Origin of the sequence: Thioalkalivibrio sp. ALE22 (assembly GCF_000381445.1) — a bacterium.
Lineage (GTDB): Bacteria > Pseudomonadota > Gammaproteobacteria > Ectothiorhodospirales > Ectothiorhodospiraceae > Thioalkalivibrio.
Genome location: NZ_KB906513.1, coordinates 1 through 41,781 on the forward strand (window position 1 = coordinate 1; position 41,781 = coordinate 41,781).

The 41,781-nt window shown below is 68.2% G+C and carries 42 protein-coding genes and 1 tRNA gene; 35 read left to right on the forward strand and 8 right to left on the reverse strand.

The features are described 5' to 3' along the window. Window positions 1-431 precede the first annotated feature (431 nt). The 6 genes from lipA to F793_RS0112290 all read right to left on the reverse strand — a co-directional run bounded on the left by lipA (window position 432) and on the right by F793_RS0112290 (window position 5,183). Window positions 432-1,388, reverse strand: a complete 957-nt coding sequence (gene lipA / locus F793_RS0112265; RefSeq protein ID WP_018877067.1) for a lipoyl synthase — start codon at window positions 1,386-1,388, stop codon at window positions 432-434. Between the two features lie 70 nt (window positions 1,389-1,458). Continuing rightward, window positions 1,459-2,664 carry an HDOD domain-containing protein gene (locus F793_RS0112270; RefSeq protein WP_018867209.1) on the reverse strand — a complete coding sequence of 402 codons (1,206 nt, stop codon included), beginning with the start codon at window positions 2,662-2,664 and terminating at the stop codon, window positions 1,459-1,461. A 6-nt stretch (window positions 2,665-2,670) separates the two neighbouring features. Then, window positions 2,671-3,882, reverse strand: a complete 1,212-nt coding sequence (locus F793_RS0112275; RefSeq protein WP_018882799.1) for an HDOD domain-containing protein — start codon at window positions 3,880-3,882, stop codon at window positions 2,671-2,673. An 87-nt stretch (window positions 3,883-3,969) separates the two neighbouring features. Continuing rightward, entirely contained in the window at window positions 3,970-4,524 is a 555-nt protein-coding gene (locus F793_RS0112280; protein WP_018882798.1) for a hypothetical protein, read from the reverse strand. Continuing rightward, entirely contained in the window at window positions 4,521-4,925 is a 405-nt protein-coding gene (locus tag F793_RS0112285; RefSeq protein WP_018877071.1) for a hypothetical protein, read from the reverse strand. The genes F793_RS0112280 and F793_RS0112285 overlap by 4 nt, the downstream gene beginning before the upstream one ends. A gap of 18 nt (window positions 4,926-4,943) precedes the next feature. Then, window positions 4,944-5,183 (reverse strand): BolA family protein, encoded by a 240-nt coding sequence (locus tag F793_RS0112290; protein ID WP_018867213.1) that lies wholly within the window; start codon window positions 5,181-5,183, stop codon window positions 4,944-4,946. 224 nt (window positions 5,184-5,407) lie between these two features. On the opposite strand from F793_RS0112290, the gene F793_RS0112295 reads away from it, so the two are divergent. Genes F793_RS0112295 through F793_RS0112305 form a run of 3 tightly spaced genes read left to right on the forward strand, consistent with a single transcriptional unit; the run spans window position 5,408 to window position 7,861 of the window. Next, on the forward strand, window positions 5,408-6,160 hold the full coding sequence (locus tag F793_RS0112295; RefSeq protein ID WP_018867214.1) for an MBL fold metallo-hydrolase: 753 nt from the start codon (window positions 5,408-5,410) through the stop codon (window positions 6,158-6,160). A gap of 43 nt (window positions 6,161-6,203) precedes the next feature. Then, window positions 6,204-7,136, forward strand: a complete 933-nt coding sequence (mazG, locus tag F793_RS0112300; protein WP_018882796.1) for a nucleoside triphosphate pyrophosphohydrolase — start codon at window positions 6,204-6,206, stop codon at window positions 7,134-7,136. Then, window positions 7,133-7,861: a ferredoxin--NADP reductase gene (locus tag F793_RS0112305; protein ID WP_018867216.1), complete on the forward strand. Its 729-nt coding sequence runs from the start codon at window positions 7,133-7,135 to the stop codon at window positions 7,859-7,861. Before mazG ends, F793_RS0112305 begins: the two co-directional genes overlap by 4 nt. 206 nt (window positions 7,862-8,067) lie before the next feature. Here F793_RS0112305 and nadB read toward each other — a convergent pair whose 3' ends face one another. After that, window positions 8,068-9,708: an L-aspartate oxidase gene (nadB, locus tag F793_RS0112310; RefSeq protein ID WP_019592816.1), complete on the reverse strand. Its 1,641-nt coding sequence runs from the start codon at window positions 9,706-9,708 to the stop codon at window positions 8,068-8,070. Window positions 9,709-9,852: 144 nt separating this feature from the next. Between nadB and rpoE the strand changes: the two genes are divergently transcribed. The 18 genes from rpoE to F793_RS0112400 all read left to right on the forward strand — a co-directional run bounded on the left by rpoE (window position 9,853) and on the right by F793_RS0112400 (window position 25,750). Continuing rightward, on the forward strand, window positions 9,853-10,434 hold the full coding sequence (gene rpoE, locus F793_RS0112315) for an RNA polymerase sigma factor RpoE (protein ID WP_018867218.1): 582 nt from the start codon (window positions 9,853-9,855) through the stop codon (window positions 10,432-10,434). 12 nt (window positions 10,435-10,446) lie between these two features. Continuing rightward, window positions 10,447-11,010 (forward strand): sigma-E factor negative regulatory protein, encoded by a 564-nt coding sequence (locus F793_RS0112320; RefSeq protein ID WP_018881561.1) that lies wholly within the window; start codon window positions 10,447-10,449, stop codon window positions 11,008-11,010. Window positions 11,011-11,016: 6 nt separating this feature from the next. Further along, window positions 11,017-11,991 carry a MucB/RseB C-terminal domain-containing protein gene (locus F793_RS0112325; RefSeq protein ID WP_081618414.1) on the forward strand — a complete coding sequence of 325 codons (975 nt, stop codon included), beginning with the start codon at window positions 11,017-11,019 and terminating at the stop codon, window positions 11,989-11,991. An 18-nt stretch (window positions 11,992-12,009) separates the two neighbouring features. Next, window positions 12,010-12,498, forward strand: a complete 489-nt coding sequence (locus F793_RS0112330) for a SoxR reducing system RseC family protein (protein ID WP_018877076.1) — start codon at window positions 12,010-12,012, stop codon at window positions 12,496-12,498. An 82-nt stretch (window positions 12,499-12,580) separates the two neighbouring features. Further along, window positions 12,581-14,005 carry a DegQ family serine endoprotease gene (locus F793_RS0112335; RefSeq protein ID WP_018882795.1) on the forward strand — a complete coding sequence of 475 codons (1,425 nt, stop codon included), beginning with the start codon at window positions 12,581-12,583 and terminating at the stop codon, window positions 14,003-14,005. Window positions 14,006-14,092: 87 nt separating this feature from the next. Next, on the forward strand, window positions 14,093-14,332 hold the full coding sequence (locus tag F793_RS0112340) for a glutaredoxin family protein (protein WP_017940958.1): 240 nt from the start codon (window positions 14,093-14,095) through the stop codon (window positions 14,330-14,332). After that, window positions 14,329-16,137 carry a translation elongation factor 4 gene (gene lepA / locus F793_RS0112345; protein ID WP_018867223.1) on the forward strand — a complete coding sequence of 603 codons (1,809 nt, stop codon included), beginning with the start codon at window positions 14,329-14,331 and terminating at the stop codon, window positions 16,135-16,137. Before F793_RS0112340 ends, lepA begins: the two co-directional genes overlap by 4 nt. A gap of 67 nt (window positions 16,138-16,204) precedes the next feature. After that, window positions 16,205-16,975 (forward strand): signal peptidase I, encoded by a 771-nt coding sequence (gene lepB, locus F793_RS0112350; protein ID WP_018877078.1) that lies wholly within the window; start codon window positions 16,205-16,207, stop codon window positions 16,973-16,975. 63 nt (window positions 16,976-17,038) lie between these two features. Then, window positions 17,039-17,395 (forward strand): DUF4845 domain-containing protein, encoded by a 357-nt coding sequence (locus tag F793_RS0112355; protein ID WP_018867225.1) that lies wholly within the window; start codon window positions 17,039-17,041, stop codon window positions 17,393-17,395. Between the two features lie 43 nt (window positions 17,396-17,438). Next, window positions 17,439-18,116 (forward strand): ribonuclease III, encoded by a 678-nt coding sequence (gene rnc / locus F793_RS0112360; protein WP_018867226.1) that lies wholly within the window; start codon window positions 17,439-17,441, stop codon window positions 18,114-18,116. Beyond that, a complete protein-coding gene (era, locus tag F793_RS0112365; protein WP_018881562.1) occupies window positions 18,113-19,036 on the forward strand; it encodes a GTPase Era in 924 nt (307 codons plus the stop codon). Before rnc ends, era begins: the two co-directional genes overlap by 4 nt. A 16-nt stretch (window positions 19,037-19,052) precedes the next feature. Beyond that, the gene (locus tag F793_RS0112370; protein WP_018867228.1) at window positions 19,053-19,712 is read left to right on the forward strand and encodes a DNA repair protein RecO; all 660 of its coding nucleotides are present in this window, start codon (window positions 19,053-19,055) and stop codon (window positions 19,710-19,712) included. A gap of 35 nt (window positions 19,713-19,747) precedes the next feature. Continuing rightward, window positions 19,748-20,515, forward strand: a complete 768-nt coding sequence (pdxJ, locus tag F793_RS0112375; RefSeq protein ID WP_018867229.1) for a pyridoxine 5'-phosphate synthase — start codon at window positions 19,748-19,750, stop codon at window positions 20,513-20,515. Window positions 20,516-20,520: 5 nt separating this feature from the next. Further along, entirely contained in the window at window positions 20,521-20,901 is a 381-nt protein-coding gene (acpS, locus tag F793_RS0112380; RefSeq protein WP_018867230.1) for a holo-ACP synthase, read from the forward strand. 126 nt (window positions 20,902-21,027) lie between these two features. Continuing rightward, window positions 21,028-22,248: an FtsH protease activity modulator HflK gene (hflK, locus tag F793_RS0112385; protein ID WP_018878321.1), complete on the forward strand. Its 1,221-nt coding sequence runs from the start codon at window positions 21,028-21,030 to the stop codon at window positions 22,246-22,248. Then, on the forward strand, window positions 22,248-23,132 hold the full coding sequence (gene hflC, locus F793_RS0112390; protein ID WP_018867232.1) for a protease modulator HflC: 885 nt from the start codon (window positions 22,248-22,250) through the stop codon (window positions 23,130-23,132). Before hflK ends, hflC begins: the two co-directional genes overlap by 1 nt. 132 nt (window positions 23,133-23,264) lie before the next feature. Next, window positions 23,265-24,449, forward strand: a complete 1,185-nt coding sequence (locus F793_RS0112395; protein ID WP_018882794.1) for an ATP phosphoribosyltransferase regulatory subunit — start codon at window positions 23,265-23,267, stop codon at window positions 24,447-24,449. Then, window positions 24,449-25,750 (forward strand): adenylosuccinate synthase, encoded by a 1,302-nt coding sequence (locus tag F793_RS0112400; RefSeq protein WP_018877083.1) that lies wholly within the window; start codon window positions 24,449-24,451, stop codon window positions 25,748-25,750. Before F793_RS0112395 ends, F793_RS0112400 begins: the two co-directional genes overlap by 1 nt. 262 nt (window positions 25,751-26,012) lie before the next feature. Here F793_RS0112400 and F793_RS0112405 read toward each other — a convergent pair. Next, window positions 26,013-26,099, reverse strand: a tRNA-Leu gene (locus tag F793_RS0112405). A gap of 378 nt (window positions 26,100-26,477) precedes the next feature. Here F793_RS0112405 and rnr point away from each other — a divergent pair. The 14 genes from rnr to F793_RS0112475 all read left to right on the forward strand — a co-directional run bounded on the left by rnr (window position 26,478) and on the right by F793_RS0112475 (window position 41,650). Beyond that, window positions 26,478-29,099, forward strand: coding sequence for a ribonuclease R (rnr, locus tag F793_RS0112410; RefSeq protein ID WP_018882793.1), 2,622 nt, complete (start codon window positions 26,478-26,480; stop codon window positions 29,097-29,099). A 103-nt stretch (window positions 29,100-29,202) separates the two neighbouring features. Beyond that, the gene (gene rlmB, locus F793_RS0112415; protein WP_018867236.1) at window positions 29,203-29,970 is read left to right on the forward strand and encodes a 23S rRNA (guanosine(2251)-2'-O)-methyltransferase RlmB; all 768 of its coding nucleotides are present in this window, start codon (window positions 29,203-29,205) and stop codon (window positions 29,968-29,970) included. A gap of 149 nt (window positions 29,971-30,119) precedes the next feature. Further along, complete coding sequence (gene rpsF / locus F793_RS0112420) at window positions 30,120-30,524, forward strand: 30S ribosomal protein S6 (protein ID WP_018882792.1); 405 nt, start codon at window positions 30,120-30,122, stop codon at window positions 30,522-30,524. A gap of 42 nt (window positions 30,525-30,566) precedes the next feature. Further along, the gene (gene rpsR, locus F793_RS0112425) at window positions 30,567-30,791 is read left to right on the forward strand and encodes a 30S ribosomal protein S18 (RefSeq protein WP_018867238.1); all 225 of its coding nucleotides are present in this window, start codon (window positions 30,567-30,569) and stop codon (window positions 30,789-30,791) included. A 31-nt stretch (window positions 30,792-30,822) separates the two neighbouring features. Beyond that, window positions 30,823-31,758, forward strand: coding sequence for a hypothetical protein (locus tag F793_RS0112430; RefSeq protein WP_018878326.1), 936 nt, complete (start codon window positions 30,823-30,825; stop codon window positions 31,756-31,758). A 67-nt stretch (window positions 31,759-31,825) separates the two neighbouring features. Continuing rightward, complete coding sequence (gene rplI, locus F793_RS0112435; protein WP_018867240.1) at window positions 31,826-32,275, forward strand: 50S ribosomal protein L9; 450 nt, start codon at window positions 31,826-31,828, stop codon at window positions 32,273-32,275. Between the two features lie 79 nt (window positions 32,276-32,354). Beyond that, window positions 32,355-33,719 (forward strand): replicative DNA helicase, encoded by a 1,365-nt coding sequence (dnaB, locus tag F793_RS0112440; protein WP_018867241.1) that lies wholly within the window; start codon window positions 32,355-32,357, stop codon window positions 33,717-33,719. Between the two features lie 8 nt (window positions 33,720-33,727). After that, window positions 33,728-34,837 carry an alanine racemase gene (gene alr, locus F793_RS0112445; protein ID WP_018882791.1) on the forward strand — a complete coding sequence of 370 codons (1,110 nt, stop codon included), beginning with the start codon at window positions 33,728-33,730 and terminating at the stop codon, window positions 34,835-34,837. A gap of 40 nt (window positions 34,838-34,877) precedes the next feature. Beyond that, window positions 34,878-36,068 carry an O-succinylhomoserine sulfhydrylase gene (locus tag F793_RS0112450; protein ID WP_018882790.1) on the forward strand — a complete coding sequence of 397 codons (1,191 nt, stop codon included), beginning with the start codon at window positions 34,878-34,880 and terminating at the stop codon, window positions 36,066-36,068. A 27-nt stretch (window positions 36,069-36,095) separates the two neighbouring features. Then, entirely contained in the window at window positions 36,096-37,568 is a 1,473-nt protein-coding gene (gene cls / locus F793_RS0112455) for a cardiolipin synthase (RefSeq protein ID WP_018882789.1), read from the forward strand. Between the two features lie 96 nt (window positions 37,569-37,664). Further along, complete coding sequence (locus F793_RS14185) at window positions 37,665-38,021, forward strand: hypothetical protein (RefSeq protein ID WP_019558711.1); 357 nt, start codon at window positions 37,665-37,667, stop codon at window positions 38,019-38,021. Window positions 38,022-38,129: 108 nt separating this feature from the next. Further along, window positions 38,130-38,261: a hypothetical protein gene (locus tag F793_RS14235; RefSeq protein WP_017940982.1), complete on the forward strand. Its 132-nt coding sequence runs from the start codon at window positions 38,130-38,132 to the stop codon at window positions 38,259-38,261. An 11-nt stretch (window positions 38,262-38,272) separates the two neighbouring features. Beyond that, entirely contained in the window at window positions 38,273-40,777 is a 2,505-nt protein-coding gene (locus F793_RS0112470) for a heavy metal translocating P-type ATPase (protein WP_018882787.1), read from the forward strand. Between the two features lie 18 nt (window positions 40,778-40,795). Continuing rightward, window positions 40,796-41,650, forward strand: coding sequence for a ferritin-like domain-containing protein (locus F793_RS0112475; RefSeq protein ID WP_026280913.1), 855 nt, complete (start codon window positions 40,796-40,798; stop codon window positions 41,648-41,650). The last annotated feature ends 131 nt before the right edge of the window (window positions 41,651-41,781 follow it).

Sequence of the window (41,781 nt, forward strand, 5' to 3'; positions counted from 1 at the left end):
TAGCTATATCGCTGGGATAGCCGTTGTTTGGACCTGCCTCCCCGTTGTCGTCGCGCCGAGCGGAGAGGGTTTTCGCGGGAGAAAAGGCGCTGGATGTCTGAGCGGAGCCGCAGGCGTAGCGAGTTCAGCGCCGCCCGCGAAAAGCCTCGCAGCGAGGGAAACCCCGGACCGCGAAGCGGGCCGGGGTCGCGGCAGTCGGGCGTGTTTCTTGGGTACTTCTTTGCACGAGCAAAGAAGTACCTCGCGGCGCGCTGGCGAGTCAGCGCACGGCAGTATGTGGACCGAAGGCACCGTAAACACCGGAGGACGAACCAGGCCCAGCCACATCACGGCAGGCGGCCGGACAGCGCCACCGAAAACACTCGAGGTCGAACAAGGGCCAGCCTCGGGGCGCGGGATGATGGCCCAGAGGCTGGGAACGGCAGGGCGGGTCAGGCGGTTTCGAGGCCCTGGGCCTGGAGGTCGGCGTGGTATGACGAGCGGACCATCGGGCCGCTGGCCACCTGCTTGAAGCCCATCTCGCGGGCACGTTCGCCCAGCTCGTCGAACTCCTCCGGCGACAGGAAGCGCGTCACCGGCAGATGGTGGCGCGACGGCTGCAGGTACTGGCCCAGGGTCAGCATGTCGCAGCCATGCTCGCGCAGGTCCTGCAGGACCTCCAGCAACTCCTCGCGGGTCTCGCCCAGCCCCAGCATCAGGCCGGACTTGGTCGGCACGCCGGGGTGCTGCTCGCGGAACTGCCGGAGCAGGTCCAGCGACCAGGCATAGTCGGCGCCGGGGCGCGCCTCGCGGTACAGGCGCGGAACGGTCTCCAGGTTGTGGTTGAAGACGTCCGGCGGGGCCTGGTGCATGATCTCCAGCGCCCGGTCCATGCGCCCGCGGAAGTCCGGCACCAGGATCTCGATCCGGGTGTTCGGGTTGAGGCTGCGCACCTCGCGGATGCAGTCCACGAAGTGCCCGGCCCCGCCGTCGCGCAGGTCGTCGCGGTCCACCGAGGTAATCACCACGTAGTTGAGGCCCAGCGCCTGGATGGTCTCGGCCAGATGGCGCGGCTCGTCGGCATCCAGTGCCTCCGGGCGGCCGTGGGCCACATCGCAGAACGGGCAGCGACGGGTGCAGATGTCGCCCATGATCATGAAGGTGGCAGTGCCGTGGGCGAAGCATTCGCCCAGGTTGGGGCAACTGGCCTCTTCGCAGACGGTGTGCAGCTTCTGTTCGCGCAGGATGCCCTTGATGCGCTGCACCTCGGGGCGGGCCTGACTCTGGGCGCGAATCCACTTGGGCTTGCGCTGCGGGCGCTCGGTGGGATTGATCTTGACCGGGATGCGCGCGACTTTGTCGGCGGCGCGCTGTTTCTCTCCGGGCTGGGGGCGGGTGCGTGTGTCCATGGACCTTCCCTGAATCTCTCGGGCGGCCGGTGTGTGGGCGGCCGACGTGGGGCGACTGGGCGGTACCGGGTCAGGCAACCTGACGAATCAGTTCCTCGACCTCCTGCCGCGCGGTCTCGATCGCGGGCAGGCTGCCATCCTCGTCGAGGATGAAGCCGAGCCGTTCCACGGCCCGCAGATCGGCGAGCGGGATGCGGTCGGCAAGCGGGTCGTCCTCGGCATCTCGCGGGCACGCGGCGCGTGCGATCCGCACGATGTCCGTCAGGACAGGGGCCTCGGGGTTCTCCGGGCCGCCGGAATCGCGAATGGCGTCAATGATATCGGATGACAGATCCCATTGCTGGGCAACCAGTTCGCCGATCAGGCCTTCGAGACGAAACAACACCCGTTCGACCTCTTCCGGCGTTCGGTCAGGGTGGGTGCGGGCGACCTCGGCGATCACTGGAAGGGCGCCCACCCGGTGCAGCAGACCCGCCAGCAGGGCGGTCTGCGGATCGACTGCCTCGCACTGGTCGGCGAGCACGCAGCTGATGGCCGCGATGCGCGCGGAGCGGCGCCACAGGCGTTCGAGGAGGTCGTGGTAGGGGCTGTCGCGATGGATGAAGACCTGGTGCATGGCCAGGGCCATCACCAGTTGGCGGGTGCGTTCGAGCCCCAGCCGGGCCACGGCATCCTGCAGGCGTGACACCTCGCGGCGGCTGCCCATGGCCGGGCTGTTGGCCACGCTCAACAGGCGCCCCGCCACGCTCGGATCTTCCTCGATGATGCGGGTGGCCTCGGCAATGGAGACGTCCGGATCTTTCAGGGCCTGCTGCAGGTGCAGCGCCACCTCGGGGAGCTGGGGCAGGGCCAGCTCGCCCGAGTAGGCATGCGTGTAGATGCTGCCGAACAGCTCGCCCTCGAGGTCGGACAGCTCGATCTCGCTGACCTCGACGCTGTCCTGCCCGCCGCCGTCGACCAGGGTCTCGTAGACCTTGCGGTCCAGCATCGCCAGGGTGGCGCGGGTCGCGGCGATCGCATGGCTGTGATAGTCGTGGGGTTCGAACAGCGGGTTGAGGGCCTCGCTGGAGTCCCCGTTGAGCATGACCGAGTTGCGCCCGCTGGCCAGGATCATCCGCCCCTCCAGCAGGAAGATCATGCTGCGGAATTCGTCGCGCGCATGCAGCTTGAACCCCGGATCCACCGTCATGGTGCGGGCATGCTGCAACAGCTTGTCGCGGGCGCGCTCGCTCAGTTCGGCGAACGGGCGCAGCTGTGGAAGGCGTTTTTCGATCACGGGGGTTCAGACGTTGAACATCGCGCGGAGTTCGGCCAGGTCCTCGGCGCGTTCCTCGAGGAACGCGATCGGTTCCCCCGGCGCCGGCGGCTCGATCCCGAGGACGCCGAAGGCGGCGACCTCGGCCGCATCGGGCACGGTCTCGCCCTCGGCGCGTCGGGCGGCCCATTCCGCGACCAGCGCGATGCTGGCGTAATCCGGTTCGCCGGCGCGATAGCCCCAGTCCCCGGCATGCTCCGCGACCGTGACCAGGTCGCCCCCGAGATCCCAGTAGTTGATCACCAGGACGCCGGCGAGGTTGCGCAGGCGCCGGACCAGCGACTGCACGCGCTCGGTGTCGGGGTGGTCCTCGCGCAGCTCCACGAACTGGATGATCGGGACCGCGCCGATCCCGGAGACCAGCCCGGCCAGCAGGGCGCGTTCGCGGTCCAGCAGCTTGAGCGAATCCGCGATCAGGTAGCTGTAGGCGGATTGCAGGGCGCCATGCTTCCAGCTGGCCTCCATGGCGTCGCGGGTGGAGGCGTGCTTGGCCTTGAACGCCTGGCGCAGCGCCATGTTCATCGCCAGCATGCGGGTGTTGCGAAAGCCGAGGCGATTGACCGCGTCCCGCACGGACTGGATCTGCTTGGCGGCGCGGAACAGCGGGCTGTTGGTCGCGTGCAGCAACGCCCCGGCGATGGTGCCGTCACGCTGGATGACCTCGGTCAGCTTGTCGAGGTCGGCGTCCGGGTCGTTGGTCAGTTCCTGAATACGCAGTGCGATCTCCGGCATGGTCGGCAACTCCAGCCGGTTGCTGGTAATCAGGTCGTAGAGCTCGCCGAAGAAAGCGCCTTCGGTATCGTCCAGGTCGGTGTCATGCACGACCAGCGAAGCGCTGTGGGCCTTTTCGAGGGCCGCGGTCGGGATCTCCAGCATCTGGCAGGTCTTCTCGGTGATCAGGAAGTCCTGCTGGCCGATGTTCTGGTCGAACATCTGCAGCGGGCTGTCGGGGTCGGCCGCATCCAGGGTGATACGCGCCGGGCTGCCGCCGCTGACGCGGACCAGCTGGCCGCTTACCAGGAACAGGTAGCGGTCCTCGACCTCCTGCGGGCGCAGGCGCCGACCGGCGTCCAGCTCCCGTGCCAGGCAGGCCGAGGCGAGTTCGCTGCGGGCCTGGTCCGACAGGCCGGAGGTGAGGTCCAGGTCCTGAAGCAGGGTGTCGATGCTGGTGCTATCCATGGGGCGGTTCCCGGTCCGTGCTGTGCCAATCCATTCCCGCGTCGCGACGCCGCAGGAAGGGCAGCGGGGCGGGCGCGCGTGCGCGATCTAGTCAATGGACGCCAGTGTAGCATCCGATCCCGCCACAGGAACCGCCGCCGCGGCCCCGCGGCAGGCGAAGCGCGGCCGGTCGTCGTGGTCGATCAGGTCGTGGGATTGCAGGAAGCGGCGCGCGTCGGCGGCATCCTCGCGAAACCATGCGGCGGTGCTGCCCAGGCGGAAGCTGTAGCCCCAGGTGTCCATGTCCCGCATCAGCCGCTCGCGGCCGACGCCGGGCAGCTCGTCAGCCAGCAGGATCTGCAGGTAGCAGACACCGCATTCCTCGAGGTCGTCGCCGCCGGCATTGGTGTGCAGGGTGGCACGCCGCGTGGCGTCCATGCAGATCAGGTGTCCGGCCTCGTGCAGAGCCGAGTGGATCGGGGTGTCCGGGCGCACGTGGACCTCCAGGCCGATAATCCCGGCCTCGGGTTCGCCCCACCAGGTGCCGGGCAGCGGGGCCCGGGCCGGATGTGTCACCAGACGCAGGCCGTAGCGCGCCAGCAGGTCCGCGAGGGCCTCCCGCAGGCCGGGGTCGCCGCAGGTCTGGATCGCGGAGGGGCTCATGCGTCTGGCCGACCGGGCAGGGCGCTGCTGTGCTTGCGGCTGCGCCGGGGGCACTCCTCGGGATGCTCGCGGCACCAGGCGTCGACGCGCTCGGCGAGGTCGTCCTGAAAGCACAGCAGGTAGAACCGGGCCTGTTCGCGGTTGACGATGGCCGGGCGTCCCAGGGTGTCGACTACCCCGGTGCGCAGGGCCGCGATGATCGCGTTGGCGGCCTTCTTCTGTGGCCAGGTGGTGATCTGCTCCCAGGCCTCGGGGGTGAAGTACAGGCGCAGCAGGTCGGGGCGGGTGGTCAGCAGCATGCGCGTGACGTTGCGCAGCGTGGTCTCCGCCTCGCCCCAGTCCTGGACCAGTCCGCCTTCCAGCAGGCGCTCGATCTCCTCGCGGCCCTTGGGTGACAGCATGGGCGGATGCGGTACGCCTCAGGCGTCCGGTGCGTCCTCCGGCGTGAAGGCGCGGATGGACAGCGCGTGCACCTCGCCGGAGTCGATCTGATCGCGCACGGTGGCGTAGACGGTCTGGTGCTTCTTGACCGCGTTCATGCCGGCGAACTGCGGGCTGACGACCAGGGCCTCGAATTTGCCCTCGCCCCCGGTGACCTCGACCTTCTGGGCCTCCGGCAGGCCGGCGCGGATGAGTTCGGCCACTTGGCTGGCTTCCATGATGAGTCCCCTTGCGTGCGTGTGATGAGTGCGAATGTCAGCCGCGGATGATAGCCGGGCGTCTGGCCCGACATGAAGTGCCCCCACACGGGGAACTCCAACCCGGAGTGGGGTTCCCATCGGAACACCTGCATGGAAAGTCGGGGTGGTTTGGTCCGACCCGAACCGGCTCGCTAGCATCAGGCCATCATCGACCGGCCCGCCGGGCCACGGAGGCAAAGACCATGATCTTCAAGCAACTGTTCGAGGACGAGTCGTCCACCTATACCTATCTGCTCAGCTGCCCGGATACCGGGAAGACGGCCCTGATCGACCCGGTCATCGAGACCGTCGACCGCGATCTGCGCGTGCTGCAGGAGATGGGCCTGAGTCTCGACTACGTGATCGAGACCCATATCCATGCCGATCACATCACCGGTGCGCGGATGCTGCGCGAGAAGACCGGCTGCAAGCTGGGCGGTCCGGCGATGGACGAACTGCCCTGCCGGGATTTTGGCCTGCGCGAGGGTGAGCCCTTCCAGGTGGGCAACCTGGTGATCAACCCGCTGTACACCCCGGGTCACACGGATGCGCACCATGCCTATCTGATGGATCACGTCGGCCTGAAGATGCTGTTCTCCGGTGATGCCCTGCTGATCGAAGCCTGCGGCCGCACGGACTTTCAGTCGGGGGATGCCAAGACCCTGTACCACTCGATCCAGGACAAGTTCTTCACCCTGCCGGACGAGACCCTGGTGTACCCCGCGCACGACTACGAGGAGCGCCAGATCACCACCATTGGTCAGGAGAAGATGCGCAACCCGCGCCTGGGCAAGGGCAAGCCGGAGGCCGAGTTCGTGAAGATCATGGACGAGATGGACCTGCCGTACCCGAAGAAGATCGACTGGGCGCTGCCCGGCAACGAGGGCTGCGGCATCTGTCCGGACAACCTGCCGGACGAGAAGAAGCGCCTCTGCGAGACCGATCAACAGGGTTAGTCCGATCCCTTCCGGTGGCCCCGCCAGGAGCCACCGGTTCCGAATGTTCATCCGGTGGGCGGTTTTTACCGCCTGCCGGACCCCGTACACTCCCGCGATGACCGACCACACACCCGCTGACGCGCCGGGCTCGCTCGCGTCGCCGAACCCGCTGGAACGTCTGCGCGCGATCATGGCGCGGTTGCGCGATCCCGGGGCCGGTTGTGCCTGGGACCGGGCGCAGACTGCGGGCAGTATCGTCCCGTTCACCCTGGAAGAGGCCTATGAGCTGGCCGACGTGGTCGCCCGCGACCAGGGCGCGGATGCGGACACCCGGGAGCTGCGTGACGAGCTGGGGGATCTGCTGTTCCAGGTGGTCTTCCAGGCGCGTATCGCCGAGGAGGCCGGTCGCTTCGATCTGGATGATGTCGCCCGCGCGATTGGCGACAAGCTGGTGCGCCGGCATCCGCACGTGTTCGCCGATGTCGAGCACGGCTCGGATGCCGAGCGCGAGGCCGCCTGGGAGGCGGACAAGGCGCGCGAGCGTGCGGCGCGCGCCCAGACCAGCGCGATGGACGATATCCCGCTGGCGTTGCCGGCCCTGTCGCGCGCGGTGAAGAGTCAGCGCCGCGCCGCGCGCCTGGGTTTCGACTGGGACGACCCGGCCCCGGTGGTCGCCAAGATTCACGAGGAGCTGGCCGAGGTGCAGGCGGCGGTGGACCAGGGCGAGCCGCCGGCGCGCATCGCCGAGGAGGTCGGCGACGTGTTGTTCGCGGTCAGCAACTGGGCGCGGCATCTGGGGGTGGACCCGGAGGGCGCGCTGCGCGGCAGCACGCGCAAGTTCGAGGCCCGTTTCCGCCAGATGGAGGCGCTGGCCGCGGCCAGCGGCGAGACCCTGGCCGGGCTCGATTTCGACCGCCAGGAGACCCTTTACCAGGAGGCGCGGCGTCTTGAATGCGCGACCCGGGACACATTCGATACCAAGGACCCGACATGACCGAAGCCGTTGAGCTGCCCGACCACTTTCTGCCCGCCCGGATCGAGACCATCGAGCAGGTTACCCCGCTGATCAAGGTATTCACCCTGGCGGCGGACCCGCAGCGGTTTTCCAGCAAGGCCGGCCAGTGGCTGGACCTGGTGATCCCGCAGGCGGAGGGCAAGCCCTTCGTCGGGGGGTACTCGGTGGTTTCCGCGCCGCGCGCCGACGGGCGACTGCAGCTGGCCATCAAGTACGCGGATCATCATGCGGCGACCCATTACCTGCACACGGAGGCCGGCGAGGGCGACACGGTGTACATCACGCCGGGGCAGGGCAGCTTCTTCTTCGAGCCCGGCATGGCGCAGAACGTGGTGCTGCTGGGGGCGGGCATCGGGGTCACGCCGCTGTTCGGCATCCTGCGCGCGATCCATGCCGGGATGCCGGACGTCTATGCCCACCTGGTCTACAGCGTGGCCCACCAGGACGAGGTGCTGTTCCCGCAGGAGCTGGAGGCGATGGCCGCGGCACCGAACATCGATGTCAGCCTGACGGTCACGCGCGAGGCGGAGGACTGGCTGGGGCATACCGGCCGCATCAGTCATGCGTTGCTGGAGTCGCTGGACCTGCCGCGCGATGCGCTGTTCTATTTCTGCGGGTCGCGCGAGTTCATCGAGGACATGGCCACCCTGCTGGCGGAATGGGGCATCCCCGAGGCCCAGCTGAAATACGAGAAGTGGTGGTAGTGCGCCAGGCGGCGGTCTGAATTGGTCATTGCGAGTCGCCGCAGGCGACGAAGCACAAAAGCAGCGAAGCTGCGTTGAACGGCCGCAGGCCGGCCCGAAGGGCGAGCGGAGCGAGTAATCTCCCAACGCTGGCAGTGCGCCGGGATCAGGTGGCTGAGCACATCGATTGCCACGTCGCCTGTGGCGCCTCGCAATGACGGGGTGGCTTACGGGCGGCGGGTGTCGCGCGGGCGCAGGGCGTTGTCGGGGGCGAGGATCGTGGGCTGTCCGTCCAGTGCCGGATCGGTGTCGGGGTAGTCGCGGATATAGTGCAGGCCGCGGCTCTCCTGGCGCGACAGCGCGCTCTTCACGATGATCTCGGCGACCATGGCCAGGTTGCGCAGCTCCAGCAGGTCCGGGGAGATGCGGAAGTGGCTGTAGTACTCGTGGATCTCCTCCTGCAGGATGCGGATGCGCCGCTCGGCGCGGTGCAGCCGTTCGCGGGCGCGCACGATGCCCACGTAGTCCCACATCAGGCGGCGCAGTTCGTCCCAGTCGTGGGCCACCACCACCTCTTCCTGTGACTCGGTGACCCGGGACTCGTCCCAGGCCGGTGGGACCGGGAGCTGCTCGGGGGCGGGCAGATCGGTCTGCGACAGGATGTGATCGGCCGCGGCACGGGCGTAGACCAGGCACTCCAGCAGCGAGTTGCTGGCCATGCGGTTGGCCCCGTGCAGCCCCGTGTAGGACACCTCGCCGGCGGCGTACAGCCCGGGCAGGTCGGTCTGACCGAAGTGGTTCACCATCACGCCGCCACAGGTGTAGTGGGCAGCCGGGACAACCGGCAGCGATTCCCGGGTCATGTCGAAGCCGAATTCCAGGCAGCGCTCGTAGATCGTGGGGAAATGCTCGCGAATGAACTCGGCCGGCTTGTGGCTGATGTCGAGGTTCACGTGGTCGATGCCGAGGCGTTTCATCTCGTGATCGACCGCGCGGGCGACGATATCCCGCGGGGCCAGTTCCGCGCGCTCGTCGAAGCGCGGCATGAAGCGCTCGCCGTCGGGCAGGAGCAGCACCCCGCCCTCGCCGCGCACCGCCTCGGAGATCAGGAACGACTTCGCCTTCGGGTGGAACAGGCAGGTCGGGTGGAACTGCATGAACTCCATGTTCGCGATGCGACAGCCGGCGCGCCAGGCCATGGCGATGCCGTCGCCGGTCGCGCCGTCCGGGTTGGAGCTGTACAGATAGACCTTGCTGGCCCCGCCGGTGGCCAGGATCACGGTCGGCGCCAGCAGGGTCTCCACCTCGCGGGTCTTCGCGTCCTGCACGTAGGCGCCGATCACGCGGCGGCTGCCATCCACCGGCTGGGTGATCAGGTCCACCGCCACATGGCGTTCGAAGACCTCGATGCTGCCCTGGCCCGAGGCGTTGCGCACCAGTGCCTCCTCGATCGCGCGGCCGGTGGCATCGGCGGCGTGTGCCACCCGGCGCGCGCTGTGCCCGCCCTCGCGGGTGAGGTGCAGGCGGCTGCGGCCTTCCAGGGGTTCCCGGGTGAACGGCACGCCCAGGTTGAGCAGCCAGTGGATGGCCTCAGGGCCGGCCGCCACGGTGCGGCGCACGGCGTCCGGGTCGCACAGGCCGGCACCGGCGTCCAGGGTGTCCTGGATATGGGCGTCGAAGGAGTCGGTGCGGTCGAGTACTGCGGAGATGCCGCCCTGGGCATAGCGGGTGGAACCCTCGTCGACCGGACCCTTGCTGATCACGGTGACGCGTCGATGCGGGGCCAGGTGCAGGGCCGCGGAGAGCCCCGCCGCGCCGCTTCCGATCACGAGGACGTCCGCCAGGCGCGGTTGTTGTACTGTCCCCATGGGTCAGGTAACGTGCTGCGCTTGTTGCCAGAGCAAAATGTGGCCCTTGCGCAACAGTGTTGTGCGCAAAGCGAACTTAATGCGAGTCAGGCGGTCCATGCACCATAGATTACCGGAGACCGGTGTGCTGGCGGGAGTCCCCGCATGAGCGAGAAGGCTTCCGACGAGGCCCTGGTCAAGCGAGTTCAGAACGGCGACAAGGCGGCTTTCGACATCCTGGTGCTGAAGTATCAGCACAAGATCGTCAACCTGGTCGGGCGCTATGTCCATGACCATGCGGCGGCCCTGGATGTGTCCCAGGAGGCCTTTATCAAGGCCTACAAGGGGCTGGCGAACTTTCGCGGCGAGAGTGCGTTCTATACGTGGCTCTACCGCATCGCCATCAACACGGCCAAGAACCACCTTGTCTCCCAGGGACGGCGTCGGCCCGAGGCCGAGGTCGATGCGCAGGACGCGGAACAGATGGGCGGTGACTCCGCCCTGAAGGACAGTGCAACCCCGGAGGGGGAGCTGTTGTCCGAAGAGATTGAAGGGGCGGTGCGTAGCACCATCGAGGAATTGCCCGACGACCTTCGGATGGCCATCACGCTGCGCGAGATCGAGGGACTGAGTTACGAGGAGATCGCGCAGACGATGGGATGCCCGATCGGCACGGTCCGCTCGCGCATCTTCCGGGCCCGCGAGGCCATCGACCGGACCTTGCGTCCGTTGCTAGACAACAACTGAACGAGTAGCGCCATGAAAGAACAAGTCTCCAAGAACGAACGTCTGTCGGCTCTGGTGGACGGAGAAACGGATGACTTCGAGACGCGTCGCCTGATGGACGAACTGGTGCGGTCCGAGGAGGATCGGGCCCGCTGGGAACGCTATCACCTGATCGGCGACAGTCTGCGCGGGGGGATGCGTCGCACCGCACCCGCGAGCTTCATGGACGGCGTCCAGGCGGCCCTGGCCGAAGAGGCCCCGCTGTCGGTCGCGCGCAAGCCGGATCAGCCGCGCTGGCTGAAGCCGGTGGCCGGTACTGGCGTCGCCGCCGCGGTCGCGATGGTCACCCTGGTCGGGATGCAGATGATCGGCCCCGACTCCGGTGCGCCGGAGGCGACGCCGGTCGCCAGCGAGGGCACGCCGGCGCAGCTGGCCGACGGTATCCAGCGGGTCAGCACCACGGGTTCCGAGGCGCCGGCCACCGAGCCGGAAGGCCTGGATCCGCGCTTTGCCCGATACCTCGAAAACCATGCGGAACTGATGGGGCCGGGGTCCACCGCCCTGGGTCGTGTTCGCTTTTCGGTGAGTGACGAGTAACGCGTGATGCGCCGCAGCCTCGCGTACGCCCTGGTTGCCGCTACCGCGCTTTGTTGTCTGCCTTTGCCGGTCCTGGCGGGGGAGGCATCCCCCGCCGACTGGTTGCAGCGTATGACCGGCAGTCTGCACTCGGAGAGTTACCAGGGGACCTTCGTGCTCCAGCGCGACGACCGGCTGGACGCCATCCGCGTGGTACATGCCGCCGAGAACGGTGGCTACCGTGAACGTCTGGAGACCCTGACCGGCGCCCCGCGCGAGATCCTGCGTTCGGTCGACCGGCTGAGTGCCCTGAAGGGTGCCCGGGCGGCGGCGGGTGAGCCCCCGCACGGCCCGGCCGGTGCGCCGGTGTTCCTACTTGAGCGCCATGATTACTATGAACTGAAGGACATGGGCGCGGACCGGGTGGCCGGTCTCGAATGCCGCATGATCCTGGCGCGGGCGCGCGATACCTTGCGCTACAGTCATCGCTACTGCCTGCACACGGAGACCGCGCTCCCGCTGCTGAGCGAGCTGTACGACGGGCATGGCCATCTGCTGGAACGTCTCGCGTTCACCAGTCTCGAGCGCCTGGAGGAGGTCGCCGAGGGTGCTCTCGAGCCCACGCAGGAAGACGCGGAGCGGGTCGAAGTGCGGGCCGATCGTGGCCACAAAAAGCCCGAATGGGACGAACAGACGGGCATGGACGGCTGGCACTTCGATGCGCTGCCGGACGGTTTTACCGCGATCGCCGCGACCGAACGTCCGGTCGGGGATGGCGAGGCCCGTCTGCGCCACTTCGTGCTGAGCGACGGCCTTGCCTCGGTTTCGGTGTATATCGAAAAGACCAGTGGCGAGCGAATGTTCGAGGGCACGACCCGCGCGGGCGCCACGCACGGCGCGGCCCGCTCGATTGCCGGGCACCAGGTAACCGCGGTGGGCGACGTCCCGCGGGCCACGGTTCAGGGTGTGCTGGATGCGATCGTGTACCACTCCGGTGAATGATCCCTCGCGGGGCGCAGCATGAGTGAATGGATCCGCGAACGGGGCATTGTGCTGTCGGTGGAGGGCTATGCGGCGCGCGTGCGCATTGAGCGCCAGTCGACCTGCGGCAGTTGTTCGGCCCGTTCGGGCTGCGGCAGCGGGGTGCTCTCCGAGGTTCTCGGCCGCAAGGCGGTGGAGGTGACCGTCGGGCATCCTGGAACGCTGCAGCCCGGGGATACCGTGACCCTGGGGATCCGTGACCAGGCCCTGGTCTCAGGGGCCCTTGCAATGTACCTGCTGCCACTGGCCGGGCTGGTGGCGGCGCCCGGCCTGATGATGCTGGTCGCGCCCGGGCTGGGCGAGGGAATACACCTGCTCGCCGGCGCCCTGGGCTTTGCCGCCGGCCTGTATGCGGTACGCGTCTGGCTGCGCCGTCGGGCGCCGGATCTGGCGCCGGTGCTGCTGGAGCGTCATCCGGCCTCGGGGGTGCATGGCTCCGCCGGCTCCGTGCTCACGCCGCGACCCTGAGGGTCTGTGTGCGCCCGCGGGAACTTGCGGGTGGGTGCGGCTTTCTAGAGCGTTGAACCTTCGACTTCCCAATGCGGATCAGATGATGATGAAACCGATGCAATGGGCACTGGTGGCCCTGACCTTTCTCGCCCTGTCGCTGCCGGCCTCGGCGCGCATGCTGCCGGACTTCGTGCCGCTGGCGGAGGAACACAGCCCGGCGGTGGTGAACATCGCCACCACCCGCGAGCGCGAGAATCCGCATCGCGGCCAGATGCCGGACTTCGAGGGCACGCCCTTCGAGGACCTGTTCGAGCGTTTCTTTGGCGGTCCGGGCGGCTCGGGCGAGCGCGCCCCGGAGAGCTTCGAACGCAACTCGCTGGGTTCCGGCTTCATCTACACCGAGGATGGCTACATCATCACCGCGAACCATGTGGTGGACGGAGCCTCGGAGGTCGTCGTCCATCTGTCCGACCGGCGCGTGTTCGACGCCGAGATCGTCGGCAAGGACCCGCAGAGTGACGTGGCCCTGCTGAAGATCGACGCCGAGGACCTGCCGACCCTGAAGCTGGGTTCTTCGTCCGACCTGAAGGTCGGCGAATGGGTGCTGGCGATCGGTTCGCCGTTCGGCTTCGATCACTCCGTCACCGCCGGCATCGTCAGCGCCAAGGGGCGCAACCTGCCGACCGAGAACTACGTCCCGTTCATCCAGACCGACGTGGCGATCAATCCGGGCAACTCGGGCGGGCCGCTTCTGAATCTGGATGGCGAGGTCATTGGCATCAATGCCCAGATCTACAGCCGCACGGGCGGCTTCATGGGCCTGTCCTTCGCCGTGCCTATCGAGATGGTGGAGGACGTGGTGCAGCAGCTGCGGGAACACGGCGAGGTGACGCGCGGCTGGCTGGGTGTGTTGATCCAGGAGGTTACGCGCGAGCTGGCCGACTCCTTCGGCATGGACAAGCCCACCGGCGCCCTGGTCGCGCGGGTGCAGGCCGACAGCCCGGCGCAGAAGGCCGGCTTCGAGACCGGTGACGTGATCCTGTCGTTCAACGGCATCGAGGTGCCCAACTCCTCCGCTCTGCCGCCGATCGTCGGGCGCACGCCGGTGGGTACCGAGGCCGAGGTGGAAGTGCGCCGCGGCGACGAGACCCGCACCATCACGGTCGAGATCGAGCGCCTGTCGGACGACATCTCGGCCCAGCGTGGCGGGCCACAGCGGCAGACGCCGGAGCGGACCGAGCCGCAGAGCCTGCTGGGGATGGTCCTGGAGCCGCTGGAGGCCGAACGCGCCGCGGAGCTGGACGTGGACGCCGGCGTGGTCGTGCGGGAGGTCGTCGACAACCCGGCGCGTTCCGCCGGCCTGCGCCCCGGCGATGTGATCGTGCAGTTCGGCGGCCATGCCATCGACTCGGCGGAGACGCTGGAGCAACAGATCGCCGAGGTCGGCGACCGGCGGACGGTGCCGGTCCTGGTGTATCGCGGCGACAACCCGACCTACATCGCCCTGCGCATCCCGCGGGACTGAGACCGCCTTCGGGGCGCACGCCCCGGGGCCGCCATGGAGCAAGGGAGGGCTGTCGGCCCGGTCGGCAGCCCTCCCGATCGTTTGCGGATGACCGAACTGACGCTTTATCACCGCGAGAGCTGCGGTCTCTGCCATGACATGCTGGCCGAGATTATGGCCCTCAAAAGCCGTTATACTTTCGCGCTTACGGTCGTCGACATCGACGAGGACCCGGAGCTGCAGGCGCGTTTCAACGTCAAGGTCCCGGTGCTTGCGGTCGACGGCGACATTCTCTGCTGCCATTTCCTCGACCGAAAGGCACTGCTGGACCAACTGGCCCCTGCATGACCGAAACCCGCCTTACCCGCAATTTCTCCATCATCGCGCATATCGACCACGGCAAGTCCACGCTGGCGGACCGCCTGATCCAGGGCTGTCATGGCCTGACCGAACGCGAGATGTCCGAGCAGGTGCTGGACTCGATGGATCTGGAGCGCGAGCGCGGGATCACCATCAAGGCGCAGAGCGTCTCGCTGTACTACGACGCCCAGGACGGTGAGCGCTATCAGCTGAATCTCATCGACACCCCGGGGCATGTGGACTTCTCCTACGAGGTCTCGCGCTCGCTGTATGCCTGCGAGGGTGCGTTGCTGGTGGTGGATGCCTCGCAGGGCGTCGAGGCGCAGAGCGTCGCCAACTGCTACACCGCGATCGATCAGGGGCTCGAGGTCGTCCCGGTGCTGAACAAGATCGACCTGCCCGCCGCCGAGCCAGACCGGGTGGCCGCGGAGATCGAGGACGTGATCGGTATCGAGGCCACGGATGCCCTGCGCGTCTCCGCCAAGACTGGCGAGGGTATCGCCGAGCTGCTGGAGGAGATCGTGCGCCGGATCCCGCCACCGGAGGGCGATGCCGAGGCCGCGCCCAAGGCGCTGGTGATCGACTCCTGGTACGACAACTACCTGGGCGTGGTGGCGCTGGTGCGGGTCAAGGCCGGACGCTTCTACGCGGGCCAGAAGATCAAGGCGATGTCGGTGGGGCGGGCGCACGAGGTCAGCCGGGTCGGCGTATTCACGCCCAAGCCGGTGGACCGCAAGACGCTGGAGGTTGGCGAGGTCGGCTATCTGATCGCGACCATCAAGGACATCTCCGGGGCCAAGGTGGGCGACACCTTCACCGATTTCAACAACCCGGCGGACGAGCCGGTACCGGGCTTCCAGGAGATCCAGCCGCGGGTATTCGCCGGGCTGTTCCCGGTCAGTGCGGACGACTTCAACGACCTGCGCGAGGCGCTGGACAAGCTGCGCCTGAACGATGCGGCGCTGTCGTTCGAGCCGGAGACCTCGCAGGCGCTCGGGTTCGGCTTTCGCTGCGGCTTCCTCGGCATGCTGCACATGGAGATCGTGCAGGAGCGCCTGGAGCGGGAATACGACCTGGACCTGATCACCACCGCGCCCACCGTGGTCTACGAGGTGGAGCGCAACGACGGCGAGGTGGTCTCGGTGCACAACCCCTCCGAGCTGCCGGCGAACAACGAGGTGGCCGAGATCCGCGAGCCGATCATCGAGGCGAATATCCTGGTCCCGCAGGAGTATGTAGGGGCGGTGATCACTCTGTGTGTCGAGAAGCGCGGTGTGCAGACGAAGATGCAGTACCTCGGGCGCCAGGTGCAGCTGTCCTACGAGCTGCCGATGTCCGAGGTGATGCTCGACTTCTTCGATCGGCTGAAGTCCGCGACCCGCGGCTATGCCTCGTTCGACTACCAGCCGCTGCGCTTCCAGGCGGCGCCGCTGGTGCGCGTGGACATCCTGATCAATGGCGACCGCGTGGACTCGCTGTCGGCCATCGTGCATCGCGACCATGCCGAGTCGCGCGGGCGCGAGATCATCGAGCGCATGGCCAAGATCATCCCGCGTCAGATGTACGAGGTGGCGATCCAGGCGGCGATCGGTTCCAAGATTATCGCGCGCGCCACGGTCAAGGCGATGCGCAAGAACGTGCTGGCCAAGTGCTACGGCGGCGACGTAACCCGCAAGCGCAAGCTCCTGGAGAAACAGAAGGCCGGCAAGAAGCGCATGAAGTCGATCGGCAAGGTGGATGTGCCGCAGGAGGCCTTCCTGGCGGTGCTGTCGGTGGACGACGACAAGAAGTGACAATCAGGCCTGCGGCCCGGAAGGGCCGTCGGGCACTCCCCGGCGGGCCGGGAACAGAGGACACGGCATGGCAAATCTCGAACTGATCCTGGTGCTGGCAACCGCCGTGACCGGCCTGATCTGGCTGGGCTGGGTGATCCTGCGGCGGCGTCGCAGCCCGGAGCGCCAGCGGGCGATGCCCTGGTTCGTGGACTACTCGCGTTCGTTCTTCCCGGTGCTGCTGATCGTGCTGATCCTGCGCTCGTTCGTGGCCGAGCCCTTCCGTATCCCCTCCGGGTCGATGATGCCCACCCTGCTGGTGGGCGACTTCATCATGGTCAGCAAGTTCTCCTACGGGATCCGCCTGCCGGTCACCCGCACCAAGATCCTCGATACCGGCGAGCCGGAGCGTGGCGAGGTCGTGGTGTTCAAGTATCCCCGCAACCCGCAAGAGGACTACATCAAGCGGGTCATCGGTCTGCCGGGCGATACCATCGCGTTCCGCGATCGCGTGCTGTACGTGAATGGCGAGCCGCAGCCGGCCGAGCGGGTTGGAACCTTCGAGGGCGAGGGCTCCGGGCAGGTCATGTCGGGCGCGTCGATGTTCGAGGAGACCCTGGATGGACGCACCTACAACACCCTGATGCGCGAGCAGCAGGCGAGCCTCGACGGTTCGGTCACGGTCCCCGACGGTCACTACTTCATGGTCGGTGACAACCGCGACAACTCCAACGACAGCCGGGTCTGGGGGTTCGTCGCCGAGGAACACCTGGTGGGCCGGGCGCTCTTCATCTGGCTGCATTGGGATTACAATGAAGGCCATCGGGACTTTTCCCGGATCGGCCAGGCGATTCGCTAGGCCGTATTCCGCGGGAGCAGGCAACCAGGGGGCAGGGTATTCATGCGACATTCCAGACACTCGATGCAGGGCGCGGGCGCGGTGACGATTCTTGCGCTGATCTTCCTCGCGCTGCTGGTCGGCACCTTCGTGATCAAGATGGGTACGCAGTACACCCAGTTCCTGACTGTGCGCTCGATCATGCAGGATGTGGCCACCCAGACCGGCGCCGCCGACAAGAGCGAGCGCGAGCTGTGGCGCGAGATCAATCGCCGGTTCCAGATCAATTCGGTATACGACGGGATCGGCGAGGACAACTTCAGCGTGACCGAGCACGGGGAGGGCCGCCGCCTGAACCTGGAATACGAGGTGCGCCGCGAATTCCTCGGCAACGTGGACGTGGTGGCACGCTTCTCGAACAGCGAGACACTCGCCCCTTGAGGAGGGCGGCGTCGATCCGTTGCATGCCTCCAGGGGTGTTTTCGTGAGTCGTGACTTTCGCAGCCTGCTGCCGCCGGCCGTGCGCGATGGCGAGGGTGTGGGCCAGGCGCTGACCCACCGCAGTGCCGGCGGGCGCAACAACGAGCGTCTCGAATTCCTCGGGGATGCCGTGCTGGGCCTGGTGATCGCCGACGCCCTGTACGAGCAGCTCCCGGACGCCCCGGAGGGCGACCTGACCCGCCTGCGTGCCGCGCTGGTCAATCGCGAGTCGCTGGCCGCGCTGGCGCGCGAGACGGGACTGGAGGGCACGCTGAACCTGGGCCAGGGCGAGCGCAAGAGTGGTGGTCAGCGCCGCGACTCCATCCTCGCGGATGCCGTGGAGGCCCTGATCGGGGTGACCTATCGCGAGGCCGGCATGCAGGCCGCGCGCGAGTTCACCCTGGCGCTGTACGCCGAGCGCCTGCAGGATCTGCCGTCGGCCGAGTCGCTGAAGGACCCGAAAACCCGCCTTCAGGAACAGCTGCAGGGCCGCAATGCGGAGCTTCCGGTCTACGAGGTGCTGGAGGTGGCCGGCCCCGATCACAAGCGCCAGTTCACCGTGGCGGTGCACCTGCCCACCCAGGGCTGGGGGCAGCGCGGCCAGGGCTCCTCGCGGCGCCGCGCCGAGCAGGCCGCGGCCGAGGCCGCCCTGAAGCGCCTGCAACAGGTACAGGAACAATGAGCGAAACCGATGACCGCCCCGCGGGCGAATCCACGCGCTGTGGTCTGATCGCGCTGATTGGTCGGCCCAACGTGGGCAAGACCACGCTGATGAACCGTCTGGTCGGCGAGAAGCTGGCGGCGACGACCCGGCGGCCCCACACCACGCGCAACCGCATCCTCGGAATCGTGACCGAGGGGCAGGACCAGATTGTGCTGATGGATACGCCCGGCATCGACACCGAGCGCACCCAGCTCGTGAACCGCGTCCTCAACCGCACGGCCAGCCAGGCGCTGGCGGATGCCGACCTCGTCTGCTTCATCGTCGAGGCCGGCCAGTTCGGCCCGGGCGACGAACGCATCGAAGAGACCATTCGGCATTCCGGGCGCCCGGCGCTGCTGGTGATCAACAAGGTCGACCAGTTCCGCGAGAAGGAGGAGCTGCTGCCGTTCATCCAGGCCCGGGCCGCGAGTTTCGACTATGCCGGCGTGGTGCCGCTGTCGGCGAAGACCGGCTCCAATCTGGAGGGCCTGATCGCGGAGATCCGGGGGCACCTCCCGCAGGGCCCGTTCCTGTACGACCCCGATCAGCTCTCGGATCGTCCTCAGCGTTTTCGCGCCGAGGAGATGATCCGCGAATCCATGCTCGAGCATCTGGGGCAGGAGGTTCCGTACTCGGTGGCGGTGCGCGTGGAGGACTGGTCGGACGAGCCACGCACGACGCATATCGACGCGGTCATCCTGGTCGAGCGCGACAGCCAGAAGGGGATCGTGATCGGCAAGGGTGGCCAGCGCCTCAAGCGGATCGGCCAGGCGGCCCGCGTCCAGCTGGAAGAACTGCTGGAGCGCAAGGTCATGCTGCGTCTGACCGTGCGGGTGGAGGCCGACTGGACCCGCAACCCGCGGGCCCTGCGCGAACTCGGCATCGAAGAACCCCGATGAGGGCCCCGCGACGGGCATGAGTGGCGCGGGGTCGGCGGTCACCCAGGGGGTCGTGCTGCACGCCCGCCCGCTGCGCGAGAACAGCCGCGTGCTGGATCTGCTGACCGCCGGGAGCGGCCGCCTGTCGGCGGTGGTGCGCGGCAAGGCCGGGTCTGTCCAGCCGTTCGTGCTGCTGGATCTGGCCTGGCGCGGGCGCGGCGAGTTGCCCACCCTCAGCGTCGCTGAGCAGCAGCGGGTCTTCCCGCTGACCGGACGGTCCCTGGTCTGCGGGCTGTACCTGAACGAGCTGATCCTGCGCCTGTACCCGCGCGAGGCCCCGATCCCGGAGGCCCTGCCCGCGCTGCTGTCCGCCTACGCCCGGCTGGCCGCGGGCGAACGCGCCGATACCGCCCTGCGTCGTGCCGAATGGGCCCTGCTTGCCCCGCTGGACTCCGGGCTGGAGCATGTCGAGCCGGCCGAGCTGGACCCGGATGGCTGGTATCGCTACGACCCGGAGGCCGGACTGGAGCCCGTGGCCGCCGGACGGGGCGAGGCGATCCCCGGTTCGGCGCTGCGGGCGCTGGCCACCGGGGAGGACGTGCCGGATAATCATGCCCGCGTCAGTCGCGACTTCATGCGCCGGCTGATCGACATCCACCTGGCCGGCCGGCCCCTGCGCACCCGGGGTCTGCTGTAGGCTTCGGGACCGCATCCAACCAAGGGCATCGCCTCATGTCGCATCCTGCTCCGCTCAAGCTCGGGGTCAATCTCGATCACATCGCCACCATTCGCCAGGCGCGGCATACGCCGTATCCGGACCTGATGCAGGCGGTGCGCCTGGCCGAGGCCAGCGGCGCAGACTCCATCACCCTGCACCTGCGCGAGGACCGCCGCCATATCCAGGACGACGATGTCTTCGGGATCAAGCCCCGGCTCAAGGTCCCGATGAACCTGGAGATGGCGGCCACCGAGGGCATGCAGGCGATTGCCCTGAGGCTGCGCCCGGAGGCGTGCTGCATCGTGCCGGAGAAGCGCGAGGAGCTGACCACCGAGGGTGGGCTGGATGCCGTGGGGCAGCTGGAGCGCCTGCGCGAGTTTGTCGCGCCCCTGACCGCCGCGGGGATCGAGGTCTCGCTGTTCGTGGAGCCGGATGCGCGCCAGCTGGAGGCGGCGGTGGCCATTGGCGCGCCGGTGGTGGAGCTGCACACCGGTGCCTATGCCAACGCCCGTGATGCGGCCGAGCGCGAACGCCTGCTCGCCGGCATTAACGAGGCCGCTGCCGCCGGCCGGGAGATGGGTCTGGTGATCAACGCCGGCCACGGGCTGGACTACGACAACGTGCGCCCGATCGCGGCCAACCCGGTGTTTCACGAGCTCAATATCGGGCATTCGATCGTCGCGCGGGCCCTGTTTACCGGCCTGCCCGAGGCGGTCAGTCACATGCGCGGGCTGATGGATGCTGCCCGCCAGGGGCTGCCGGCCGGGCAGTACCCGGTCTGAGCGCGATGATCCTCGGGATCGGGACCGATCTGGTGCAGGTCGCGCGCATGCGCGGCATGTGGGAGCGCCACGGCCGCCGCCTCGCCGAGCGCATCCTGCATCCGCTGGAGCAGGCCGATCTGCCATCCCATGAACCGGCCGGGTTTCTGGCCCGGCGCTTTGCCGCCAAGGAGGCGCTGGCCAAGGCGCTGGGCTGCGGGGTCGGGGCCGACATGGCGCTGTCGGAGGCGGGGGTGACCCATGACGCTCGCGGGCGCCCCGAATTCGTGCTGGCCGGGCGGGCCCGGGCCACGGCAGACCGCCTCGGTGTGCGCGCGATCCATCTCAGCATCAGCGACGAACGCGAATACGCCCAGGCCTTCGTGGTCCTCGAAGGTGGCGAGTAACCCGCCTTTCCCTCCGGGCGAGGTTGCCCGGGTTGGGGCGGCTCCCTAGAATGTGACTCCTTATGCCTGCCGGTGTCCGCGGATGTCGCGGCAGGCCAGCCCTGAGCGAGCGACGGAGCCCAGTCAATGCCCTGGAACGAACCGGGAAACAACAACCGCGACCCCTGGAGCGGGGGTGGCGGCGGCCAGCGCGGTAGTGGTGGCGGTGGCGGGGGTGGCAATCAGCCCCCCGACCTCGAGGAGATGATGCGCAAACTGTCGCGTCAGCTGAATGGCATCTTCGGCGGGGGCGGCAGCGGCGGCTCGGGTGGTTCCGGCGGTGGCATGGGTCGGGGCGCACAGGCCCTGGTCAGCCTCGGTCTGATCATCGCGCTGGTGGTCTGGCTGGCGTCCGGCTTCCACATCATCTCGGAAGGCGAGCGTGGCGTGGTGCTGCGCTTCGGCGAGTTCCAGCAAGTGAAGAACCCGGGGCCGGGCTGGCATCTGCCCTATCCCATCGAGCGCATCGAGATCGAGAACGTCGACAACGTCCGGACGCTCGAGCATCGCGCGCTGATCCTGACCGGCGACGAGAACATCATCGATGTCGATATCGCGGTGCAGTACCGCATCCTCGACCTGGTCGATTATCTCTTCAATGTCCGCAACCCGAACGCCACGGTGAATCGGGTGATGGAGTCGGCGATCCGCGAGCGCATCGGCAAGAACAACCTCGAATTCATTCTCGGCGAGGGGCGTGGCGAGATCGCCTCGTCGTCGCGCGTGGTGATGCAGGAAAACCTGGACGCCTATGGGGCCGGCATCATCGTCACCGCCGTGTCCATGCAGCAGGCGCAGCCGCCGGAACCGGTGCAGGAGTCCTTTGCCGACGCGATCCGCGCCCGCGAGGACGAGGTGCGTTTCCGCAACGAGGCCGAGGCCTACGCCAATGGCGTGATCCCGCGGGCCCGCGGTCAGGCCGCCCGCATCATCGAGGAGGCCGAGGGCTATCGCGATCAGGTGATCGCCCGGGCCGAGGGTGATGCCTCGCGCTTCGACCAGTTGCTGGCCGAATACCAGCAGGCCCCGGACGTGACCCGGGATCGTCTCTACCTGGAGGCGGTCGAGGCCGTGCTGGAGGATTCGCGCAAGCTGATGCTGGACGTGGGTAGCAGCAACAACCTGATGATGCTGCCGCTGGATCAGTTGTTCCAGGGCGCCGCGCGCAGCGGGAACAGTTCCGGCGACACACCGACACCGCGACCGCTGGATACCAGCCGCAGTGTCTTCAGCAACAGTGGCTCGGGTACGAGCAGCCGGCTGGGTGATCGCGACCCGGCCGCCCAGCGTTCGCGGGAGGTGCGCTAATGCTCCGCATAGCCGGTATTGCCGTGGTCGTGCTCGGTATCGTCGTCGCCCTGTCGACTTACACCGTTGACGAGCGCGAACGCGTGATCAAGTTCGCCCTGGGGGAGATCCGCGAGGTCGATCCGGCCCCGGGCCTGCACTTCAAGTTCCCGCTGATCCAGAACGTCGAGAAGTTCGACGCACGGATCATGACGCTGAACATCCCGCCGGATCGGTTCCTGACCTCCGAGGCGAAGAACATCATCGTCGATTTCTACGCCAAGTGGCGGATCGACGATGTCGGACAGTTCTACCGCGCCACGCGCGGCGACGAGCGTCTGGCCGAGGAGCGCCTGGCGCAGATCCTGCGCGACGGGATGCGTAACGAGTTCGCCCGCTTCGAACTGCAGGATGTGGTCGCTGGCGAGCGCCTGACGATCATGGGCGCAGTGCGTCAGACGGCACTGGAGACCGCTCAGGAGCTGGGTATCAATCTGGTGGATGTGCGCATCCGCCGCATGGATCTGCCCGACGAGGTATCCGAGTCGGTGTACGAGCGCATGCGGGCCGAGCGTCAGCGCGTGGCCCAGGACTTCCGGGCCCGCGGCCAGGAAGAGGCCGAGCGCATCCGCTCGCGGGCCGACCGCGAACGCACGGTGATCCTGGCGAATGCCTATCGCGACTCCGAGGAGATCCGCGGTGCCGGTGACGCCCGGGCGACGGAGACCCTCGGGCGTTCGTTCGGCGAGGACCAGGACTTCTTCCGCTTCTATCGCAGCCTGATTGCCTACCGCAACAGCATGAGCGGCGAGAACAGCACCTTCATCCTGGAACCGAACTCCGAGTTCTTCCAGTACTTCAATGCCCCCGGGGGCGAACGTCCGGCGCCGCTGCCGCCCCGCTGAGCGGGGCGGAAACCGGGTGGCTGCGGCCGCCCCGAAGGTCGCCGTTTGCAACGGGCCCGGAAGTATCCGGGCCCGACTTTTGCCGGACGGCGGGCCGGGCGTGGTGGATGACAGGACAAGGACAGGGATGACATGACCGATATCAACCGCTGGTTGCTGCCGGACGGCCTGGAGGAGGCCCTGCCGGATGCCGCGCGGCGTCTCGAGGCGCTCCGGCGCCGCGTGCTGGACCAGTTCGACACCTGGGGCTACGACCTCGTGATGCCGCCCCTGGCCGAGTATCTGGAATCCCTCCTGACCGGGGCCGGGCATGCCCTTGATCTGCAGACCTTCAAGCTCACCGATCAGCTCACCGGGCGCATGATGGGTGTGCGCGCGGACCTGACCCCGCAGGTGGCACGTATCGACGCGCATCGCCTGCGGGTGCAGGGGCCGAATCGCCTGTGCTACGTGGGTACCGCCCTGCGTACCCGCGCGGACGAATGGTCCGGCTCGCGCAGTCCCTTGCAGGCGGGTGCCGAGTTGTTTGGCCACGACGGGATCGACAGCGATCTCGAGATCATCCGTCTGATGCTGGCCACCCTGACCGTCTGCGGCGTGGACCGCCCGAGCATGGATCTCGGCCATGTCGGGATCTATCGCGCCCTGGCGCGCGACGCCGGCCTCGACGAGAGCCAGGAGCAGGACTTCTTTGACCAGCTCCAGCGCAAGAGCGTGCCCGAGATCGACGAGACCCTGGCGGCCTGGCAGGCCTCCGGCATGGACCCGGTCGCCTGCGCGCGCCTGCGGGCGCTGGTTGATCTCAACGGGGACGCCACGGTACTGGACGAGGCCCGCCGGGCCCTGGACGGCGCGCCGGCGGAGGTTCAGGCGGCGCTGGATCACCTGCAGGCCGTGGTCGCGCGCCTCGAGGCGGGCGAGCCGGGGCTGGACCTGCACCTGGACCTTGCGGAACTGCGCGGCTACGCCTATCACACGGGGCTGGTGTTCGCCGCTTTCGTCCCGGGTTCCGGACAGGCCATCGCCCGTGGGGGGCGGTATAACGACATCGGGCGGGTATTCGGCCGGGCGCGGGCGGCGACCGGGTTCAGTACCGATCTGCGCGCCTTCGTGCGTCGCGAAGGCGGAGTGGCGGCCCCGACCCGGGAAAGCGTGCGTGCGCCGGCCAGCGGCGATGCGGCCCTGGAGGCCGCGATCGCGGACCTGCGCGCACGCGGGGTGCGCGTGGTGCGCGAGCTGGATGGCCAGGACAATGAATCACCCGCCGGCGCGCGTCTGGAGCAGCGCGACGGCGAATGGACGGTAGTGGAGCATTGATGACGATGGGACGTTTTGTAGTCGTGCTGGGCAGCCAGTGGGGGGACGAGGGCAAGGGCAAGATCGTCGATCGTCTGACCGAGGATGCGGCCGCGGTGGTTCGGTTCCAGGGCGGGCACAATGCCGGCCATACCCTGGTGATCGGCGGCGAGAAGACCGTTCTGCACCTGATCCCGTCCGGCATCCTGCGCGAAGGCGTGGAATGCATGATCGGCAACGGGGTGGTGCTCTCGCCCGAGGCCCTGATCACGGAGATGGAGGAGCTGGAGGCCAAGGGGGTGCCGGTCGCCGACCGCCTGCGTCTGTCGGATGCCTGCCAGCTGATCCTGCCCTACCACGTGGCACTGGACCATGCGCGCGAGAAGGCACGCGGCAAGGCGGCCATCGGGACGACCGGGCGCGGCATCGGGCCGGCCTACGAGGACAAGGTGGCGCGTCGCGGCCTGCGTCTGGACGACCTGTTCCACCGCGAACGCCTGGCGGCCAAACTGGGCGAGGTGATGGACTATCACAACTTTGCGCTGAAGCACTACTTCAAGGCGCCGACCGTCGATCAGCAGGAAGTGCTGGAGCAGTGCCTGGCGCACGCCGAACGACTGCAGCCGATGGTCACGGACGTGGCCGGGCGACTGCACGCGCTGCGCGAGCAGGGCAAGGACGTGATGTTCGAGGGCGCCCAGGGCACGCTGCTGGACATCGACCACGGCACGTATCCGTTTGTGACCTCGTCGAACACCACCGCGGGGGGCGCCTCCACCGGCTCCGGGGTGGGCCCGCGGGACATCGACTACGTGCTGGGGATTACCAAGGCCTATACCACGCGCGTGGGGGCAGGGCCGTTCCCCACCGAGCTGTTCGACAACATGGGCGAGCACCTTGCGCGCCAGGGCAACGAATTCGGCTCGACCACCGGGCGTGCGCGGCGCTGCGGCTGGTTTGACGCGGTCGCGCTGAAGCGGGCGGTCCAGGTGAACACGATCAGCGGCCTGTGCATGACCAAGCTGGATGTGCTGGACGGGCTGGAGAGTGTGCAGATCTGTGTCGGCTATGACTGTGGTGGCGAGCGCCGCGAGGTGCCGCCCTCCGGGGCCGAGGCCTATGCGGCCTGCACCCCGATCTACGAAGAGATGCCGGGCTGGGCGGAGTCCACGGTCGGGATCCGCGAGTACGCGAAGCTGCCGGCGAATGCGCGCGCCTATCTGGAGCGGCTGAGCGAGGTCGTCGGGGTCCCGGTGGATATGGTCTCCACCGGCCCGGATCGCGACGAAACCCTGGTGCTGCGCGACCCGTTCGACAGCTGATATCCCGCCCGGACGGTCGGGGCGTCAGCAAGCGCGGGCTTCGGTGATGCCCCGGCCCGCGGGTCCGGTGCCTGTGCACGCGGGTGCGCATGACGCGTGTGTATGAAGCGGCGTCGAGGTTTGCCTATGTGGCATGCGAATGGCCCGGGTGAATGCTCCACGGGCCGCGCCCGCGAAGGCAGCGCCCACGAAAAAATCCACGCCATCCATGTGGATGCCGCGCGTTACGGGGTGGTTCAGGGAGTGTGTTGAAGCAGAAAAATGGTGCCGAGGAGAGGACTTGAACCTCCACGGGGTTACCCCCACTAGCACCTGAAGCTAGCGCGTCTACCAATTCCGCCACCTCGGCACGAGGGACGACACAGCGGTGAAAACCGAGTGTCCTGCGCTTCAGGAGCGCGCAATATAGTGCGCGCCCGCGAGGCTGTCAACGCCCCGGGGGCCGAAATTCGCCGTCCGGGACGGGCGCCGGCGGGCCGGCGCGAAGCCGCGCTGCGCAACAAAATTCTGCATGCCTCATAATGGGCGCTTCGGGAAGCGCCGATTCATGTACCCGCTGGTGTTGCGGTCCGCTGGTGTCGCTCCGCTACACTGCACTCACCGCGCCTTGATCGCACGCTGGAAAGCGGCTCGAGCGGGAGCGGGCACCTGAATCAGCGTTTCCCTTGCGCGCCCGGCCGGTTCCCGGCGAAGGGCTGCCCATTGCAACATCCACAGAGTTCACTGAATGCCAAGACAACGTCGCAAGACCCCCGCCGATCCCAACTTCGAGCGCGAGGCGCAGAAGTACGACAACCCCATCCCCAGCCGCGAGTTCATCCTCGGGCTCCTGCAGGAAGCCGACAATCCGCTGTCCTACGACGAGATCGCGGAGCGGCTGCAGATCGACGATGACGATCGCCTCGAGGCCCTGCGCCGCCGCCTGAAGGCGATGGAGCGCGACGGCCAGGCCCTTTGCAATCGCCGAGGGGCCTATCTGCCGGTCAACCAGGAAGATCTGATCCGCGGCCGTGTGATCGGGCATCCGGACGGCTTCGGCTTCCTGGTGCCGGACGAGCAGGACGACGATCTGTTCCTGTCGCCCAAGCAGATGCGCGGCGTATTCCATGGCGACCGGGCGCTGGCCCGGGTCATGGGCGTGGATCGCCGCGGCCGCCGTGAAGGCGGGATCGTGGAGGTCCTCGAGCGCAACACCACCCAGGTGGTCGGGCGCCTGAAGATCGAGGACGGGGTCGGTGTCCTGACCCCGGACAACAAGCGGATTACCCACGACATCCTGGTGCCGCCGGACGGCCTGGGCGAGGCGCAGGACGACCAGATCGTGGTGGTGCGTATCCGCGAATCCGCCTCGCGCACCGCGCGCCTGAAGGGCGATGTGCTGGAGGTCCTGGGCGAACACATGGCCCCGGGCATGGAGATCGACATCGCGATCCGTGCCCATGGCCTGCCGCACGAGTGGCCGGACGAGGTCACGGCCGCCGCCGACGCACTGGGTGCCGAGGTTGCCGAGAAGGACAAGAAGGGCCGTCTGGATCTGCGCGAGAAGCCGTTTGTCACCATCGATGGCAGTGATGCCCGCGACTTCGACGACGCCCTGTACTGCGAGCCGGAGGGCAAGGGCTGGCGCCTGTGGGTCGCGATCGCCGACGTGTCCCATTATGTCGAGCGCGATGCGGCCCTGGACCGCGAGGCCCGCACCCGCGGCACCTCGGTGTACTTCCCCGACAACGTGATCCCGATGCTGCCGGAGGCCCTGTCCAACGGCCTGTGCTCGCTGAACCCGAAGGTGGATCGGTTGAGCATGGTCTGCGAGATGGAGATCGGCGCGCGCGGGGCACTGAAGAGCTATCGCTTCCACGAGGGCCTGATCCGCTCGCACGCGCGTCTGATCTACGACGATGTTGCGGCGATGCTCGACGGCGACACGGCCCTGCGCGAGCAGAACGCCCATGTGATGCCGCATCTGGAGACCCTGCACAAGGTCTTCAAGTCCCTGCACGCAGCCCGCAATCGCCGCGGCGCGATCGACTTCGACACCACCGAGACCAAAATCGTATTCGGCGAGGACCGCAAGATCGAGCAGATCGTCCCGACCGAGCGCAACGATGCCCATCGCCTGGTCGAGGAATGCATGATCATGGCGAACGTCGCGGCGGCGCGGTTCCTGAAGAAGCACAAGGTGCCGGCGCTTTATCGTATCCACGACCAGCCACCGGCGGAGAAGGTCGAGGAGCTGCGCGAGTTCCTGAATGGCGCGGGCCTGAGCCTGGGCGGCGGGGCCGAACCCACACCGGCCGACTACACCGCCGTGCTGAAGGCCGCCCGCCAGCGCTCGGACCAGCAGCTGATCCAGACGGTGCTGCTGCGCTCGCTGAGCCAGGCGGTGTACGCCCCGGAACTGGACGGGCACTTTGGTCTGGCGCTGGACGACTACGCGCACTTTACCTCGCCGATCCGGCGCTATCCCGACCTGCTGGTGCATCGTGGCATTCGTCATGTGCTGCGCAAGGGCAGTGGCAAGGCGTTCCCGTATTCGCACAGCGACATGGAATCGCTGGGCGAGCACTGCTCGATGGCGGAGCGGCGCGCCGACGATGCCACCCGCGATGCCGAGGCCTGGCTGAAGGCCGAGTACATGCAGGACAAGGTCGGGGAGACCTTCACCGGCGTGGTCTCCGGCGTAACCGGGTTCGGCCTGTTCGTCGAGATCAAGGATGTCTACATCGAGGGCCTGGTCCACGTGACCAGCCTGGACAATGACTTCTACCACTTCGACCCGACCCGTCACACCCTGACCGGCGAGCGCGGCGGACGGGTGTTCCGTATTGGGGACGAACTGCAGGTGCAGGTGGCCCGGGTGAGTCTGGATGATCGCAAGATCGACCTCGCGCTGGCCGGGGAACCGGGCAAGCCGAAGCCGACGGACGCGCCACCGAAGAAGCGCAGCCGCCGCAGCAAGCGCCGCAAGGATGCCGAGACCGCCCCGGCCGAGGCCGCGGTGGAACCAACTCCGGCCAAGCCGGAGGCCCCCGCCGCCGACGACGAGGCCCCGGCACCGAAGAAGAAGCGTCGCCGTCGCGGCGGTCGCCGCCGTGGTTCGGCCTCCGGTGACACGACCCCGGACCCGGCCCCCGAGCCGGGGAACGAGGCGGCCCCGGTGTCCGACCCTGACGAGGGTATTCCCGATGCCCCGGAACCCGGCAACGAGGCGGTCCCGCCGCCGCGACCGGAGGCCGACAAGGACGGCAACACCATCGTCGAGTCGGAGCCGCAAGCCCAGGGGGCAGGCAAGAAGCCCGCAGGTTCCGGCCGTCGCCGCAGCCGTCGCCGGCGTCCCTCCTCGTCCTGAGGTACCGTCCGGTGAGTGCGCAGGGCCATCCATCGCGAGGCGCGGCATCCCCGCGCAAGCGCGCGGCGGGTTCGCCGCCGGTTGTGTCCCGTGGAGGGAGGCGGTGAGCAAGGGTGGCAAGGGTAGCCGCGCGGAGACCTTCGGCGGTATTCATGCGGTGGCGGCGGTATTGGAGCGTGCCCCGGAACGGGTGAAGCGCCTGCAGCTCGCGACCGACCCGGTCGAGCCCGCTCTGGAGCGCCTGCTGCATCGTGCCCGCGCCTGCGGTCTCGCGGTGGAGCGGGTGGGCCGCGAGCGACTGGATCAGCAGCATCCGGGGTTCCAGAACCAGGGCGTGATCGTCCACTGCACCCCGCGTCCGGTGGTGGATGAAAAGACCCTGATCCAGCGGGTGCGCGATGGTCTGGACCTCGTGCTGATTCTCGACGGGGTGACCGACCCCCACAACCTCGGCGCCTGCCTGCGCACCGCCGATGCGGCGGGGGCCGGCGCGGTGATCATGCCGCGCCACCACAGCGCCGCCCTGACCCCGGCGGCCATCAAGGTGGCCTCGGGCGCGGCCGAAACCGTGCCGGTGGTAACGGTCGGAAATCTCGCGCGGACGCTCGCCTCGCTCAAGCAGGCCGGTATGTGGACCGTCGGCCTCGCGGGCGAGGCCGGGGAAAGCCTCTACGCGCTGGACCTGCGCCCGCCGACCGCGATCGTGATGGGGGCCGAGGGCGAGGGCCTGCGCCGGCTCACCCGGGAGGCCTGCGACCACCTGGCCGCCTTGCCCATGCACGGGACGGTGGAGAGCCTCAATGTCTCCGTGGCCACCGGGGTAACCCTGTTCGAGGCGGTGCGCCAGCGCCAGGCCGGCGCGCCGGACTGAGGGCGTCGGCCGCCTGGCCTGTTCGTCGCTTGTTGTTGTCGCCCGCTTCGGTTATCGTATCGCGCCTTTCTGCCCCGCGGGCGCGCCCGCGGGGTCGAACCCTTGCCTCACCGCGTGGACGGGAGGCTGATACCCGCAAGGAGTTCCCGATGCGTCACTACGAAGTTGTATTCCTGGTCCACCCGGACCAGAGCGAGCAGGTCCCGGCGATGATCGAGCGCTACAAGGGCCTGGTCGAAGGCCACGAAGGCAAGATCCATCGCCTGGAAGACTGGGGCCGCCGTCAGCTGGCCTACCCGATCCAGAAGCTGGTGAAGGCCCACTACGTGCTCATGAACATCGAGGCCTCGGAAGAGGCGATGGAAGAGCTCGCCAGCGCCTTCCGGTTCAACGATGCCGTGCTGCGCCACCTGGCGATGCGCATGGAAGAGGCAGTGACCGAGACCTCCCCGCTGGCCAAGGGCCAGGAAGAGGAAGGCTCCAAGGGCCGTCGCCGCGAGCGTGACGACGAGGGCGGCGAGTCCGCCTCCGATGATTCGACCGCTGCCGAATAAGTCCCGCCCGTTCGTTGACCGAATTTTTGAAGGAGAGTTGAGATGGCCCGTTTTCCGCGTCGCCGCAAGTACTGCAAGTTCACCGCCGAAGGCATCGATTACATCGATTACAAGGACCTGAACCTGCTCAAGGGTTTTATTACCGAGACCGGCAAGATCGTCCCCAGCCGAGTGACCGGCACCAGCGCGAAGTACCAGCGTCAGCTGGCCACCGCCGTGAAGCGCGCGCGCTTCCTCGCCCTGCTGCCGTACAGCGACAACCACTAAGTCTCGTACCGGTTCGCCGGGGGCCGTCGCCATGCGCGCACTGGCCGAATTCGCGATGAAGAGCCGGGGCCGCGCCGTGGGCGCGGTCTCCGGTTTTGGTGTGGCGGGGCTGTTTCTGCCGCCGGTGGCGCTGCTTGGCAGCGCGCTGGTCGCCCTGGTCGGGCTGCGCATCGGCCTCGGGCAGGCACTGCTGGTGATCGCGCTGTCCGCGCTCGTGCTCGGGGTCGCAATGTTTGCCCTGATGCCCGAGGCCCCGCTGTTCGCGGGGGTGGTGGCCGGGGTGGTGCAATGGGCGCCGGTGGCGCTGCTGGCGGAGCTGCTGCGACGGACCGTCTCGTGGCGCAGCACGCTGCAGGCCGCCGCCGGGGTCGCCGGGTTCGGGGTGCTGGCCGTCCATATGCTCGTCCCGGATCTCGAGTCCACCTGGGCCGAGGCCGGGATGAGACTGCTGGGGCCCCTGGTCGAAGGTAGCGAGACCGGTCCGCAGGAACTCGAGGCGGCGTTGCGCCGCGCCGCCCCGTACCTGACCGGGCTGTTTGCCGGGATCCTGCTGCTGAGCCTCACGCTCTCGGTGCTCCTGGGTCGCTACTGGCAGGCGCTGCTGTACAACCCGGGGGCGTTCGGCGAGGAGTTTCGGGCACTGCAGTTCGGGCGCGCCACAAGCGCGGCCACGCTGCTGCTGGCGGGGATCGGCCATCTGGGCCCGGTGCCGCTGGCGACCGAACTGGCGTTCATCCTCGCGGTGCTGTTCTTCCTGCAGGGGATCGCGCTGATGCACGCGCTGACCTTCCGTCAGGGCATGAGCAGCTTCTGGCTGGTGGGGATGTACGTCCTGCTGGCGCTGGCGATGCCGCAGATGTTCCTGCTGCTCGCCACCATCGGCGTCATCGACGCCTGGGCGGACATCCGCTCGCGGCTGGGCCCCGGCTCCGCATCGGGTGGGCAGGGCGGCGACAACAATCCGTGAGACCGGTCCGAGACCGGTGTAGAATGCGCCCCTTCGGGGGCTGATCAAACGTTACAGGAATACAAAGATGGAAGTCATTCTGCTGGAAAAGATCGATAACCTCGGCACCCTGGGTGACCGTGTCAACGTGCGTCCCGGTTTCGCGCGCAACTATCTGCTGCCGCAGGGCAAGGCCACGTTCGCCACCGCCGAGAACATCGCCGAGTTCGAGGCGCGTCGCGCCGAACTGGAGAAGGCCGCCGCCGAGGCCCTCGCCGCTGCTGAGGCGCGCAAGGAAAAGCTGGACGGCACTGTGCTCGAGATCACCGCGAAGGCCGGTGGCGAAGGCAAGCTGTTCGGCTCCATCGGCCCGGCGGACATCGCCGACGCGCTGAGCGCCAAGGGCACCGAAGTCGAGAAGAAGGAAGTGCGCATGCCGGAAGGCCCGCTGCGTACCGCCGGCGAATTCGAGGTCGGGCTGCACCTGCACTCGGACGTGGATGTGGACATTCGCGTCGTTGTGATCGGCGAAGAGTGATCCGTCGGATGTCGGGAGGGTGGCCCCACCGGGTCGCTGATACCCGGCAGGTGGGCGGGTTCGTCGCATGAACTCGCCCATGACCCCGAATCCGCGGGTCCCCCCGCATTCCGAGGAGGCCGAACAGGCAGTCCTCGGAGGCCTGATGCTGGATAACGCCGCCTGGGACCGGGTGGCGGACCGCATTACCGCAGAAGACTTCTATCGCCACGACCACCGCCTGATCTTCCGGGCGGTGTCCACGCTGGCGGATCGCAATGCCCCGTTCGACATGGTCACCGTGTCGGAGCAGCTGGACCGTACCGCGGAGCTGGAATCCGCGGGGGGCATGGCCTATCTCGGCCGCCTGGCAGCGGAAACCCCCAGTGCCGCGAACATCGTGGCCTACGCCGATATCGTCCGCGAGCGCTCCATCCTGCGGTCGCTGATCTCGGTGGGCACCGAGATCGCCGATTCGGCCTATACCCCCGAGGGCCGCGACTCCAAGGAACTGCTGGACGTGGCGGAGCAGAAGGTGTTCCGCATCGCCGAGCAGGGCGCGCGCGGGGCCCAGGGTTTTCGCGGGATGAAGCCGCTGCTGACCGCGGCGGTCGACCAGATCGAGTACCTCTACGAAAGCCAGAACCCGATTACCGGGGTGGCCACCGGCTATCAGGATCTGGATGCCCTGACCTCCGGACTGAACCCGGGCGATCTGGTGATCGTCGCCGGGCGTCCGTCCATGGGCAAGACCTCGTTCGCGATGAACATCGCCGAGTACGTGGCGATGAAGAACTCCGAGCCGGTCGCGATCTTCTCCATGGAGATGCCCGGCGAGCAGCTGGCCATGCGCCTGCTGTCCTCCATGGGCCGGATCAACCAGCAGAAGCTGCGCTCCGGGCGTCTGGAGGACGGCGACTGGCCGCGTCTGACGAGCGCGGTGCAGATGCTCTCCGAGGCGCCCCTGTTCATCGACGACACACCGGCGCTGTCGCCCACCGAACTGCGGGCGCGCACCCGCCGCCTGATGCGCGAACACAAGGGGCTGGGTCTGATCGTCGTCGACTACCTGCAGTTGATGCAGTTTCCCGGCAGTGGCGAGAGCCGGGCCCACGAGATCTCCGAGATCTCGCGCGGGCTGAAGGCCCTGGCGAAGGAACTGAGTGTCCCGATGATCGCGCTGTCGCAGCTCAACCGCTCGCTGGAACAGCGCCCGAACAAGCGCCCGGTGATGTCCGATCTGCGCGAGTCCGGGGCCATCGAGCAGGACGCGGATATCATCGCCTTCGTGTATCGCGACGAGGTCTACAACGACGAGTCGCCGGACAAGGGCACGGCGGAGATCATCATTGCCAAGCAGCGTAACGGCCCCATCGGCACCGTGCGCCTGACCTTCCGCGGGCAGTTCACCCGTTTCGAGAACTACGCCCCCGACGTCTACGGCGAGATCGGCCACGAGGCCTGACCCGGGACGTGAAGCGAGCGGCGACCATCCAGCTCGACCCCGAGGCCCTGCGGCACAACCTGGCCGTGGCGCGACGCCTGGCGCCCGGTGTCCCGATGTGGTCGGTGATCAAGGCCGAGGGCTACGGCCATGGGCTGCTATGGGCCGCCGAGGCCCTGGCGGCGGCCAGCGACGGGCTCGCCGTCTCCCAGGTCGGCGAGGCCCGGGCGCTGCGCGCGGCCGGCTTCGACGGTCCGGTGCTGGTCCTGCAGGGTCCGCACGATGCCAGCGACGCACGCGCCTGTGCCGAGTTCGCCCTGCAGCCGATCCTGCATGACCCGGCTCAGCTCGATCATCTGGATGCCTCTGGCATCCGCCTCCCCGAGGTCTGGGTCAAGCTGAACACCGGCATGAACCGCCTGGGCTTCGAGCCGCGCCAGGCGGGCGAGGTGGCGATGCGCCTCCAGGCCGCCGGGCACGGGCAGCAGGGGCTGCACTGGATGACACACCTGGCCTGCGCCGACACGCCCGGCCACCCGCAGAATACTCACCAACTGGAATGCTTTGCCGGCGCCGTCGGGGCGTGGCCGGGATACCGCAGCGTGGCTAACTCCGCTGCATTGTTCGCCGGCTGGGGCTCGGGCGGTGAGGGGGCCGCGCCCGGCGACTACTGGGCGCGGCCCGGCATCATGCTCTACGGGGCACACCCGGCCTCCGCGCCGGCGGATCGTCCGCCCGAGGGGCCGGAGGGCGAGCTGCGCCCGGCGATGACGGTTCAGGCCCCGGTCATCGCGACCCAGCAGCTGGAGCCGGGCAGCCGCGTGGGTTATGGCGCCACCTGGACGGCCGATCGACCGGGTCGCGCCGGGATCGTCGCGATGGGCTATGCCGACGGCTATCCGCGGCATGCCCCGTCGGGCACGCCGGTGCGGGTCGGTGACCGGATCTGCCCGCTGATCGGGCGCGTCTCCATGGACATGCTGGCGGTGGATCTGACCGAGGTGCCTGCCGCGCAGGTTGGCGACCAGGTGACACTGTGGGGCGAGGGGCTCCCGGTGGAGCGGGTCGCGCGCGCGGCTGGCACCATCAGCTACGAGCTGTTGACCCGCGTGGCGGATCGCCTGCAGCCGGCGCACTGAGCCCGGTACACTGTGGCATCCCGCAGCCAAGGATGCCCCGATGACCGATTTCGACCCCGCTGATTACGACCCGCAGACTGTAGCCATCCGGCACGGTTACCAGCGTACGCCCGAGGGCGAGCACTCCGAGGCGATCTTCCCGACCTCCAGCTTCGTATTCGGCTCGGCCGCGGAGGCCGCCGCGCGCTTCGGCGGGGAGTCGCCCGGCAACATCTACTCGCGCTTCACCAACCCGACCGTGCGTACCTTCCAGGACCGGCTGGCCGCGCTGGAGGGGGGCGAGGCCTGCGTGGCCACCGCCTCCGGGATGTCGGCGATCCTCGCGACCATGATGGGGCTGCTGAAGGCTGGCGATCACGTGGTCTGCTCGCGCTCGGTGTTTGGCACGACCACGGTGCTGTTCAACAACTACCTCGCGCGTTTCGGCGTGGAGGTCACCTACGTCGAGCTGTCGAACCTCGAGGCCTGGGAGGCCGCCACCCAGCCGAATACCCGGTTGTATTTCTGCGAGACGCCGTCCAACCCGCTGGGCGAGGTGGTGGACATTGCCGCGCTGGCGGAGATCGCGCATCGGCACGACGCCCTGCTCGCGGTGGACAACTGCTTCTGCACGCCGATCCTGCAGCGCCCGCTGGATCTGGGCGCCGACATCATCATCCACTCGGCGACCAAGTTTCTCGACGGCCAGGGCCGCTGTCTGGGCGGCGCGGTGGTCGGCGACGCCGAGCGCGTCGGCAAGGATGTCTACGGCTTCCTGCGCACCGCCGGGCCGACGCTGTCGCCGTTCAACGCCTGGGTGTTCCTGAAGGGGCTGGAGACCCTGGCCCTGCGCATGCGCGCCCACAGCGAGAACGCCCTGGCCCTGGCGCAGTGGCTGCAGGCCCACCCGAAGGTCACCGCCGTGCATTACCCGGGGCTCGAGTCCCACCCGCAGCACGCAATCGCGAAGCGCCAGCAAAGCGGCTTCGGCGGGGTGCTGAGTTTCGAGGTCGCCGGCGGGCGTGAGGCCGCCTGGTCGGTGATTGACGCCACGAAATTCCTGTCGATCACCGCAAATCTGGGCGATACCAAGACCACCATCACCCATCCGGCCACCACTACCCACGGCCGCGTGGACCCGGACAGGCGCGAGGCCCAGGGCATTACCGAGGCCCTGGTGCGGGTCGCCGTGGGGCTGGAGGCGGTCGCCGACATCCAGCGCGACCTGGCCCGCGGGCTCGACGCGCTCTGACGCGGCTCCCGGGTCGACCGCACGGATATGTCCAGACCCGCATCCGGTGATGTCCATCCGAAGCCGCGCCGGCGTCCGCGCTGGCGCGTACTGCTGACGGTCGTTATTGGCTTCCACCTGCTGGGGTTCCTGTCGTCGCTGGATGCGCTGATGTCCACGCGGACGCCGCAGGGCGCGGTGGCCTGGATCGTGTCGCTCAACACCGTTCCCTATGTGGCCGTGCCGGCCTACTGGGTATTCGGCGCCAGCGAGTTTCGCGGCTACGTGGTCGCGCGCCGTGACGAAGACTCCGCTCTGGCGCGGGCCCTGCAGCCGAAGACAGAGGAGCTGTGGTCCCACCAGTACATCGCGCAAGAGCCGAGCAAGCACCTGGACGGGGTGCAGCGGCTCGCCCGCTGGCCGTTTCTCCACGGTAACGAGGTCGAGCTGCTAGTGGATGGCGAGGCGACCTTCGACAGTATCTTTCAGGGGATCGAGCAGGCCGAGCGCTACCTGCTGGTGCAGTTCTATATCGTGCGCGATGACGAGATCGGGCGCGAACTTAAGCGACGGCTGGTGGAGCGGGCGCAGGACGGGGTCGAGGTCTACTTCCTGTACGACGAGATCGGCAGCTACCGCCTGCCCGGCAGCTATCTGGACGCCATGCGCGACGCGGGCGTCCATGTGCAGCACTTCCACTCGACCCGCGGGCGGGGCAATCGCTTTCAGCTGAACTTCCGCAATCACCGCAAGATCATGGTCGCCGATGGCGAACAGGGCTGGGTGGGCGGCCTGAACGTGGGGGACGAGTATCTAGGGCGGGACCCGAAGACCGGACCCTGGCGCGATACCCACCTGCGTATCGAGGGGCCATCCGCCCTCGCGCTGCAGTCGGTGTTCCTGGAGGACTGGCACTGGGCGACCGAAGACATCCCGGAGCTGGAATGGAAGCCGGCGATCATGGCGGACGACGGCGTCCCGGTGCTGATCCTGCCCTCCGGCCCGGCGGACGAATTCGAGACCGCCAGCCTGATGATGCAACAGGTTATCCATGCGGCTGATCGGCGTATCTGGATCGCGAGCCCGTACTTCGTGCCGGACGAGGGCGTGCAGGGCATGCTCAAGCTGGCCGCGCTCAGTGGCGTCGATGTACGTGTGCTGATCCCCGAGGTCACCGACAACCCGTTGACCACGCATGCGGCCTATGCCTTTCTGGGGCCGCTGCTGGATGCCGGCGTGCGTGTCTACCGCTATCAGGAGGGCTTCCTGCACGGCAAGGCCTTCGTGGTGGACGACATGGGCGCGGCGGTGGGGACCGTGAACCTGGACAACCGCTCGTTCCGGCTGAATTTCGAGGTCACCGCGCTGGTGATGGATCCGGGGTTTGCCCACGAGACCGCGCGCATGTTCGAGGCGGATTTCGCCCGCTCGCGCGAGATGACCCGGCAGGACGTAGACGACCTGCCGCTGTGGCGCCGCGTGGCCGCGCGGGCCGCCTATCTGCTGGCGCCGGTGCTGTAGGCTTCAAGGCAGTGACCGGCAGGCTTGATCTGTGTCATGTGCAGGCGCAGCGCCAGTGCTAGACTTGCGGGCAGAATACCTTTTCGAGGCCGGCCCGTGTCGCGAGCCCTGCACCATTTGCTGAACCTGCTGATCGTCGCCGCTCTGTTGCTGGCGCCGATCGCTGGTGCCGGGATGATGCACGGGGATGCCGCGGACCGCATGACTGCGGCGGACCACTGCGCGGGTGAGGCAGCCGGATCGCCGTCGGAGTCCTTGTCTGCAGACTTCGTGATCCCGGCCGAGCCCTCGGCCTGCGAGATGCCCTGCGCGGTCTGTGGCGTCTGCGGGGTCTCGGGTTTGCCTTCACCCGCCGGCACGCCGGTCACGGCGGCCGCGCCCGTTTTGGTTTCCCTTCCCGTCGCCATGGGCCCCGGTACCCCCGCGGCACCGGATCTGCGCCCACCCCTCTGATTCCTCCCTGGCCGGGGTTCCACCCGGCCCCGGGTGATCGCGCATCACCCACGCACTGCGCATTACCGCGCTTTGCGTCTTTCACTCTGTCCCGGGGAGGACTACATCATGATGAATGAACAAGGTTTTGGCTGGATGGGCGGTATGGGTCTTGGCGGGGGCCTGATCGGGCTGCTCGTCCTGGTGCTGCTGATCCTCGGGATCGCCGCCCTGATCAAGTACCTGTTCGGCAATCGCTGAGGAGTCGCGCGATGACGACGGAAGCGAGGCCAGCGGACACCCGCGAGGCGGTGGTGATCGTCCCCGGCATGGGGTCGGACCACTGCGCGGGGATCGTGCGCGCGGCGCTGGAGAAGACCCCCGGCGTGGCCTCGGTGGGGACCAATATCGCCCGCCACCGGGTGACCGTGGGATACGACCCCGAGCAGGTGGGCCCGCAGGGGTTGCGGGCCGCGGTCGAGGGGGCTGGCTACGACGTCGCCCAAGTCGAGGGCGAAACGGGCGCCGCCGGTACGGTGCGTCTGGTGGTACCCGGCATGGGGTCGGACCACTGCGCGGGGATCGTGCGGGGTGCGATCGAGAAGCTGGAGGGCATCCAGGCGGTGCGCACCAACATCGGTGATCACCGTGTGACCATAGAACCCGGTCCCGGTGGCCCCGACGCCGAGGCCCTGCGCGCCGCGGTCGAGGGGGCCGGCTATGACGTGGCGGCGTTGGAGACCGAGGAGGCCGGCAGCGAGGCGGACGATGCCGAGATTGACGCGGCCTATCTGAAGCAGGCCTGGCGCCGGCTGTGGATCGCGATGATCCCGACCATCGCGATCATGGTGCTGATGATGCCGCACATGTTCTGGCAGGAGATCCCCGGCTATCTGCTGATCATCGCCGTGCTGGCGTTCCCGGTGGTGTTCATGGCCGGGGGTGCGGCCACCCACCGTTCGTCCTGGCGCGCGCTGAAAAGCGGCAGTCTGAACATGGACGTGCTGATCTCCATGGGCTCGCTGCCGCCCTATCTGCTGGGGCTGATCGGCTTTGTCTACCCGATGACCTCGTTCATCGAGATGGCCGCGACCATCATGGCCTTCCACATGCTCGGGCGCTACCTGGAGTACCGCGCCAAGGGCGAGGCCTCCTCTGCGATCCGCAAGCTGCTGGATCTGGGCGCGAAGTCGGCCCGGGTGGAACGCGACGGCGAAGAGATCGAGGTGCCGGTGAAATCGCTGCAGGTGGGCGAGGTGATGATCGTGCGCCCGGGCGAGAAGATCCCCACCGATGGCGAGGTGGTTGCCGGCGAGAGCACCGTGGACGAATCCATCGCCACCGGCGAGTCGGTGCCGGTGGACAAGGCTGAGGGCGATACCGTGCTCGGTGCGACCCTGAACCAGCAGGGGCGGCTGAAGGTGCGCGCGACCCGTGTGGGGGCCGACACTTTCCTGTCGCAGGTGATCCGTCTGGTGAACGAGGCGCAGGGTTCGCGGGTGCCGGTGCAGGAGCTGGCGGACAGCATCACCGCGCGGTTCGTGCCGGCGGTGCTGGTGATTGCGCTGGCGGCGTTTGCGGCCTGGCTGGCGTTCTCCGGGGCGCTGCAGCCGATCCTGATCTGGGGCGAGGGGTTTCTGCCGTGGGTGGATTCCGAACGTCCCCCGCTGGTACTGGCGATCCTCGCGGCGATCGCCGTGCTGGTCATCGCCTGCCCCTGCGCGCTGGGGCTGGCCACACCCACCGCCCTGATGGTCGGTTCCGGCATGGGGGCCGAACGCGGCGTCCTGATCCGCTCGGGCTCCGCGATCCAGACGCTGAAGGACATCCGCGTGATCGTGCTCGACAAGACCGGGACCCTCACCCGCGGGCAGCCGGCACTGACCGACGTGGTCGCCGCCGAGGGCTTCGATGACGCTCGTGTGCTGCGCGCGGCCGCGGCCGTGGAGGCTGGTTCTGCGCATCCGCTGGCCGAGGCCATTGTGCAGGGTGCGCGCGATCGGGAGCTGGCGGTCGCCGAGGTCGAACAGTTCCAGTCGCACACCGCGCGCGGGGTGGAGGCCCGCCTCGACGGGGAGCGCGTCCTGGTCGGCAGCCAGCGGCTGCTGGAGGAGCAGGGCCTGGATCCGTCCGGCCTGCTGGAATCGCTGCGGCAGTTCGAAGATGCCGGGAAGACCGCGATGCTGGTGGCCATCGGCGATCGACCGGCCGGCATCGTCGCGGTCGCCGACACCCTCAAGGAAGAGTCGCAGAGCGCCATCGAACAGCTGCATGCCCTCGGCATCCGCTGCGTGATGGTCACCGGTGACAACGAGCGCACCGCGAAGGCCGTGGCCGCGCAGGTGGGGATCGACGAGGTCCGAGCCGGCGTGCTGCCGGAGGGCAAGGTCGAGGCGATCCGCGAACTGCAGGCCGAGTACGGCGACCACGTGGCGATGGTGGGTGACGGCATCAATGATGCCCCGGCCCTGCAGCAGGCAAACGTCGGCATCGCCATCGGCGCCGGCGCGGACGTGGCCATCGAGGCCGCCGACGTGACCCTGGTGCGCGGCGAGCTGACCAAGGTCGTCGAGGCCGTACAGCTCTCGCGCCTGACCTTCCGCAAGATCGTCCAGAACCTGTTCTGGGCCTGGGGCTACAACACCGCCGCCATCCCCATCGCCGCCGTCGGCCTGCTGCACCCGATGATCGGCGTGATCGCCATGACCGCCAGCTCGCTGTCGGTCATCGGCAACTCCATCCTGCTGCGCCGCAGCATGCCGACTGGCGAGCGTTGAGCGGGTATCCTGTGCCGCATGCAAGCATCGAACCCGAATCCTGAATCCGCGCCGGAGTCCCCGGTCGTTTATCGCGCGGCCGAGGCCGCGTTGCGCGAGCGGGACCCGGAGACCAAGTGCGAGCGGGCGCTGGAGCTCATACGCGGTTGGTGGGCGGGCGAGCTGGAGGCCGGGAGTGCCCCGGCACCGGAACGCATGGAGGTACCGGGGCGGCCCGAACACCCCGTGCTGGTGCACCCGAAGGATCTTCCTCGGCGCGGGCTGCACACCACGGCCGGGCGGGTGGCGCTGGTGCACGCGGTCGCGCATATCGAGTTCAACGCGATCAATCTGGCGCTGGACGCCGTCTATCGCTTTCGCGACATGCCGGCGCCGTTCGTCAGCGACTGGCTGCAGGTGGCGGCCGAGGAGGCGCGTCATTTCCGGCTGCTGCGCGCGCGGCTCCACGAGCTGGGGGCGGACTACGGCGACCTGCCGGCCCACAACGGGCTGTGGGAGGCCGCACTCGCGACCGACCACGACGTGATGATCCGCATGGCTCTGGTGCCGCGCGTGCTGGAGGCGCGCGGGCTGGACGTGACCCCCGGCATGATCGAGCGCCTGACGGCGGCGGGCGATCACGCCACCGTGTCGCTTCTCGAGATCATCCAGCGCGAGGAGGTCGCTCACGTGGCGATCGGCACGCGCTGGTTCCGGGAGCTGGCCCATGCACGGGGGCTCGATCCCGAGCCGCTGTTCCTCGAGCTGCTGGCCGAGTACATGCCGGGCCGAGTACGCCCGCCCTTCGCCCACGAGGCACGCCGCGCCGCCGGCTTCACCGACTCCGAGATGGCGCAACTGGCGGCCCAGGCCACCACCGAACCGTCGGCATAGCCCCGACCGCCTGCCTCGTGGTGGCTGGTCCTGGTTCGGCCTCGCGTGTTTACGGTGCCTTCGGTCCGCATACTGCCTGGCGCTGACTCGCCAGCGCGCCCCGAGTGACTTCTTTGCTCGTGCAAAGAAGT

What these genes read in the sequence shown, in the direction of transcription:
- lipA (WP_018877067.1), bottom strand. Translation starts at nt 1,388, where the DNA reads ATGGACACACGCACCCGCCCCCAGCCCGGAGAGAAACAGCGCGCCGCC.
- F793_RS0112275 (WP_018882799.1), bottom strand. Translation starts at nt 3,882, where the DNA reads ATGGATAGCACCAGCATCGACACCCTGCTTCAGGACCTGGACCTCACC.
- F793_RS0112280 (WP_018882798.1), bottom strand. Translation starts at nt 4,524, where the DNA reads ATGAGCCCCTCCGCGATCCAGACCTGCGGCGACCCCGGCCTGCGGGAG.
- F793_RS0112285 (WP_018877071.1), bottom strand. Translation starts at nt 4,925, where the DNA reads ATGCTGTCACCCAAGGGCCGCGAGGAGATCGAGCGCCTGCTGGAAGGC.
- F793_RS0112290 (WP_018867213.1), bottom strand. Translation starts at nt 5,183, where the DNA reads ATGGAAGCCAGCCAAGTGGCCGAACTCATCCGCGCCGGCCTGCCGGAG.
- F793_RS0112295 (WP_018867214.1), top strand. Translation starts at nt 5,408, where the DNA reads ATGATCTTCAAGCAACTGTTCGAGGACGAGTCGTCCACCTATACCTAT.
- mazG (WP_018882796.1), top strand. Translation starts at nt 6,204, where the DNA reads ATGTTCATCCGGTGGGCGGTTTTTACCGCCTGCCGGACCCCGTACACT.
- F793_RS0112305 (WP_018867216.1), top strand. Translation starts at nt 7,133, where the DNA reads ATGACCGAAGCCGTTGAGCTGCCCGACCACTTTCTGCCCGCCCGGATC.
- nadB (WP_019592816.1), bottom strand. Translation starts at nt 9,708, where the DNA reads ATGGGGACAGTACAACAACCGCGCCTGGCGGACGTCCTCGTGATCGGA.
- rpoE (WP_018867218.1), top strand. Translation starts at nt 9,853, where the DNA reads ATGAGCGAGAAGGCTTCCGACGAGGCCCTGGTCAAGCGAGTTCAGAAC.
- F793_RS0112320 (WP_018881561.1), top strand. Translation starts at nt 10,447, where the DNA reads ATGAAAGAACAAGTCTCCAAGAACGAACGTCTGTCGGCTCTGGTGGAC.
- F793_RS0112325 (WP_081618414.1), top strand. Translation starts at nt 11,017, where the DNA reads ATGCGCCGCAGCCTCGCGTACGCCCTGGTTGCCGCTACCGCGCTTTGT.
- F793_RS0112330 (WP_018877076.1), top strand. Translation starts at nt 12,010, where the DNA reads ATGAGTGAATGGATCCGCGAACGGGGCATTGTGCTGTCGGTGGAGGGC.
- F793_RS0112335 (WP_018882795.1), top strand. Translation starts at nt 12,581, where the DNA reads ATGATGATGAAACCGATGCAATGGGCACTGGTGGCCCTGACCTTTCTC.
- F793_RS0112340 (WP_017940958.1), top strand. Translation starts at nt 14,093, where the DNA reads ATGACCGAACTGACGCTTTATCACCGCGAGAGCTGCGGTCTCTGCCAT.
- lepA (WP_018867223.1), top strand. Translation starts at nt 14,329, where the DNA reads ATGACCGAAACCCGCCTTACCCGCAATTTCTCCATCATCGCGCATATC.
- lepB (WP_018877078.1), top strand. Translation starts at nt 16,205, where the DNA reads ATGGCAAATCTCGAACTGATCCTGGTGCTGGCAACCGCCGTGACCGGC.
- F793_RS0112355 (WP_018867225.1), top strand. Translation starts at nt 17,039, where the DNA reads ATGCAGGGCGCGGGCGCGGTGACGATTCTTGCGCTGATCTTCCTCGCG.
- era (WP_018881562.1), top strand. Translation starts at nt 18,113, where the DNA reads ATGAGCGAAACCGATGACCGCCCCGCGGGCGAATCCACGCGCTGTGGT.
- F793_RS0112370 (WP_018867228.1), top strand. Translation starts at nt 19,053, where the DNA reads ATGAGTGGCGCGGGGTCGGCGGTCACCCAGGGGGTCGTGCTGCACGCC.
- pdxJ (WP_018867229.1), top strand. Translation starts at nt 19,748, where the DNA reads ATGTCGCATCCTGCTCCGCTCAAGCTCGGGGTCAATCTCGATCACATC.
- acpS (WP_018867230.1), top strand. Translation starts at nt 20,521, where the DNA reads ATGATCCTCGGGATCGGGACCGATCTGGTGCAGGTCGCGCGCATGCGC.
- hflK (WP_018878321.1), top strand. Translation starts at nt 21,028, where the DNA reads ATGCCCTGGAACGAACCGGGAAACAACAACCGCGACCCCTGGAGCGGG.
- hflC (WP_018867232.1), top strand. Translation starts at nt 22,248, where the DNA reads ATGCTCCGCATAGCCGGTATTGCCGTGGTCGTGCTCGGTATCGTCGTC.
- F793_RS0112395 (WP_018882794.1), top strand. Translation starts at nt 23,265, where the DNA reads ATGACCGATATCAACCGCTGGTTGCTGCCGGACGGCCTGGAGGAGGCC.
- F793_RS0112400 (WP_018877083.1), top strand. Translation starts at nt 24,449, where the DNA reads ATGACGATGGGACGTTTTGTAGTCGTGCTGGGCAGCCAGTGGGGGGAC.
- rnr (WP_018882793.1), top strand. Translation starts at nt 26,478, where the DNA reads ATGCCAAGACAACGTCGCAAGACCCCCGCCGATCCCAACTTCGAGCGC.
- rpsF (WP_018882792.1), top strand. Translation starts at nt 30,120, where the DNA reads ATGCGTCACTACGAAGTTGTATTCCTGGTCCACCCGGACCAGAGCGAG.
- rpsR (WP_018867238.1), top strand. Translation starts at nt 30,567, where the DNA reads ATGGCCCGTTTTCCGCGTCGCCGCAAGTACTGCAAGTTCACCGCCGAA.
- F793_RS0112430 (WP_018878326.1), top strand. Translation starts at nt 30,823, where the DNA reads ATGCGCGCACTGGCCGAATTCGCGATGAAGAGCCGGGGCCGCGCCGTG.
- rplI (WP_018867240.1), top strand. Translation starts at nt 31,826, where the DNA reads ATGGAAGTCATTCTGCTGGAAAAGATCGATAACCTCGGCACCCTGGGT.
- dnaB (WP_018867241.1), top strand. Translation starts at nt 32,355, where the DNA reads ATGACCCCGAATCCGCGGGTCCCCCCGCATTCCGAGGAGGCCGAACAG.
- F793_RS0112450 (WP_018882790.1), top strand. Translation starts at nt 34,878, where the DNA reads ATGACCGATTTCGACCCCGCTGATTACGACCCGCAGACTGTAGCCATC.
- cls (WP_018882789.1), top strand. Translation starts at nt 36,096, where the DNA reads ATGTCCAGACCCGCATCCGGTGATGTCCATCCGAAGCCGCGCCGGCGT.
- F793_RS14235 (WP_017940982.1), top strand. Translation starts at nt 38,130, where the DNA reads ATGATGAATGAACAAGGTTTTGGCTGGATGGGCGGTATGGGTCTTGGC.
- F793_RS0112470 (WP_018882787.1), top strand. Translation starts at nt 38,273, where the DNA reads ATGACGACGGAAGCGAGGCCAGCGGACACCCGCGAGGCGGTGGTGATC.
- F793_RS0112475 (WP_026280913.1), top strand. Translation starts at nt 40,796, where the DNA reads ATGCAAGCATCGAACCCGAATCCTGAATCCGCGCCGGAGTCCCCGGTC.